Source organism: Amycolatopsis ruanii (assembly GCF_003385175.1).
Classification (GTDB): domain Bacteria; phylum Actinomycetota; class Actinomycetes; order Mycobacteriales; family Pseudonocardiaceae; genus Amycolatopsis_E; species Amycolatopsis_E thermalba.
This window is the reverse complement of the sequence record NZ_PQHY01000056.1, coordinates 1-47,575: the sequence shown is the minus strand read 5'-3', so window position 1 is coordinate 47,575 and position 47,575 is coordinate 1. Positions and strand designations below refer to the sequence as shown.

The window sequence follows — 47,575 nt, the reverse complement described above, 5'->3', positions numbered from 1 at the left end:
GGTGGTGCTTTTGCCGCTGGCGGTGGTCACGTGGGTCGACGCGGCGGGAGGGGGGGCGGGGCGGGCCAGGCGGTGGTGGCCGGCCGGTGCCCGGGGGCGGTGGGTCACGCTGGTGGTCGTGGGCCTCGCGCTCGTGTGGTGGGTGGGGCGGAACCTGCCGTTCGCGCCGTTCACCGGGTTGTCCGCGTACGCGTGAGACCATGGGGACGTGAGTCTTTATCGCGACACCGGTGTGGTGCTGCGGGTCCACAAGCTGGGTGAGGCGGACCGCATCATCACCTTCCTCACGCGGCGCTACGGCAAGGTCCGGGCCGTCGCGAAGGGGGTGCGCCGCACGACGTCGCGGTTCGGGGCGCGGCTGGAGCCGTTCGGGCACGTCGACGTGCAGTTCTACACCGGCCGCACCCTGGACGTGATCACGCAGGTCCAGACGGTCGACGCGTTCGCGCTGCCGCTCGTGGGCGACTACCAGCGCTACACGGCGGCCAGCGCGATCGCCGAGACCGCCGACCGGCTCACCGTCGAGGAGGGTGAGCCGGCGATGCGGCTGTACCTGCTGGTCGTCGGGGCGCTGCGGGCGCTGGCCGACGGTCAGCGGGACGCCTCGCTGGTCCTGGACGCGTTCCTGCTGCGCGCGATGTCGTTCGCCGGGTGGGCGCCCGCCATCACCGAGTGCGCCCGCTGCGGCCTGCCCGGCCCGCACGCCGCGTTCAACGTGCAGGCCGGCGGCTCGCTGTGCGGCGACTGCCGGGTCGCGGGCTCGGTGCACCCGGCGCCGGAGGTGCTGGTCCTGCTGGAGTCGCTGCTGCACGGCGACTGGGACGTCGCGGAGGCGTCGGTCCCCGCGGCCCGCCGGGACGCCAGCGGCATCGTCGCCGCTCACCTGCAGTGGCACCTGGAGCGGCAGCTGAAGTCGTTGCCGCTCGTCGAGAGGCGTGCCAGGGAGCTCCAGCCGGGCAAGTAGGGTCGGAAGCCGCAACCCGAGGCAGTGGGAGGATCAGGTGCGGCTCAAGGCACGTGCGGTGAGTTCGGCTGCGGTGGAACTGCGGGCCCCGGACCCGCACCCGTCCGGCGCGAAGCCGCCGGCGATCCCCGCCGAGCTGGTGCCCAACCACGTCGCCCTCGTGATGGACGGCAACGGCCGCTGGGCCAACCAGCGCGGCCTGCCGCGGATCGAGGGGCACAAGCGCGGTGAGGCCGTGATGATCGACGTCGCCAGCGGCGCGGTCGAGCTGGGCGTCAAGTGGCTCTCGGTGTACGCGTTCTCGACGGAGAACTGGAAGCGCAGCCCCGACGAGGTGCGGTTCCTGATGGGCTTCAACCGCGACACGATCCGCCGTCAGGTCGACTACCTGGGCTCGATCGGCGTGCGGATCCGGTGGGCCGGGCGCGCGCCGCGGCTGTGGCGCAGCGTCATCAAGGAGCTGCAGGCCGCCGAGGAGAAGACCAGGCACAACACGCTCATGAACATGACGATGTGCGTGAACTACGGGGGACGCGCGGAGATCGTGGACGCGGCCCGTCAGGTGGCGCGGCTGGCCGCCGAGGGCAAGATCAACCCGGACAAGGTGGACGAGCGGATGCTCGCCAAGTACCTGTACCAGCCGGACATGCCCGACGTGGACCTGTTCCTGCGGCCCTCCGGTGAGCTGCGGACGTCGAACTTCATGCTCTGGCAGTCGGCCTACGCGGAGTTCGTGTTCCAGGACACGCTCTTCCCGGACTTCGACCGCCGCCAGCTGTGGGCGGCGTGCGAGGAGTACGCGCGCCGGGACCGCCGGTTCGGGGCCGCGGTGGACGCGGCGAAGGGGGCGTCGTGAACACGGAGGCGGCCGACACGGCGGAGCTGCTGAGCCGGGCCCGGGAAGCGCTCGAAACGTACCTGGAGGTCCACGTCGATGATGACGGTGCGCTGACGTTCTCCCACAACGGCGTGCCGTGCGTGGTGCAGTCGACGCAGCTCGCGGAGGGCCTGACGGTGCTCAGCCTGACCTGCGTGGTCGGCTGGGACCTGCCCGACGACCCGGCCTTCGCGGCGAAGGCGGCCGAGCGGGCGGGCCAGGGCCTGTTCGGAACGCTGGGGGTGCAGCACGCGGAGCGCGGGCTGGACCTGACGCTGCGGTACGCGTTCCCCGCGCAGGGGCTGGAGATCTCCGCGCTGGGGACCCTGCTGATGCTGGTGGTCTCGACGGCGTCCCAGCTGCGCTCCGAGCTGACCTGACCCCGGCCGGGGTGGTGTGAGCGGCAGCCGCTCTCGCTCGGCGGCCCCGCGCACCCGCTGCACGCTGAGACAGCGCGAAAGGACCGCCTCACCGAACGGCCCACCACGAACCGGCCCCTCACTCACGCGACCTCGCCGAGCTGGAGTGGCTGCGGGCTGCCTGTGCCGGTCACGCGACCGCGCCGGGCCGGAGCTGCCTGTGCCGGTCACACGGTCGCGCCGGGCCGGAGCTGCCTGTGCTGGTTACGCGACCGCGCCGGGCCGGAGCTGCCTGTGCCGGTCACACGGTCCCACGGAGCCGGAGCTGCCTCTGCCAGTCACACGGTCCCACGGAGCCGGAGCTACCTCTGCCACTCACGCGACCGCGCCGGGCCGCACCTGCCACCCACGCGACCTCGCCCAGCCAAGCGGCTACCCGCCGCGCGCCGGTCAGCATCAACCGCCTCTCGTCCCGGCCTGCCGCGGGTCCAGTGGCCACCCTCCCGCCCCAGCACGAACGGTCCACTCGCGCACCAAACTTCTCCACGAAATGGTCATCTCGTGCGCCTCACTACACGAGATGGTCCACTCGTCGACCCGGCCCGCCGTTCCTGTCGCCCGTCCCTGGCAGTATCGGCCCCGTGAGCGAAGTACTGGACCGAACCGAGCCCGAGGGCAAGCGGCGCCGGGGGCGGGTCACCTCCATCGAGGTGCTCTGCGCCCTCCTGATCGTCGCCGTCCTCGGGCAGGGCTGGCTGCGCGACGTGCTCGACGTGCCCGCCCTGCGGACCGGGTCCACGGTGTTCGTCGCGGTGTGCGTCCAGGCCCTGCCCTTCCTCGTGCTCGGCGTCCTGATCAGCGGGGCGATCGCGGCGTTCGTCCCGGCACGTGTCCTGCGCCGGGTCATCCCGCGGAACCAGGCGGGCGCGGTGGGCGTCGCGGGCCTGGCCGGCGTCGCCCTGCCCGGTTGCGAGTGCGCGTCGGTGCCGGTGGCGCGCCGCCTCATCGGCCAGGGGGTCGCCCCGGCCGCCGCGCTCACCTTCCTGCTCGCCGCCCCGGCGGTGAACCCGGTGGTGCTCGTCGCCACCGCGGTCGCCTTCCCCGGCGAGCCGGCGATGGTGCTCGCCCGGTTCCTCGGCTCCTTCGCGACCGCCGTCGTCATGGGCCTGCTCTGGGCGCGGTGGGGCAAGCTCGACTGGATCGTCCAGCGCGCCCTGGAACGGCTGCCCGAGGGCGGCGGGAAGTGGCGCACCTTCGCCGAAACCGCGCGCGCCGACCTGGTCGAGTCGGCCGGGTTCCTGGTGCTCGGCGCGCTCATCGCCGCCGCCATGAACGTCCTCGTGCCCGCCGCCTGGTTCGAGGTCCTGAGCAACCAGATCGTGCTGGGCGTGCTGGTGATGGCCGTCCTCGCGGTCGTGCTCGCCCTGTGCAGCGAGGCCGACGCGTTCGTGGCCGCCTCCCTCACCGCGCTCCCGCTGCTGCCGCGGCTGGTGTTCCTGGTGGTCGGCCCGGCGATCGACGTGAAGCTGTTCGCGCTGCAGGCGGGCACCTTCGGGCGCTCGTTCGCGGTACGGTTCGCCCCGGTGACGTTCGTCGTGGCGACCGCTTGCGCGGTGATCGTCGGGGTCCTCGTCCTGGGAGGTGCGAGATGATCCAGCAACAGCCACGGGCCGGGCTCGCGGTGGCATCGGCCGCGCTCGGCGCCGTCGGGGTCGTGATGGCCATGTCGGTGTGGGTGACCTGGGCGTTCGTCCGGCCGCGCGCCGGGGACGCGCTGCCGTCACCGCTGGCCGTCGTGCTCACGCTGGTGCTCGGCGCGCTGTGGGTCCTGATCCTGGTGATGGCGGTGCTGGCCGTCCTGTTCGGCGTCCTCAGCCGCGACGCCGCGGGTGGGCTGGCCCGGGCCGGGATCGCGTTCGGGGCGGTCGCTGCGCTGCTCGCGATGGCCGGTGCCGTCGCGTTCGTGGTCTCCGCGGCCGACTGGCTGACGATCGTGCCGGCACGGTAGGGGAGGGACCTGGTGCGTCGCGAAACGCAGAACATCCTGCTGGTGCTGCTCGGCGGGGCGCTGCTCAAGATCGGCATCAACGGCGACTACCTGCGCTACGTCAAACCCGCGCAGCAGCCGTGGGTGGTCGCCGGGGGCGCGGTGATCCTGCTGCTCGGCGCGGTCGCGATCGTCCGGGACGTGCTGACCGCCCGCCAGACCAGGACGGTCACCGGGGGACAGGACCACGACGACCCGGCGCGGTCGGCCACCCATCAGGCCGGGACGGACACCGCCGGGCACGACCACCACCACCCGGCGCGGTCGGCGTGGCTGCTGGTCGTCCCGGTGCTGGCGGTGTTCCTCGTCGCCCCGCCCGCGCTCGGCTCCGACTCGGTCATCCGCACCTCGGCGGGCGCGCCCCGCTCAGCGGTCGCCCAGGACGCCGCCGCCTTCCCACCGCTGCCGGCCGGGGACGTGGTGCCCCTGACCCTCACCGAGTTCGTCACCCGCGCCGGCTGGGACTCCCGCGGCTCGCTCAACGGCCGCACGGTCCGGCTGAGTGGTTTCGTCGTGCACGCGAAGGAGGGCGTCCTGCTGGCCCGGATGGTGATCCGGTGCTGCGCGGCCGACGCCTCCCCGATGACGGTCCGCCTGACCGGCCCACAAGCGGCCCGCTTCCCCGACGACAGCTGGCTGGAGGTGACAGGCCAACTCGTCCCCGGCACGGCAACCGCCGCGAACGGCTACACCCCGGACGTCACGGTCACCGCACTCCAGCCGATCCCCGCACCCCAGGACGCCTATGAGTACTAGCTCCCGCTGAGGGATGCCCGCGCCCCGCGCGGGGAGTGGTTCCGGCCCCGCCGCGGCTGACGAGGAACCGCGCCCAGCCACGGTTCCAGCCCCCGCGCGCCCCTGGGGCTGCGCCCGCGAACCCGGACAGCGTCGCCCGGCCACCACCCAGGCATCCGGCTACCCGGGCCGGCGACCGAACCTAGCTCCCCAACCGCTTCGTGCACTCCGCGCACGTGCCGACGATCTCCACCGTGTGCCGGATGTCCGAGAAGCCGTTGCCGGACGCGACCTTCTCCGCCCAGCGCTCCACCGCCGGACCCTCCACCTCCACCGTGAAACCGCAGTGCCGGCAGACCAGGTGATGATGGTGGTGCGTCGAGCAGCGGCGGTAGATCGCCTCGCCGGACTCGGTTCGCAGCACGTCCACCTCGCCGGCCTCGGACAGGGACTGCAGCGTCCGGTACACCGTGGTCAGGCCGATGCCGTCGCCACGTTTGCGCAGCTCGTCGTGCAGTTCCTGCGCCGACCGGAAGTCGTCGACCTCCGACAGCAGGTCGACCACGGCCGCGCGCTGCTTCGTCGACCGGCGGCCGGGCACCGGCGCCCGGCGAACCTCGCTACTCGTCATGAACCCTCCTGGACGTGGGCCACCGCGTCCATCACGATGTGCGCCAGATGATCGTCCACGAGCCGGTAGACCACCTCACGGCCCCGGCGCTCACCTCGCACCACACCGGCCGCCTTGAGCACGCGCAGATGCTGGCTGATCAACGGCTGCGCCACGTCGAGCGCGTCGACCAGCTCGTGCACGCACCGGTCGGCGTCCCGCAGCTGGAGCACGATCGCGATGCGCACCGGCGCCGACAGGGCCCGCAGCAGCTCACCGGCCTCGGACAGCGTCGCGGCGGGCTGGGGCGGCGTGCGTGGCTTCAGCTCGTCGGCGGCGTGGACCTGGTCGGCGTCGTCGGGCAATCCGGGCAACGCGGCGTCCGGACGAGCCATCGGCATAGCCATCTCCAGCCTCGTGTCAGTCGGTATCACCCCATCCTAGTGTTCTCCCGGTAGTGGTTGCCGTTATCGCCTCCCCCTCGCCATGTCAAGCCCCGCGCCGGGCCGCGACGAGGGCCGGATACGCTGAACGGAACCGATAACCGTCCCCGCATCTGATGGAGAGCGTGGAGTGCCCGCCAACATTGAGACCGTCGTCAGCCTGTGCAAGCGTCGTGGCTTCGTCTTCCCGAGCGGGGAGATCTACGGCGGAACCCGGTCGGCGTGGGACTACGGACCGCTCGGCGTCGAGCTCAAGGAGAACATCAAGCGCCAGTGGTGGCGCACGATGGTCCAGAGCCGCGACGACGTCGTCGGCCTCGACTCCTCCGTGATCCTGCCCCGCCAGGTGTGGGTGGCCTCCGGTCACGTCAACGCCTTCCACGACCCGCTCGTCGAGTGCACCGCGTGCCACCGCCGCTTCCGCTCCGACCAGCTGGCCGAGGACTACAGCGCCCGCACCGGCAAGGAGACCTCCGAGGACGACCTGTCCGACGTCCCCTGCCCGAACTGCGGCACCCGCGGCCAGTACACGCCGCCGCGCGAGTTCAACATGATGCTCAAGACGCACCTGGGCCCGGTCGAGTCCGAGGAGGGCCTGCACTACCTCCGCCCGGAGACCGCGCAGGGCATCTTCGTGAACTTCCTCAACGTGCTGACCACGTCGCGGAAGAAGCCGCCGTTCGGCATCGGCCAGATCGGCAAGTCGTTCCGCAACGAGATCACGCCCGGCAACTTCATCTTCCGCACCCGCGAGTTCGAGCAGATGGAGATGGAGTTCTTCGTCGAGCCGGGCGAGGACGAGCGCTGGCACCAGTACTGGATCGACCTGCGCACCGAGTGGTACACCGACCTCGGCATCAACCGCGGCAACCTGCGGCACTACGAGCACCCGAAGGAGAAGCTGTCGCACTACTCGAAGCGCACCGTCGACATCGAGTACCGCTTCGGTTTCTCCGCCGGCCAGGAGTGGGGTGAGCTCGAGGGCATCGCGAACCGCACCGACTTCGACCTCACCACGCACTCCAACCACTCCGGCGTCGACCTGGCCTACTTCGACCAGGCCACCAAGGAGCGCTACCGGCCGTTCGTCATCGAGCCGGCCGCCGGTGTGGGCCGCCCGATGATGGCGTTCCTGCTGGACGCCTACCACGAGGACGAGGTGCCCAACGCCAAGGGCGGCGTCGACAAGCGCGTCGTGCTCAAGCTCGACCCGCGCCTGGCGCCGTTCAAGGTCGCGGTGCTGCCCCTGTCCCGCAACGCCGACCTGACGCCGAAGGCGAAGGACCTGGCCGCCCAGCTGCGCCGCAACTGGAACGTCGACTTCGACGACGCCGGCTCGATCGGCAAGCGCTACCGCCGCCAGGAGGAGGTCGGCACCCCGTTCTGCGTCACCGTGGACTTCGACACGCTCGAGGACCAGGCCGTGACGGTGCGGGAGCGCGACAGCATGCAGCAGGAGCGCGTGGCGATCGACAAGGTGGAGGCCTACCTCGCCGCCCGGCTCCCCGGCTGCTGACGAAGACCGTTCGAAAGCCCTGGTCACGCACTGTGTGACCAGGGCTTTTCGGTATGCGGGTGGAATCGGCGCCGGCGCGCCGTCGCGCGCATCCGCCGGCGCCCTGGTCACGACCGCACCCGGGCCGCGCGGGCGGCGGCGGCCCCGGGAGTGCGCGAGCCGCTACCGCGGCGGGCCGGGCGAGCCACCACCCGTGGCCGCGATGCGCGCGGGCCGCGGCGGGCGAGCCGCCCACTGCGGCGCGGGGTGCGCGAGCCGCCCACCGTGGCCGGGCGGGCGAGGCCGCGACGCGGCCGGGGTGCGCGAGCCGCTACCGCGGCCGGGGTGCGCGAGCCGCCCACTGCGGCGCGGGGTGCGCGAGTCGCCCACCGTGGCCGGGCGGGCGAGGCCGCTACCGCGGCCGCGACGCGCGAGCCGCTACCGCGGCCGCGACGCGCGAGCCGCTACCGCGGCCGCGACGCGCGAGCCGCTACCGCGGCCGCGACGCGCGAGCCGCTACCGCGGCCAGGGCCCGTCAGCCGCCACTGCGGCCGGTCACCACACCGCCCGGCCCGCCACCGTGCTCACCCGGCGGCGTCGCCGGCCGCACCCGAGGGCTCCCCAGGTGCGGTCGCTGGGCTCAGAGCCTCCTGAAGTAGAACGTCGTCGGCTTCAGCGTCCCTGCCGGGTCGGCGGCGTAGTCCGGCACCGTGCCGGCCTCCGTCCAGCCCGCCGACTCATACAGCCGCGACGCGGGGCTGCCGGTCTCCGTGTCCAGCACCAGCAGCGTGATCCCGGCCCCACGAGCGCCGCGTTCGGCCTCCGTCAGCAGTGCCCGGCCCAGCCCGCGGCCCCGTGCGTCGCGGTGGACCAGCAGTTTCGCCAGCTCCGCGCGGTGCGGCGCGTTCGGCAACCGGGCCGGCCGGACCTGCACCGTGCCCACCAGGCGGGAGCCGTCCCACGCCGCCCAGACCAGGACGCGCCCCTCGGCCACCTCACCGGCCAGCTCCTTCCACCACGCCTCGGCCGCCGACGCCTCGAGCGGTGCCAGGAACCCGACGGACGCGCCGCCGTTGGTGCAGTCGGCGAGCACCTCCGCCAGCGCGGGCACCGCGTCGGCGAACTCCGCCGCGGACAGTCGCGTGATCACGGCATCACCAGGACCAGCAGGTAACGGGCCGCCTCGGGACCTGAACACCGGAACCGCGTCGGCCCCCACAGCCGGAACCGCAGGCAGTCACCGGGGCCCAGCGCGTGCGTCTCGCCCTCGACGGTCAGCTCCAGGGTCCCCTCGAGCACCCACACGTGCTGCTCCAGCCCGGGCACGGACGGCGCGTCGTACCGGATGTCCGCCCCCGGTCGCAGCGTGCCCTCGACGACCGCGGCCCGCAGCGCCGGGTGCGGCGGCGACACCGAACGGCGCACGAACCCGCTGTCCTCGTCGGTCCACACGCTCTGCGCCGAAGCCCGCACGACCTGCGCGCCCTCGGCCTCCACCTCGGTCAGCAGGCGCGACATCGGCCGCTCGTACACGGTGCACAGCTTGCCCAGCAGGGACGCGGTCGGGCTGATCTCGCCGCGTTCCACCCGGGACAGCGTCGACCGGCTGATTCCCGAGCGGTCCGCGAGGTCGTCGAGCGACCAGCCCCGTTGCGCCCGCAGCTCCGCCAGGCGCGCGGCCAGGCGATCCTCCATCGTTCTCACATCGGGGAGCATATCCCATATCTGGGAAACGAGCCCTGACACTTGTCACGGTCAGGTCGTGACGCTCGGCCTGCGAACCGCGGCCGTCGCGGCGGCACGCTGAGCACATGGACGGAACACAGACCCTGACCCGGGCCGCGGTGCGGCTGTCGGGCCTGCGCAAACACTACGGCGAGGTGCGTGCCGTGGACGGTGTCGACCTCACCATCGCACCGGGCGAGGTGGTCGCGCTGCTCGGCCCGAACGGCGCCGGGAAGTCGACGACCGTCGACATGCTGCTCGGCCTGACCACCCCCGATTCCGGTGAGGTGTCGATCTTCGGCGCGACCCCGGCCGAGGCCGTGTCCCGCGGCGCGATCGGCGCCATGCTCCAGGGCGCCGCGCTGCTGGACGACGCGACCGTCGGCGAAATGGTCGGCATGATCGCTTCGCTGCACCGCAAGCCGATGCCCGTTGCCGAGGCCCTGCGCCGTGCGGGCATCGAGGACCTGGCGAACCGGCGCGGCACCAAGCTCTCCGGCGGCCAGAAGCAGCGCGTGCGGTTCGCCGTGGCCCTCGTCAGCGACCCGGACCTGCTCGTCCTCGACGAGCCGACCGCCGCGATGGACGTCCCGAGCCGGCGCGAGTTCTGGAAGTCCATGCACGCCTACACCAACACCGGCCGCACCGTGCTGTTCGCGACGCACTACCTGGAGGAGGCCGAGGAGTACGCCGACCGCGTGGTGCTGATGCGCGCCGGGCGGATCGTCGCGGACGGCTCCGTCGCGGAGGTGCGCGCCCTGGCCAGCGGCCGCACCCTGCGCGCCGCCGGACCGGGCGCCACCGCGGCGGCGGTCGCGGACCTGCCCGGCGTCACCGAACACGAGGTGCGCGGCGGCCGGATCGCGGTGTCCACATCGGACTCGGATGCCACCCTGCGGGCCCTGCTGGCCCGCTTCCCGGACGCGCACGACATCGAGATCACCGCGATCGGGCTGGAAGGCGCCTTCCTCACCCTGACCGCCGACGACGAGGAGGACCAGCGATGAGCCTGAAGTTCCTGACCCTGGAGATCCGCCGCGTGCTGCGCTCGACGCGGTTCCTGGTCTTCACGGTGGCGTTCCCGGCGCTGATGTTCCTGCTCTACGTCGGCATCTTCGCCCACGGCGACCAGGACGCCGTCGCGCCGCTGATGGTCGGCATGACATCGTTCGGCGCCATGTCGGCGGCGCTGTTCATCGGCACCCGGGTGGCCGTCGAGCGCAAGGCCGGCTGGCAGCGGCAGCTGCGGCTGACCCCGCTCACCGGCGCCGGCTACCTCACCGCGAAGGCCGCGACGGGCCTGACGCTCGCGCTCGCGCCGGTGGTCCTCGTGCCGCTGGTCGGGGCGCTCACGCAGGGCGTGTCCCTGGACGTGGGCAGCTGGCTGCGGGTCACCCTGGGGGTGTGGCTCGCCGCGATCCCGTTCGCGCTGATCGGGCTGCTCATCGGGCAGGTCGGCACGGCCGACTCGGTCCAGCCGATCACGCAGCTGGTCATGCTGCCGATGGCCCTGCTGGGCGGCATCTTCATCCCGATCGAGGCGATGCCGCACTGGCTGCTGCAGATCTCGCACGCGCTGCCCAGCTACTGGATGGCGCAGGTCGGCCGCGGCACGGTGACCACCGACCTGACCACCAGCCTCGGCCAGGACGTGCTGTGGCTGGCGGCGTGGACCGTGGCCGTCGGGATCGCCGTGGTCCGGCGCTACCGTAAGGACTCCGCGCGGGTGTGATGGGGAGAAGCACGGTGGCCGACGACAGGGCGCAGTGGTGGAACGAGCACGCCGCCGGACGGCCCAGCCCGAAGTTCGTGCGCCGCTGGCCGCTGGCCGGGACGATCTTCTACCTGGCCAGCGCCGTGCCGGTCGGCCAGCGCCTGGACCCGCTGCTCATCGTGCTGCTGGTGGCCTACGGCGCCACCTACGTGAGCTTCCCGTACTTCCTGCTGTCGAACCGCCGGTTGCGGGTCCGGTTGCCGTTCGCGGTGCTGATGCTCGCGCTCGGGTGGGCGGTGCTGCTCCAGGGCACCAGCATCTACATGCTCCTCTACGCCACGCTCGCGATCGCGATGAGCATGCCGCCCGGATGGGTGCTGGTGTTCGACGGCGCGGCGCTCGCCGGGTGCGGGGTGCTGCTGCTCGTCCACGACAACGTGCCGGGCACGCCGTCGGACATCGGCGCCGTCGTGGGCCTCACCACGACGGCGTTCTTCATGGGCCGGCTGTCCCAGACCGTGCGGCGGCTCCGGCGGGCCAACGAGGAGATCGCCGTGCTGGCCGTGAGCGCGGAACGGGAACGGCTGGCGCGGGACCTGCACGACATCCTCGGCCACAGCCTCACCACCATCGCGGTCAAGGCCGGCCTGGCGCGGCGGCTGATCGAGACCGCGGCCGACCCGGGCCGGGCGGTCAGCGAGATCCGCGAGGTCGAGGGGCTGGCGCGCAGCGCGTTGTCGGACGTCCGCGCGACGGTGTCGGAGTACCGCGAGGTGTCGCTGTCGGCCGAGCTGGTGGGGGCGCGCGCGGCGCTGCGGGCCGCCGAGATCGCGGCGGAGCTGCCGAGCGCGGTGGACAACGTGCGGCCGGAGCTGCAGAGCGTCTTCGGGTACGTGCTGCGGGAGGCGGTGACCAACGTGCTGCGGCATTCCGCCGCGACCCGGGTCAAGGTACGGCTGGGGCGGAACTGGATGGAGATCTCCGACAACGGCCGCGGCGGCGAGCCGGACAGGGCGGGCAACGGGTTGCGCGGGCTGGCGGAGCGCCTGGCCGAGCTGGGTGGCACGCTGCAGGTCCGGGCGCGGCCCGGGGAGGGGTTCCAGTTGCGGGCCGAGGTGCCCGTGGCGACGCCGGTGGAGGTTGCGTGATCCGGGTGCTGCTGGCCGACGACCAGGCGATGGTGCGGGGCGCGCTGGCGACCGTGCTCGGCCTGGAGCCGGACATCGAGGTGGTCGGCCAGGTCGGGTCGGGCGACGAGGTGCTGGCCGCGGCGACGGAGACCGCGCCGGACGTGGCGCTGCTCGACGTCCAGATGCCGGGCAAGGACGGCCTGACCGCGGCTGCCGAGCTGCACGCGGCGCTGCCGTCGTGCGGGATCATCGTGTGCACGACGTTCGGCAGGCCCGGGTACCTCGCGCGGGCGATGGCCGCGGGGGCGGCCGGGTTCGTGGTGAAGGACTCGCCGCCGGAACAGCTCGTCGACGCGGTCCGCCGGGTCCACACCGGACTGCGCGTGGTCGACCCGGCGCTGGCCGCCGAGTCGCTGGCGACCGGGGCGAGCCCGCTGACGCCACGGGAGCACGAGGTGCTGCGGGCGGCCGGCGACGGCGGCACGGTGTCCGATGTGGCCCGGCGCCTGCACCTGTCCGAGGGGACCGTGCGCAACCACCTGTCCGCCGCGATCGGCAAGACCGGCGCCCGCACGCGGGCCGAGGCGGTCCGGTTGGCGGAGGAGCGCGGCTGGCTGTGAGGGCCCGTCTGGGAGGATGGCCGGGATGGGTGATCGGGTGAGCTGGGTGCGCCGGGCCGTGCTGGGCACGGTGCTGGTGCTGGTGATGGTGGTCGGCGGGACGGCGTTCCGGGTGTGGCAGGTCGCGCGCGAGGACGACCGCACGCACGCCGACGCGATCGTGGTGCTCGGCGCGGCGCAGTACAACGGGAAGCCGTCGCCGATCTTCCAGGCGCGGCTGAAGCACGCGATGCAGCTGTACGAGGACGGGGTGGCCGAGAAGATCGTCACCGCGGGCGGCAACAAGGCCGGCGACGCCTACACCGAGGCGACGGCCGGGGCGAACTGGCTGATCGAGCAGGGCGTGCCACGCTCGGCGACGCTGGCGGTCGGCGAGGGCAGCGACACGCTCGGCAGCCTGCGCGCGGTGGCCGGCGTGTTCGGCGAGCGGGGCTGGCGGACCGCGGTGCTCGTCAGCGACCCGTGGCACTCCCTGCGGGCCCGCACGATGGCCAACGACGCGGGCCTGCAGACGTGGACCTCGCCGACGCACAGCGGGCCCATCGTGCAGACCCGGGAGACGCAGTTCGCCTACATCTACCGGGAGACCGGGGCGCTGCTGTTCTACCGGCTGACCAAGACCCCGGCGGACAACATCGGCGGGACGGGGTTGGGCTGAGGTTCGGGGAGGTAACCCCGGCGGGCTCGGTCTTCGGGGCCGGCTCCCGCTGGACTCCGCCGGCACCGGCTGTGTCTTCGGCGCTGGGCCGCGGGACTGTTCGGTGCTGGTCCGCGGGACTGGCCGCCCCCGGTTCGTCCCACCGCACCCAGCCCTCACTGGCTGCGGTTTCGGCGCCGGTCGGGGCCGCGGGACTGGTCGCCCTGTTCTTTCGACCTCGGCTGCGCTCGTGGGTGGGGTGCGGCGGCTGGAACGGCCGTCCCCGGTTCACCGCCGCAGCCTGCCCTCACGGGCTGTGTCTTCGGCGCTGGTCCGGCCGCGAGGCCGGTCACCCTCTACCCAGGGCTGCGCTCGTGGGTGGGGTGCGGCGGCTGGAACGGCCGTCCCCGGTTCACCGCCGCAGCCTGCCCTCACGGGCTGTGTCTTCGGCGCTGGTCCGGCCGCGAGGCCGGTCACCCTCTACCCAGGGCTGCGCTCGTGCGTGCGGCGCGGCGGCTGGAAGGGCCGTCCCCCGGTTCACCCGGCCGCAGGCTGCCCTCGCTGGCTGTGTCTTCGGGGCCGCGAGGCGGGTCCCCTTTACCCCCGGCTGTGCTCGTGGGTGCGGTGCGGCGGTTGAAAGGCCGTCCCCGGTTCACCGCGCCGCAGCCCGCCCTCACCGGCTGTGTCTTCGGCGCCGGTCCGGGCCGCGAGGCCGGTCACCCTCTACCCCCCGCCGCGCACGTGGGTGCGGCGCGCCCGCCGGACCCACCGTCCCCGGCTTCCAGTCGCGCCCGCACGAGTGCGCATCTCGTGTGTCCTGGTCAGAACCCTGCCCACGAGCCCCGGAATTGTCGGTGGGTGCCCGTAGAGTTGCGGGGTGTACAGCGAGCACGATCGACAGCGGTGGCTCGGCGAAGCGCCGAAGCGGGCGGCGCTCACCGGGTCGCGGCCGGACGGCCGGAGTGCGTTCGCGCGGGACCGGGCGCGCGTCCTGCACTCCGCGGCGCTGCGCCGGCTGGCGGGCAAGACCCAGGTGGTGGGGCCTGGGGAGGGCGCCGAGGTCAGCGGGGTGCCGCGCACGCGGTTGACGCACTCGCTGGAGGTCGCGCAGATCGGGCGCGGCATCGCCGAGGAGCTGGGGGCCGATCCGGACCTGGTGGACACGGCGGGGCTGGCGCACGACATCGGGCACCCGCCGTTCGGGCACAACGGCGAGCGGGCGCTCGACGAGGTGGCGCAGGTGTGCGGCGGGTTCGAGGCGAACGCGCAGACGCTGCGCATCCTCACCCGGCTGGAGCCGAAGGTCGGCTCGGCCGGGCTGAACCTGACGCGCGCGTGCCTCGACGCGGCGACGAAGTACCCGTGGCCGCGGCGGCCGGGCACGGCGAAGTTCGGGGTGTACGACGACGACCGGGAGGTGTTCGACTGGATGCGGGAGGGTGCGCCGGAGGGCCGCACCTGCCTGGAGGCGCAGATCATGGACTGGGCCGACGACGTGGCGTACTCGGTGCACGACGTCGAGGACGGCGTGCTGGCGGGCCGGTTGTCGTTGTCGGTGCTGGCCGACCCGGGGGAGCGGGCGGCGGTGGCCGAGCTGGCGGCCAAGCACTTCTCACGGCTGTCGGTGTCAGCGCTGGAGGGTGCCGCGCGTGACCTGCTCGATTTGCCCGTCGTGGCCGAGCTGGCGCGGCCCGGTTTCGACTCGACGCCGCAGGGGCAGATCGCGCTGAAGCGGATGACGAGCGAGCTGGTCGGCCGGTTCGCGTCCGCCGCGGTCACCGGAACGCGCGCGGAGCACGGCGACGGCCCTCTCACCCGCTACGACGCGTGCCTGGTGATGCCCGAACGCGTGGCGGCGGAGGTCGCGCTGTTGAAGGCGCTGGCGCTGCGGTACGTCATGAGCGACCCGCGCAGGCTGGCCATGCAGGCCGGCCAGCGCGAAATGCTGGCCGAACTGGTGACGATCCTGGCCGAGCGCGCGCCGGACCCGCTGGAAGCCGCGTTCCACCCCGCCTGGCACGCCGCCCCGGACGACCCCGCGCGGCTCCGCGTGGTGATCGACCAGGTCGCCTCCCTGACGGACGCCCAGGCGCACGCCTGGCACCGCTGGCACACCGGGCGCCACTGAGGCCCCGGCCGTGACGTGCCGGCCGTTCCCGGCCGGGCGTGAGACGCTGTCGGCGGCCGTTGGGTTGTCCACAGGGAACGCTGCGACGGCCAGGCGCACGCCTGGCACCGCTGGCACACCGGGCGCCACTGAGGCCCCGGCCGTGACGTGCCGGCTGCTCCCAGCCGGGCGTGAGACGCTGTCGGCGGCCGTTGGGTTGTCCGCACGGAATGTGCGACGGCCAGGCGCACGCCTGGCACCGCTGGCACACCGGACGCCACTGAGCCCCCGCCGTGACGTGCCGGCCGCTCCCAGCCGGGCGCGAGACGCTGCTGGCGGCGGTTGGGTTCTCCGCATGGAATGCTTGCGGCGAGAAGGCGCGTCGACCGATTCCCGGTGGCTGGCCGGGCGCCGGTGGGATTGCCCGCCACCGGCGGTCGCCGGTCGCCGTCGTGCGCTGGCGATACCCAGCTCCGCTCATCGCCACTGGCCGTGGCCGACGCCGCGCCGGCTCGCCCGGTCCCGGCCTCCCGCCGGAAGCGAAGCGGTGTCACCCACGTGCGCCCCATGCCCGCGCCCCACCGAACCTCGGCCTCCCGTCCGGTAGCGTCGGGGGCGTGACCACGCCGGAACGTGAGCATCTGCGCTTCAGCCTCGCGGTGCACCGGGTCGTCGGTGGCGACGGGGGCGACTCGGTGGTCTCGCCGTACTCGATCGCCAGCGCACTGGGCCTCGCGAGCCAGGCCGCGGACGGCCCGGCCGCCGAGGAGCTGCTCCGGCTCCTCACCGGCGGCGACCCGGACATCGCCAAGCAGGCCGACCTCCTCCGCGCCGCCGCGACGCTCGACAACACCACCCGGCAGGAGGACCCGGTCCTCGCCGTCGCCAACACGCTCTGGGCCTGGGACCAGCTGCCCGTCCGCGACACCTTCCTCGCCGACCTCGCGGGCTGGCCGGGCGCGAGCACCAAGACCGCCCCGTTCGTCGCCGACCCGGACCGCGCCCGCCGCGCCATCAACGCCGACGTCGCCGAAACCACCCGCGACCTCATCCCGGAACTGCTGCCCCCGGACTCGGTCGGCCCGGACACCGTCGCCAGCCTGGTCAACGCCCTCTACCTCAAGGCCGCCTGGCAGCACCCGTTCCGCGACGCCAACACCCGCGACGAGCAGTTCCACAGCCCGGCCGGCCCGCGCCGCGTCAAGATGATGCGCCAGTCCGAACACCTCGGCTACGCGCACCAGGACGGCTGGCAGGTCGTCGAGCTGCCGGCCGCCGGCGTCACCGCCACGGTCCTGCTGCCCGACGGCGACCTCGCCGACCAGGAACCGCACCTCGACGACGCGAAACTGGCCACCCTGCTCGCCGCGCCCCGGCGCGTCCAGCTCGACCTGCGCCTGCCGAAGATCGACCTCGACCGCCCCGCCGACCTCACCGGCGCCCTCAAACAGCTGGGCGTGCGCACCCTGTTCGAGCCCGGCGCGTCCCCGCTCGGCCGCCTCACCCCGGACCCGCGCGCGTTCGTCTCGGCCGTCCAGCACCAGTCCGTCCTCGAGCTCGACGAGCAGGGCCTGGAGGGCGCCGCCGCCACCGCGGTCATGATCCGCACCCTGTCCATGGTCACCCCGGCCGACCCGGTCGAGGTGCGCGTCGACCGGCCTTTCCTGCTCCTCGTGCGGCACGCCCGGACCGGTGTGGTCTACTTTTTCGCCCGCGTAGTCGAGCCCTGAGGGTGAAAGAGTGACCGCTTTGCTGCAGGCGCCCGAGACCGTGCCCGAGGTCGGAGAGGAACGGCGCCGGTTCGGCCGCGCCGACGCACTGGTCATCGCCATCTACATCGTGGCCGCGTTCATCCTCTACGCCGGGCTGTGGGTGAACCTGGGCAGCGGCGGCTACATGTACAACAGCGGCCAGGACCAGAACATGTGGGAGTGGTTCTTCGCCGTCGCCGCCCACTCGGTCTTCCACTGGGAGAACCCGCTCGGCACCACCCTGCAGAACTACCCGGTCGGCGTGAACCTGATGGCCAACACGGCCATGTTCGGCCTGAGCATCCCGCTGTCGCCGATCACCGAGCTGTTCGGTCCCACCGTGACCTGGGCGATCGCGCTCACCGGCGGTCTGGCCGGCACGTCGATCGCCTGGTACTGGGTGTTCTCCCGCCACCTGGTCACCTCACGCACGGCCGCGGCGATCGGCGGCGCGTTCTGCGGCTTCGCGCCGGCGATGATCTCGCACGGCAACGCGCACCCCAACTTCGTGGTGCTGTTCCTGATCCCGTTCATCGTGATGCGGCTGATCCGGCTCGCGCAGGGGCACCGCCCGGTGCGCGACGGCATCATCCTCGGCCTGATGCTCGCCTACCAGGTGTTCCTGGGCGAGGAACCACTGCTGATCATGATGATGGCGTTCGTGCTGTTCGCCGCCGGCTACGCGGTGTCGCGGCCGCGCCAGGCGCTGCGGATGGTCAAACCGATGGCCGGAGGCCTGACGGTAGCGGCGGTCGTCGCCATCGCCATCGCGATCTACCCGCTGTGGTGGCAGTTCTTCGGCCCGCAGAGCTACCTCACCCTGGAGCACGGCCCGGTCGGCAACGACACCGCGGCGTTCACCCGGTTCGCGACCGAGTCGATCGCCGGCCAGCCCGAGGCGGCCGCGGACGTGTCGATGAACCGCACCGAGGAGAACGCGTTCTTCGGCTGGCCGCTCATCATCCTGGTGGTGGTGCTGACCGTCTGGCTGTGGCGCAACGTCGTGGCCCGCGCCATCGCGATCTCGATGTTCCTGATGGCGTGGCTGTCGCTGGGCGTCGAGATGGTCGTGAACCACGAGGAAACCGGGATCCCCGGCCCGTGGAAGCTGCTGTACGAGCTGCCGCTGTTCGACTCGCTGCTGGAGTCGCGGCTGGCGATCGGGTGCATCCCGGCGGTCGCGGCACTGCTCGCGATCGCGACCGACCGGGTCTTCGAGGCCGCGCCGGCCTTCCGGGACCGGAACCTGCCCGTCCGGTTCCTGTGGCTGGGAGCGCTGGCCGCGGTGCTGCTGCCGATCGCGCCGACGCCCTACAAGACCTACGTTCGCCCCGAGGCGCCGGCCTTCTTCGCCGACGGCGCGTGGCGGCAGTACGTCGGGTCCGGTTCGGTGGTCGTCGTGCCGCTGCCCAACGGCGGCGACGCGCGAGCCCTGCACTGGCAGGTGGAGGCCGACCTGGGCTTCCCGCTCGCCGACGGGTACTTCGTCGGGCCGAGCGGACCGGACGACAAGCGCGGCCGCTACGGCGCGGTGAACCGCCCGACGGCCGACCTGCTGGCCGACGTGCGCGACAGCGGCGAGGTGCCGACCGTGACGCCAGCGCAGCGCGCCCAGGCGGTCGAGGACCTGAAGTACTGGAAGGCCGACGCCGTCGTGCTCGCCCCGGTGACCAACGGCAACGCCCTGCACGAGACGGTGGACCAGCTGCTCGGCGGGCAGGCCGTCTACGTGGACGGCGTGTGGGTGTGGGACGTCCGCGCCCTGCGCGGCTAGCGTGCCTGGTGCTTGAAGACCTCGAACACCGCCAGGTAGTTCTTGCCGCCGTGGCCGTCAGCGATCGCTCGTGCCGCGATTTCCCTCATCAGGCGCGGCTGGTCGGTCTGCACGCCCTGCTCCTGGGCGGTGCGCGCGATGTGGTCCAGCGCGTTGAGGTTCATCTCCAAGGTGCCGAGATCACCCGGGTACTCGCCCTTGTCCAGGACCGGTGCCTCCTCGGCGAGCATCGGGCCCAGCACCGCGGGCAGGAACCAGCCGATGGCCAGTTCGGCGAACTCCACCGCCGGCACCCCGGCCGAGCCGGCCATCGCGGTGGCGTGCAGGTATCCGTTGATGGTGGCGTACATCATCTCCAGCAGCGCGGTGTTGTACAGCACCGCCAGGCCGGGATCGGAGCCGAGGTACCGGGGGTCGCCCATGCTCGCCAGCGTCGGCCGGTGCTCGTCGAACACCTCCCGCGAACCGCTGTAGAGGAAGACGGATCCGGGGTGCCCGACCATCGGCGGCGGCACCATGATCGCGCCGTCCAGGTACGACACGCCGCGCTCGGCCGCCCACCCGGCCGCCGCGTGCGCCTCCTTCGGAGTACCGGAGTTGAGGTTCACCAGCACCCGCCCCCGCAGGGCGTCGCCGGCGGAGCCGAAGACCTCGTACATGGTCTCGTAGTCCTTGAGGCACATGATCGTGACCGGGCTCGCGGACACCGCCTCGGCGACGGTCGCCGCGCGGCGGACGCCCGTGGCGACCAGGCGATCGGCCTTTCCCGGGGTGCGGTTCCAGACGGTCGTGCGGTGGCCGCGGCCCCGGAGCGCCCCGGCGAGGGCGAGGCCCATGGGCCCGAGGCCGACGACGGTGACGGGCGCCTGCCGCGCGCTTGCTGATTGTTCGTTCGTCATGCGAATAGACTGCGATCTCACACCGATGAGAGAGTCAACTGAACGTGGTGGTCGTCATATGCGCATGGGCGAGTTTTCGCGACGGACCGGGGTCAGCCAGCGGCTGCTGCGGTATTACGAGGAGCAGGGCTTGCTCACGCCGTCGCGGCGGCCGAGTGGCTACCGCGAGTTCACCGAGGAGGACATCGCCACGGTCCGGGGCATCCGGATACTGCTCGGCGCCGGCCTCAACACCGCCACCATCGCCGAACTGCTGCCCTGCATGATCGACGACGGCCGGATCCTGGCTGCGGCGTGTTCCGGCACGCTGGCCGGCCTGGACCGGGAGCGCGAACGCATCGACCAGGCCGTGGCCGGTCTGCTGGCCGCCCGCCGCACCCTGGACGCCATCATCGCCGCCACGGACCCGGCCGTGACCGGCGATCCGGAAGCCTGCGTGGCGGCCGGTTCCGGGATCCGGCCCGACGACACCGGTTCGCTGGCTGGCGCCACCACGTGATGCGGCGCCGGTCTGTCACATCTCGCGAAGCCGTCTCGTCCCCTTCGTAGGACCACGAAGGAGGACCCCATGCCACGCATCCCCGCGGTGACCGAACAGGACGCCGGACTGCTCACCAAGCTCGTCTACCGCTACGCGCGCAAGCGGTTCGGCGCCGTGCCCGAGCCGTTCGCCGTCGTCGCACACCGGCCTGCCCTGATGCGCGCCAGCGGGATCCACGAGATGCTCGTCGAGAAGGCGGTCAAGCACCTGCCGGTGAACGTCGCCGAGCTGGCCCAGTACCGGACGGCCGTGCGGCTGGGCTGCTCGTGGTGCGTCGACTTCGGCACGATGCTGCAGAAGCACGCCGGGCTGGACATCGACCGCCTGAAGAACATCGACGCCTACGCCACCTCGGAGCTGTTCACCCGCCAGGAACGCCTCGCCCTGGCCTACGCCGACGCGATGTCCGAAACGCCGGTCGCGGTCACCGACGAGCAGGTCGCCGAGCTGGAGCGGGAGTTCGGCCGCGCCGGGCTGGTGGAGCTGACCTACCTCGTCAGCCTGGAGAACCAGCGCGCCCGCGTCAACAGCGCCCTCGGCATCACCGACCAGGGCTTCACGTCCGGGGACGCGTGCCGGGTGCCGCAAGCCGGGTGAGCTTGTCCGGGTTGGCCTGGTCGTAGATCGCGGTGATCCGCCCCTCCCGGACGGTGAACATCTCCAGGTGCGCGTCCAGCGGCCGGTAGCCGTCGCCGCCCGGGGCGGGCGGCAGGTAGAACCCGAGATCGCCGTTGACCAGCAGCGGACGCCCGTCGGTCAGCGCTTCCGGCCGGTAGAACCGCCGCAGGCCGAGGAAGAAGCGGATGACCTTGTCCGCGCCCACCATGACCTGCACCGAGGTCTTGGCCTTGCCGTTGCTGTCACCGATGAGCACGACGTCGGGGTGCAGCACCTCGGCCACCGCCCGGACGTCGCCGTTCGCCAGCGCCCGCATGAACCGGTCGAGCACCTCCTGCTGCTCGGCCAGGTCCGCGCGCGGCGGCGGCTGGGCGTCGTCCAGCGCACGGCGTCCGCGCGAGGCGTGCTGACGGGCCGTCGCGGTGGTCACCCCGAGGATCTCCGCGATCTCGTCGAACGGCACGGCGAACGCGTCGTGCAGCACGAACGCCACCCGCTGCTCGGGCGTGAGGCGGTCGAGCACGACCATCGCCGCCATGCGGACACCCTCGTCGCGGACCGCGGCCTCCAGCGGATCGTCCCCGGCCGGCGCGCCCAGCGGCGTGATGATCGGCTCCGGCAGCCACTGGCCGACGTACCTCTCCCGCCGCGCCGTCGCCGACCGCAGCCGGTCCAGGCAGATCCGCCCGACCACCGTGGTCAGCCACGCTCGCGGCTCCTGGATCTGCGTGCGCTTGCCCTCGCTCAGCGCGGCCAGCCGCAGCCACGACTCCTGCACCGCGTCCTCGGCGTCGCTCACCGAACCGGTCAGCCGGTAGGCGACGGCCGTCAGGTGCGCGCGCAGCCCGGCGAACTCCGCGGCGAGGGCATCCAGCGTGGTCACGCACCGAGTGTGCCGTACGGCCCGGCCCCGCCGGTCACTAGACTGGTCGTCGTGGCAGGCCGGATCCGGGAAAGTGACATCGCGGAGGTTCGCCAGCGCAACCGGATCGACGAGGTCGTGGGCGACTACGTGGCGCTGCGCAACGCCGGCGGGGGAGCGCTGAAGGGGCTGTGCCCGTTCCACGACGAGAAGACCCCGTCGTTCAACGTCCGCCCCACGCACGGCACCTTCCACTGCTTCGGCTGCGGCGAGGGTGGCGACGTCATCAAGTTCCTGATGAAGATCGACCACCTCCCGTTCGTCGAGGCGGTCGAGCGGCTGGCCGACCGCGTCGGGTTCCGGCTCACCTACGAGGGTGGCGGCGGCAGCGTCCAGCGCGACCGCGGCACGCGCTCCCGCATGGTCGAGGCGCACAAGGTGGCCGCCGAGTTCTACGCCGAGCAGCTGCGCACGCCCGAGGCCCGGATCGCCCGCGACTTCCTCGCCGAGCGCGGCTTCGACGAGACCGCGGCCCGCACGTTCACCTGCGGCTACGCCCCGGCCGGCTGGGACAAGGTGACGAAGTACCTGCTCAACCGCGGGTTCGAGTTCAGCGAGCTGCTCAAGGCCCAGCTGGTCAAGGAGGGCCGCCAGGGGCCGATCGACCGGTTCCACCGGCGGCTGGTGTGGCCGATCCGGGACCTGTCCGGCGACGTCGTCGGGTTCGGCGCGCGGCGGCTGCACGACGACGACCCGATCCAGGCCAAGTACCTCAACACCAGCGAGAGCCCGGTCTACAAGAAGTCGCAGGTGCTGTTCGGGCTCGACCTCGCCAAGCGCGAGATCGCCAAGCGGCACCAGGTGGTCGTGGTCGAGGGCTACACCGACGTGATGGCGATGCACGCGTCCGGCGTGCCCACCGCGGTCGCCTCCTGCGGCACCGCGTTCGGCGAGGACCACATGAAGGTGCTGCGCCGGCTGCTGATGGACGACGACGCGTTCCGCGGCGAGATCATCTTCACCTTCGACGGCGACGAGGCGGGCCAGAAGGCGGCGCTGAAGGCGTTCGAGGGCGAGCAGACCTTCGCCGGCCAGACCTACATCGCGGTCGCGCCGGACGGCATGGACCCGTGCGACCTGCGGCTCGCCAAGGGGGAGTCCGCGGTGCGCGACCTGGTGGCCCGGCGCACGCCGCTGTTCGAGTTCGCGATCCGCAGCATCCTCAAGGAGTACGACCTCGACTCGGTCGACGGCCAGGTCGCCGCGCTGCAGCGCACCGTGCCGCTGGTCGCGCAGATCAGGGACCGCGCGAAGCGGGACGGCTACGCCACCAAGCTGTCGTGGTGGGTCGGCTGGCAGGACGAAGCCATGGTCGTGCGGCGGGTGCGGGAGAGCGCGGGCGGCGCGGTCCGGGGCAACGGCCGCCGTCCGGCGCAGCGCGTCAACGGCACCGCGGTGGCGGACGTGCCGCGGCCGGACCCGAACGACCCGCGGCTGATGGCGCAGCGCGAGGTGCTCAAGGCGGCGCTGCAGGAACCGGCGTACGCGGGCCCGGAGTACGACGCCCTGCCCGAGGAGGCCTTCACGCACCCGGCGTACGTGGCGGTGCACCGGGCGGTGCTGAAGGCCGGTGGTGCCAGCAGCGGGTTGTCCGGGCCGGCGCTGATCGACGCGGCGAGCCCGTACACGCCGGAGGGGCCGGTGCGGTCGCTGCTGTCGGAGCTGGCCGTGGAACCGTTGCGCGCCAAGGGCGAGGCCGACGGCCGCTACATCGGCAGCATGATCGCCGCGGTGCAGGAGAACCTGGTGGGGCGGCAGATCGCGGAGATCAAGTCGCGCCTGCAGCGGCTGTCGCCGATCGAGGCGGCCGACGACTACCGGGCCCTGTTCGGCGACCTCGTCGCGCTGGAGGAGTACCGCAAGGCGCTCAAGGTCCAGGCCATCGGCGGGATGGACTAGCGCGTGCGGTGGCTGCGACGGCTGATCGGCGACCCCCTGCCGGAGGACTTCCCCGGGCGGCTGGTGGAGTCGGAGAACGCGATCGGGTCGGCGCCCGTGCGCGGCGGGCACCTCGTGGTGACCGAGCTCGGGTTGTGGATCCCCGTGCCCGAGGGCGCCCGGCGCATCGGGTGGCACCTGATCAGCAAGGCGACCTGGGGTGACGGGACGCTGACGGTCACCGAGGCCGAGGAGACCGGCACGGCCGCGTCCGCGGTCGTGCTGCGTGATCGGGAGCCGGTGCGGTTCGAGCTGCCGCGGCCGGGCAAGGTGCCGTGGCTGGTCCGCCAGCGGGTGGACGGCTCGATCCGGGGCCGGCACCGCGCCGAGCTGACCAGCGGCGGGGTGTGGTTCGTGCAGCGGAAGCTGCCCGGGCGGGACGGGGTCGTGCTGCAGGCGCGGCCGGATGCCGGGGTGGACCTCGAGGTCGTCGCCGCGATCGCGCTCGAGGCCGCGGAGAAGCTGGCGCCGCCCCAAGCCTAGCAGTACGCTCGTACTGTGTGGGATCCGGTGAAGTACCTCGACTACGCGGACCTGCGGGGACGCCCGTTCTACGACCTGATCGCCCGGATCGGCGCGACTGACCCGCGGCGGGTCGTCGACCTGGGCTGCGGCCCCGGCAACCTCACGGTGTCGCTGGCTTCGCGCTGGCCGGGGGCGAAGCTGGAGGCGCTGGACAGCTCGCCGGAGATGGTCGAGGCGGCGCGGGCCGCGGGGGTCGACGCGCAGGTGGGCGACGTGCGGGAGTGGTCGCCGTCGCCGGACACGGACGTGGTGGTCACCAACGCGGTGCTGCAGTGGGTGCCGGAGCACCGTTCGTTGTTGCGGCGCTGGGTGGAGGAGTTGCCCGCGGGCGCCTGGTTCGCGATGCAGGTGCCGGGCAACATGGATTCGCCGTCGCACTCGCTGGTTCGTGAGGTGGCTGGTCGTGCGGAGTGGGCTTCTCGCGTGGGCGGGCTGCGTGGCGTCGAGGCGGTCGACTCACCCCTGGAGTACGCGGAGTTGTTCGCCGACGCGGGTTGCTTCGTCGACGCCTGGGAGACGACGTACGTCCAGCGGCTGAGCGGGCCGGACGCGGTGCTGGAGTGGATCACCGGGACGGCGTTGCGGCCGGAGCTGGCGGCGCTGGACGACGGTGAGTGGGCGCGGTTCCGGGCGGAGCTGGCGCCGCTGCTGAACGAGGCGTATCCGCCGCGGCCGGACGGGACGACGTGGTTCCCGTTCCGGCGGGTGTTCGCGGTGGCGCGGGTGTGAACGTCTAACATCCGCGGGTGGCCTCCTACGACGATCTTTTCGAGCACCTGGACGTGGCGTCACTGCCCGAGCGGCAGCAGCGGATCCTGGTCGCGATCCGCGATTGGGTGAACCGGTACGGGTACGCGCCGAACACGCGGGAGATCGGGGAGGCGGTCGGGCTGCGGTCCTCGTCGTCGGTGTCGAAGCACCTGGCGGCGTTGGAGGAGAAGGGTTTCCTGCGCCGCAGCGCGACGATGTCCCGGCCGATCGACGTGCGGGCGTTCCTTTCCGGTTCTTCGTCGCGGGCGGATTCCGGTGACTCGGTGCCGGTGCCCGTGGTGGGCGACATCGCGGCCGGCACGCCCATCTCGGCGATCGAGCAGCTGGACGACACGCTGACCCTGCCGCGCGAGCTGACCGGCCGGGGCACGGTGTTCGGCCTACGGGTACGCGGCGATTCAATGATCGACGCAGCGATCTGCGACGGCGACATCGTGGTGGTGCGCCAGCAGTCGGAGGCGCACTCGGGCCAGATCGTCGCGGCAATGATCGACGAGGAGGCGACGGTGAAGGTCTACCGGCGCCGCAACGGGCACGTGTACCTGGAACCGAGAAACCCAGCGTACGAGGTGATAGACGGCGACCGGGCGGTGATCCTGGGGGCCGTGGTGTCGGTGCTGCGCAGCGTCTGATCTTGGGGCCGGGGAGGTGGAGACCTGGGCTTCTGCTGTGGTGACTCGCCCTGCCTCTTCGGCATTTGCCACGTCTGTTCGCGCTAGTTTCGCCCCTGTTGATGTCACGATTTGATGTCAGCGGTGGGTCGCCGGGCGGACGCAAAAACGCTGTTCAAAGCGTTGCGCCTGGACCGTGCTCCACCTTTCCGCGATCCAGAGCCGCCCGTAACCGGGTGGAGCGCTGTCAACCCCTTGTAACTGATCACGCCGCACAGCCGAACTACGAGATGTGACTGTGCGTGCACGAGCCGACCACCAGAGGCACGATCGGTGCGAAGCGGGGTTGACGACATCCGGCCCGGATTTGTTTGTCCGGCGATCGCACAAAGGTGCTGCCTCCCGTCGGCCGCCTGCCTCTGCTGGCCGCGCGGCAGGCAGGGTGCCGTGATGCACAATGATGCTCTTGTGACGCACCGGCTGCCGCAGACTGTGGGCTGTCTGTTCGGACGGCTCGCACGGGCTCGCGCTGAGCGTCCAACATTCATCGTCGAGTGAGCCTCGTAAGGAGCTTTGTGAGCACACTGGGTAGTTTCATCTGGTCGATCGCCGACCAGCTTCGGGGTCCCTACCGCCCTAACCAGTACGGCAACGTGATTCTGCCGCTCACGATCCTGCGCCGCCTCGACTGCATCCTCGAGCCCGACCGCGAGACGGTGCGTGAGCTGGCGGCGAAGTACGACAATCCGAACCGGCTCAGGATCGAGGTCAAGAAGGCGACCGGCCGGCCGTTCTACAACACGTCGAATTACTCCTTCGCCAACCTGCTGGCCGACGCCGACGGGCTGGCGGACAACTTGGCCGACTACATCGACCGGTTCTCGCCCGATGTCGACGTCTTCGAGTACTTCGACTTCAAGAAGGAAATCCTCGCCTTGGAGAAGGCGGGGCTCCTGCGCGAGGTCATCACGTCCTTCAAGGCCGTCGATCTGCATCCGGACGTCGTGTCCAACGCCGACATGGGCGATGCGTTCGAGTACATCATCCGCAAGTTCAACGAGGCCGCGAACGAGACCTCCGGCGATCACTACACCCCGCGGGACGCGATCCGGCTGCTGGTCGACTTGCTCTTCGCCGAGAGGGACGTCGACTTGGCCGAGGCCGGCATCGTCCGCACGCTGTACGACCCCACCGCAGGCACCGGCGGCATGCTCGCCCTGGCCGAGGAGCACCTGCTCGCACAGAACCGCGGCGCGAAGCTGAGCCTGTATGGCCAGGAGTACAACCCTCAGTCGTACGCGATCTGCAAGTCCGACCTGCTGGCCAAGGGGCATGACGCGACCAACATCGCCTTCGGCAACACGCTGACCGATGACGCGTTCAAGGGCCGCCAGTTCGACTTCTGCATGTCCAATCCGCCGTACGGCGTCGACTGGAAGCAGTACGCCAAGGCAGTCACGAGGGAGCGCAACGAAGCCGGCCCCTATGGCCGGTTCGCCCCTGGTCTCCCGGCGACGTCGGATGGCCAGATGCTCTTCCTGCTCCACCTGGCTCACAAGATGCGGGCGCCGGAGGATGGCGGCGGCCGGGCCGGGATCGTGATGAACGGCTCACCGCTCTTCAACGGTGGCGCCGAGTCCGGCCCCTCCAACATCCGTAGGTGGCTGCTGGAGAACGACCTGGTCGATGCCATCGTCGCGCTGCCGACGAACATGTTCTTCAACACCGGTATCGCCACCTACATCTGGATTCTTGACAACGCGAAGCATCCCGACCGCAAGGGCAAAGTCCAGCTCATCGACGGAACGTCGTTCTGGACCAAGATGCGCAAGAATCTCGGCGCCAAGAACCGTGAGCTCAGCGACGCGGACCGCGCCAAGATCGTCCGGCTGTACGCCGACTTCGAAGACGCAGACCCCGACTTCTCCAAGGTGCTGCGCAACGACGAGTTCGGCTACTGGACCATCACCGTGGAGCGCCCCCTCCATGACGAGAATGGCAAGCTGGCGGTGGACCGTAAGGGCAAGCCCAAGCCGGACACCAAGAAGCGCGACACCGAAAATGTCCCGTTCACCTACGGCGGCTCGACCGCCGGTGCGGCCGGCAAGTTCGAGGTCATCCAGGCGTACTTCGACGCCGAGGTAAAGCCGCACGTCCCCGACGCCTGGATCGATTGGGCCAAGGTCAAGACCGGCTACGAGATTCCCTTTACCCGGCATTTCTACAAGTACGTCCCGCCGCGTCCCCTCGCTGAGATCGATGCCGATCTGGAGAAGCAGGTCGCCAAGATCCTTGACTTGCTGCGGGAGGTGGAACAGTGACGGGGCCGCTGTGGGAGACGTTGCCTGAGGGCTGGCAGGCAGGACAGGTCAAGCACGCTGCGACGGTCACACTCGGCAAGATGTTGCAGAGCAATGATTCGGGCGGTGACGTTCGTGCACCCTACATGCGTGCCGCAAATGTGCAGCCCGACGGAGCGTTGTCCCTCAATGACGTGAACGAGATGTGGTTTAGCGAGGCGGAACTGGAGCAGTTGAGCATCCGAGCGGGGGACGTGGTTGTTGTCGAGGGCGGCCAAGGCGGGTTCGGCCGTGCTGCGTATGTCGACGAGGAGCTATCTGGCTGGGGATTCCAGAACTCGATCAACCGGCTCCGACCGATTGGCGGCTTCGATGGCCGCTTCATCGCGTTCTACCTGATCGCGCTGCGGGCTAGCGGTTTTGTTCATGCCTATTCCAACGTTGTCTCGATGCCGCACCTCACGGCGGAGAAGCTCGCCAGGATTCCGATTCCACTGCCCCCGCCAGAGGAACAGCGCACCATCGCCAACTACCTCGCCCGCGAGACCGCCCGCATCGACACGCTGATCGAGGAGCAGCAGCGCCTGATCGAGATGCTCCGCGAGCGGCGCCGGGCAGTGCCTATGCATGCCATTCTCCAGCCGACAGGTTCGGCGACAGACAAGCTTGGACGTACGGCTCGTATCGGCAATGGGTCGACTCCAAGACGGGATAGCGCTATCTATTGGCGCGGCGGGCACGTCCCTTGGCTGAACAGCTCCGTCGTCAACAAGTCTCGGGTCAGCGGAGCCGAGCAGTTTGTGACTGCCGTGGCGCTCCGCGAATGCCACCTGCCGGTTGTTGCTCCTGGCTCTGTCCTGGTTGGCCTGACCGGCCAGGGAAAGACACGCGGGATGGCAACGATTCTCGACATCGAGGCCACGGTGAACCAGCACGTTGCGTACGTAACTCCTGATCGGAGCCGGTGGTTGCCGGAGTACCTTTTGTGGTCGCTCAGAGCGGCTTATGACGAGCTTCGACGGCTTAGCGAGGAAAATGGAAGCACGAAGGGCGGCCTCACGTGCGAGGCGCTGAAGCAGTTTCGGCTCGCCGTACCTCCACTCGACGAGCAGCGCCGCATTGCAGCGTATCTCGACGAGCAGACCGCCAAGATCGACACTCTCATCGCCGAGACCGAGCGGTTCATCGAACTCGCTCGCGAGCGTCGTGCGGCGTTGATCACGGCGGCGGTGACGGGACAGATCGACGTGCGAGAGGCGGCGTGATGGCCGGTCACAACGAGGTTGTCTTCGAAACCGAGATCTGCGAGTACCTGGCCGAACATGGGTGGCTGTACTCGGAGAACGACAACGGCTACGACCGCGAACGCGCCCTGTTTCCCGAGGACCTCTTCGCGTGGCTGAAGGAGACCCAGCCGGCGGCGTACGGGAAAGCCTTGAAAGCCGCGGGGTCGGAGGCGAAGTTCCTCGACGTGCTGACCACGGCGCTCGACAAGCCCCTGGAACACGGTGGCGGGACGCTGAACATCCTGCGCAACGGGGTGCAGTACATCGGCGGTGGCCGGTTGAAGATGGCGCAGTTCCGCCCCGAGACCAGCCTGAACGCAACCACCAACGAGCGGTACGCGGCGATGCGTGTGCGGGTGATGCGGCAGGTGCATTTCTCCACCGCCGACCAGCGCAGCATCGACCTGGTGTTCTTCATCAACGGGCTCCCGGTCGCCACCGTCGAGCTGAAGACCGACTTCACCCAGTCGCTGGATGAGGCGATCAACCAGTACCGCAAGAACCGGCACCCGCTGACCAACGGCCGTCCGGAGCCGCTGTTGTCGTTCGGACACCGGGCGCTCGTGCACTTTGCCGTCTCCAACGACCTGGCCGCGATGACCACCCGGCTCGAGGGCGAGAAGACCCACTTCCTGCCATTCAATACGGGCCACAACGGGGGCGCGGGGAACCCGCCGGCTGAGGACGGCCGGTCGGCGACGGCATACCTGTGGGAGCGGGTCTGGGAGAAGCACGCCTGGCTCAACATCGTCGGCCGGCTGATGATCGTGGAAACCAAGGAGGAGTGGGATGTCACCACTGGCACCTCGGTGCGGCGTACGACCATGCTTTTCCCGCGGTTTCACCAATGGGAGGCCGTGACGAACATCGTGGACGCGGTGCGCGAGGAGGGCGTGGGGCAGCGCTACCTGATCGAGCACTCGGCAGGGTCCGGGAAGACGAACACCATCGCCTGGACTGCGCACCGGCTGGCGCGGCTGCACGTGAACGACGAGAAGGTCTTCGACTCGGTGATCGTGGTCGTGGACCGTACCGTCCTCGACGGGCAGCTCCAGGAGGCGATCCGGCAGATCGACGGGTCGGGGAAGATCGTGGCCACGATCAGCCCGGAGGACGTCCGCAAGGCGGGGGCGAAGTCGAAGTCCGGGCTGCTGGCGACCGCGCTGAAGAACGGTGAGCTGATCATCGCGGTGACGGTGCAGACCTTTCCGTTCGCGCTCGACGAGATCCGGGCCGACCAGGGGCTGAAGGGGAAGCGGTTCGCGGTGATCGCGGACGAGGCACACTCCTCGCAGTCCGGGCAGATCTCCTCCAAGCTCAAGGCCGTGCTGACCGCGGAGGAGGTCAAGGAGATCGAAGAGGGCGGCTCCGTCGACGTCGAGTCGATCCTGGCCGCGGAGATGACCGAGCGGGCCGAGTCGGAGAACATCTCCTACTTTGCGTTCACCGCGACGCCGAAGAACAAGACCTTGGAACTCTTCGGCCGCAAGGGTCCTGACGGCAAGCCGGTCGAGTTCCACCTCTACTCGATGCGGCAGGCAATCGAGGAGGGCTACATCCTCGACGTACTCAAGGGCTACCAGTCCTACGACACCGCACTGAAGATCGCTGGTCAGGCTGAGAGCGGTGACGGCGATGTGGTGGTGGAGGAGGCCGCAGCGCGGAAAGGGCTGATGCGGTGGGTGAAGCTGCACCCGACCAACATCAGTCAGAAGGTGCAGATCATCGTCGAGCACTTTCACGTCAACGTCGCCCACCTGCTGGAGGGCAAGGCGAAGGCGATGGTCGTGACCGACTCGCGCAAGGCCGCAGTGAAGTACAAGAAGGCGATCGACGCCTACATCGCCAAGCGAGCCGCCGTGGATTCCTCGTACAACTATCGCACTCTGGTCGCCTTCTCCGGCTCGGTGACCATGGCTGAGGACGAGGAGTGGGTCTCGGACTGGGGGCCACAGCCGAGCAAGGACGACGAGTTCACCGAGACCAACCTGAACCCGGGCGCCGGCTCTGATCTGGCCGCAGCCTTCAAGGGCACGACGTACAAGATTATGCTGGTCGCCAACAAATACCAGACGGGGTTCGATCAGCCGCTCCTCTTGGCAATGTACGTGGACAAGAAACTCTCCGGGGTCACGGCCGTGCAGACCCTCTCCCGGCTCAACCGGACCCACCGCACCGCGGGCGGGGAGCAGAAGCGCAAGACGTTCGTCATCGACTTCGTGAACAAGCCCGAGGACATCCGGGCTGCATTCGAGCCCTACTTCACCAATGCCACCCTGGAGACCGAGACCGACCCATACGTCGTTGTCCACCTAGCCATGAAGCTCGCCCAGGCTGGGATTTACACGCCGGAGCAGGTGCGACAGGTGGCCGAACTATGGGTCACCCGCAAGGGCAACAACGCGCTCTCGGCAGCGATCAGTCCCGCCAAGGACGAGTTCGCCCGCCGCTATGCGAAGGCGATCGAGGCCGACGACAAGGTCACTCTCAACACCCTCGATCTGTTCCGCAAGGACGTCTCCACTTACGTCCGGCTTTACGACTTCATGAGTCAGATCGTCGACTACGGCGACCCGTACATGGAGATGCTGTCGATCTTCTTGCGGCTTCTCGAGAAGGTCATCGCAGATTCATCGTGGGCAGCCGAGGTCGACCTCTTCGACGTGGTCCTGGTCGGCGTCAAGCACACCAAGGGGACACCGGTCGACATTTCGCTGACCGGCGACGGGGAGCTCAAGGGCATCAGCGCCGCAGGCACTGGGGAGCGGAAGGAGCCGAAGTACGTCGCCCTCCAGGTCGTCATCGACAAGATGAACGATCTCTTCGGCGCCGAGTCGTTCACCGAGTCGCAGGTCCGGGAGTTCGTGCAGGGCCTGGTGCGGCGGCTGCTCGCCTATCCGGACCTGGTCAACCAGACCAAGGTGAACTCGAAAAAGCAGTTCATGGAGTCGCAGGATTTCCAAGCCGCGGTCACCGAGGCGGTCGTCGAGAACCAGTCGGCCCACAACACCATGGCCGACTACTTCTTCAGCGACGGTCCGGGTATCAGCGCCGTCATCATGGCGCTCGCGGACGCCTTCTACGAGGCCGCGATCGATCAGCGCACGGACGTGTGAGCAGCCCGGCCCGTAAGGAGGTCGTCCGGCCCGGTTGACCAGCGTTATGATTCCAACACCACCGCCACTCTGAGGCGGGTTCGGGTGAGCTGATGTTCGGGGAGTTTAGGCGCGTCGATCTGCATCGCGGCGTCAAGGAGCACCCTCGGCACCGGGGCAGCCGGACGACCTCGTGTTCATCACCCGATCGGGGAGGGGCGAGCCGTGGGACGTGAACACCATGCTCGACCGGGTGCTACGGAGAGCGAGCATCGACCGCAGCCGCGTGCATGACTTGCGCCACACCTGCGCGACGCTGCTCCTGGAGGACGGGGCGACCATCCGCGAGGTGATGGAGCAGCTCGGCCACGCCTCGATCACGACCACGGCCAACATCTACGGTCACGTGCTGGACCAGGCGAAGCGCCAGATGGCCGAGCGGATGAACCAGCTGGCCGCGGGGAACTGATGTCACCCCTGGATGTCAACAGGGCCCCGGATGATCTCCGGGGCCCTGTTTGCGCTGCTCCCCCGGCTGGACTCGAACCAGCAACCCTTCGGTTAACAGCCGAATGCTCTGCCAATTGAGCTACAGGGGAACGCTCTGCCTGCCCGGATCGCTCCGGGCTGACGGGAGAGAACTTTAGCTCATGGGCGATCGCGCTCTGCACGCACCCCCCGGCACTTTCGCGGGGGTTGGGGGACAATGAGTGATCGAGCCGGAGACACCAGGAGGCGGGCATGAAGACTTTCCTGCTCGGCGCGGCCGTCGGGTACGTGCTCGGGGCGCGGGCGGGCCGTGCGCGGTACGAGCAGATCGTGCGGACCTACCGGGCGGTCGCCGACCACCCGGCGGTCCAGGGCGCGGCCGGGGTCGTGCGGGCCAAGGTCGGCGAGAAGGTGGGGGAGCGGCTGCCGTTCGCGCGCTCCCACGGTGGGCCGAACGGTCACCGGGCCCGGGAGCCGAAGGCCACGCAGGCCTGAGGCGCCTCGGGGTGGTGATGCTCACTCCGGGCTCCGGGCTCCGGTTCCGGGAATTCCCCGGAGGCGGGCACGCGGTGATCGCGGCTAGCGTCACTGCTCGTGCTCTTGCGTACCTTTCAGCCGCTGTCCCGCGTGACCGGCGACCTCTTCGGTGACTGGGACCGCGTGCCGCCGGCCCTGGTGGCGCCCTACCGGGCGATGGTCGACGCCATGGAACGCGCCGGGGTCGCCACCGGCGGGCGGCCGCCGGTGTGGGCGTGGCGCGGTGAGCTGCGGCTGATCGACGCGGTGTCGCTGTTCGACACCGAGCACGAGCTGAGCCGCGGCTTCGCGACGGTCGAGTTCGACGCGCCCGAGCGGCTGGTGGTGGCCTCGGACTACGGGCGGTGGAACGACTTCCTCGCCGCGTCGCTGGAAGGCCGGGAGTGCGCGTGGGAGCTGGGGCCGGCCGAGCGCGAGCCGGTGCAGGTGTGCCTGCCGTACCTGCGGGCGGAGTGGGTGCGCGACGTCCGGCCGCTGCCGACCGGCGGGTGGGACCGGCTCGACCTCGTGGCCGCGGTGTGAGTCACCTTGTCCTGTTGTGTCATTGACCGGCCGTGGCCGGGCGATGACGATCGCGGAGTGGGAGAGGTGACCGACCTGCCCCGCGGCGACCTGGTGCTGCTGGGGCTGCTCGCGGAGGGGCTGTCGCCGGAGGAGGTGGCCGAGCGGGTGGGCCTGTCCGGGCGAACCGTGCGACGCCGCATCAGGGCCGTCTGCGACCGCCTCGGCGTGGCGACGCCCATCCAGGCGGTGGTCGAGGCCGTGCGGCGCGGGGTGATCTGACTTCGTGCCCGGCGGAGGCCGGGTCGGCGGTGGCACGGGGGCGCGCGTGCCCGCGGCCGTGTGGTGGCGGGGGCACGGGCGTGGGCGGTGGCTCCGGCGGGCCTGCCAATCCCCGCCGGAGCCGGACCCCGCCCGCCTAGCGCAGCCGCAGGGCGGCCAGGTAGTCGTGCATGCGGTCGGCCCGTGAATCGGTCAGCGGGTTGCTCTGGTCGTCGTTCTCGATGATGAACTCGCGCATGCCCAGGCGGGTCGCGCCGCTGAGGATGGTGCGGTAGTCGATCACCCCGGTGCCCAGGTCCGCCAGGTTGCCGGAAGCGTCCAGGTCCTTCACGTGCGCCAGCAGCATCCGCCCCCGGTTCGCCCGGATCAGCTCGACGTTGTCCTGCGCGCTCAACCCCGCCGCCGACGACCACGCCATGTCCAGCTCCAGGTACAGCAACTCCGGATCCGAACCGTCCAGCAGGATCTGGTAGAAGCTCCGCCCGTCCGGCCCGTGCCCGGTGAACTCGCTGGTGTGGTTGTGGTACCCGAGCTTCATCCCCGCCCGCCGGATCCGCTCGCCGGCCCGGTCGAACACGGTAGCGGCCTCGGCGAAACCCTCCGCCGTGTCCGGCACCCCGCCGGGGCACACGATGTACCGCTGCCCCAGGATCCGGGCCATCTCGATCAGCTCACCCACCCGCGCGTCGTCGAGGAACTCCGCGTACCCGTGGTGACTGGACACCGCCCGCAGCCCGTACTTCTCCAGCAGCGGCCGGACCTCCCGCGCGTGCGCCGGATCCGTCCCGCCCGGGAACCCGGCGAACTCCAGGTTCCGGTACCCGGCCCGGGCCAGCGCCCGCAGCACCGCCTCCGGCTGGGACATGAACGCGTCCCGCACCGAGTACATCTGCAACCCGATCCGGCTGTTCGGGATGCGCCGCCCCGGCGAGGCGGCCGCCGTCGCGGGGACCCCCAGCGCCGCCACCCCGGCCGCCGTCGCCGCCACACCCTTCAGGAACCGCCGCCGGTCGACGACGACGGGCACACCACCACACATGCCGCTCTCCTTCGCGAATCTCAGTGTTCGTGGACACCGGGCGGCATGGTGCCGTCGGCGTTGCGCACCAGGAACATCCCGGCCATCCCCATGTCCGAGTGGTTCTGGACGTGGCAGTGGTACATCCACATCCCCGGCCCGACCCCCTCGCCGGCGATCACCTGGAACCCGAACGACACCCCGGGGTTGAGGTCCTTGATGTCGATCAGCGGGCTGGGGTCGTACTCGCTGGTCCGCATCCCGGTGCGGTTGTCCAGCCAGCGGTGCCCGTGCAGGTGGAAGGTGTGGAAGTTGCTGCCGTGCCCGATCGCGATCCACTCCACCCGCTCGCCGAGGTTCGCCTCGAACGTCGGCGCGTCGTGGTGCGACCGGTTGTTGATCATCATGTCGTTGAACACCACGGTGAACTGCCGCTTCGGCAGCAGATCGCCCTGCCGCCGCACCACCAGCGCCCCGTACAGGCCCTTGAGCACACCCTCGGTGCCGTGCTCGGTGCCCATCGCGTGGTCGTGGTAGTGCCAGTAACCCGCCGTGCCCTCGGCCCACGACCCGTCCGCCCGCCGGTAGCCGACGTGGCTCTTCCACACGTACCGCCGGGTCTGGCCGGGCATCACCGCGGAGCCGTTCATCAGCGTGCCGTCGGAGTTGATGTCGTAGTCGACGCCGTGCGGGTGCAGCGACAGCACCCGGTCGGTCGTGTTGACCAGGTCGATCTCGAGGGTGTCGCCCTCCCACATCTCCAGCACCGGCCCGGGCACCGTCGCCCCGCCGGGCGCGAGGCCGTAGCCGTACAGCTCGTCGGAGATCTTCTCGGCGTACATCGTGATCCGCCGGGTCGTGCCCTGCGCCCGCACCGGTGCCGCTGCCGCGACACCGGGCACCGACGCGGCCAGCCCGGCCGCCGCGGTGCCGAGCACGGCGCGCCGCGTCAACTTGGCCATGAATGGTCCTTTCGTGAAAGGGAGGAGTCACACCATGCGTTCGAACGCCGGGTTCGGCTGCCGCTCCTGCTTCGAGGGGCCGCTCGACGACACGATGGTGAACGTGACGCTGCCGATCTCGCTGGTGTTGCCTGCCTCGTCGGTGGCGCGGTAGCGGATCGTGTGGGTGCCGACGCGGTCGACGACGAACGGCTTGCGGTAGCGGGTGAACACGTTGCCGTCCAGCGAGTACTGGATGCGCGCGACACCCGAGGCCTCGTCCGTCGCGGACAGCGTGACCGTCACCGGGCCCACGTAGTCCCACGACCAGTTCTGCGCCCCGGACAGCTGCACGGACACGACGGGCGCGGTCAGGTCGCCGGCTTCGGCGATGGTGAACGACAGCATCCGCACCGCGCTGGTGTTGCCTGCCCGGTCGGTCGCCCGGTAGTGCAGCATGTGCGTGCCGACCGCGGTGATGGTCACCGGCTGGCCGTAGCGGACGAAACCGGCGCCGTCCAGGTCGTACTCGATGGAGGCGATCCCGGATTCGGTGTCGGTGGCGGCCAGGACGAGCGTGGCCTTGCCGACGTAGGAGCCCTCGGTGTTCAGCTCGCCGTCCAGGTCGGCCGTCACGTAGGGCGCGACGACGTCGCCGAGCGGATCCACCTGCACCGTCAGGGTTTTCGGCTCGCTGGTGTTGCCGGCCTTGTCGGTGGCGCGGTAGGTCAGCGTGTGGGTGCCGGTGCCGAGCACGACCGGCTGGGTGTAGGTCACGTACCCGCCGCCGTCCATCGTGTACTCGACCTTCGCCACGCCAGACTCGGCGTCGGTCGCGCTGAGCGTCACGGTGGCGCTGCCCGCGTAGTTCCCGGCGTCGTTGCGCTCACCGGCGACGCTCGCGGTCACCTGCGGCGCGGTGGTGTCGTCGTTGGGCTGCACGACGTTGATCACCAGGGTCTTCGGGTCGCTCGCGTTGCCCGCCTTGTCGGTGGCGCGGTAGTGCACGGTGTGCGCGCCGGGCGCGGTGATCGTGACCGGCCCGCTGTACGGGCGGTAGGTGTCGTCGTCGAGGGTGTATTCGACGGTCCCGACCCCGGAGCTGTCGTCGGTCGCGGTCAGCGTGAGCGTGGCCGTGCCGACGTAGTTGCCGTCGGCGTCGGTGGTGCCGTCGACGGACGCGGTCACCTCGGGCGGCGTCGTGTCCTGCTCGCCGCTCTCGGTGACGATCAGCTCGCCGCTCATCGTGTGCCCGGGCATCGCGCAGTAGTAGCGGTACTTGCCCGGGGTGAGGGTCACCTGCGCCTGGTGCAGCCCGTGCTGGGCGTCCAGCGGGCTCGCGGTGATGTTGAGGTCGACGTCGTGGTTGTAGCCCGGCGTCGACGTGTCGAAGGTCAGGGTGTGCGTCATGCCGGTGGTGTTGCCGGTGTCCGTGCTGTTCTCGAACACGATGGTCGCCGGGCCCGCCACCGCCGTCGCCGGCGCCGAGGCGTACTCGGTCAGGCTGTCGTCGGCGGTCCAGGTCAGCACCTGCTCGGCCGCCGCGGTGATCGGCACCGGCTCGGCGACCGCGGCGGTGGTCGTGCCGGTGAGCAGGCACAGTCCCGCCGTCGCGGCCACGAGCGCGCCACGCAGAATTCTCATGGGTTTCCTCGCAGGGGGGAGCCCGGTGGCGCCGCGCGCGGCGGCGCCACCGGGGAAACGGGAGTTGCTTACAGCTGCCGCACCCGGATGTTGCGGAACTCGATCACGTCGCGGTCGCTGTGGTTCTGCAGCCCGATGAACCCGCTGAAGAACTGCCGCAGATCGGTCGGCGGGTCACCGGCACGCGACGACTGCTTGCCGGGCGTGTTGTCGAACTCGTTGATCACCACGCCGTTGCGGATGACCGTGTAGTGCTGGCCGGTCACCCGCACCTCGTAGTCGTTCCACACGCCCTTCGGCGTCGGCATCGCCCGGTCCAGGCCCACCTGCGAGAAGTTGTAGACCGAACCGGTCTTCTGCGCGTCACCCGCGGTGTTGTCGTTGATCTGGATCTCCTGTCCACAGTAGATCGCGACCCACGCCTGCGAGGTCCGCGCCGAGCCGACCGTGCCGCAGCTGCCCGGCGGGCGTTGCTCCAGCGGGATGCGCGGATCGGGGAACCGCGTGAACACCCCGCTGTTGGCCCGGTCACCGGCCGGTGCCACGTCCCGGAACTGCAGCCGCACCGAGAAGTCGCCGAACGCCTTGCCGGAGTACCACAGCATGCCCATGCCGCCCGCGCTGTGCAGCGTGCCGTCCGGTTGCAGGTCGAACCGGCCGTCCGGCGCCTGGCTCCAGCCGGCCGTCGAGGTGCCGTCGAAGAGCCATTCGTAGGCGGTGGACCGGCCGACCTGGGACGCCGAGGCCGCCCGGGTCAGCTGGTTGGCCTCCTTGTCGGACAGCAGCCCGAAGCCACGCAGCTTCGCCGCCACGTCGGTCACGTACGCGGTGAACGCGTCGTGGCTCGCCCACGGCCGCTCGTCGTCGACCAGGTCGTTGATCGTGCAGGCGAGTCCGATGTTGCGGTTGGGCACCGCGGTTTCGCTGTCCAGCAGCCACACCTTCTGCCGGGCGTCGGGCGCCGGGCAGCTGACGGTCACCGGCAGGTTCGCGGTGGCCTTCTCCCCGTCGGCGTAGGTGACCTCCAGCGTCGCGTAGTACGTGCCGCCGCGCAGGTAGGTGTGCTTCGGGTTGGCCTCGGTGGAGGTGGTGCCGTCACCGAAGTCCCAGCGCCACGCGACGCCACCGGCCTTGGCGCCGGTGAACGCCATGGTCATCGGGCCGGCCTGCGTGGTGGTCCCGACCGTGGCGGCCGCGGGAGCCGGGGTGGCCGCCCCGCCGTGGTAGGTGATGCGCAGCAGCTTCTGGTTGGGGTCGAGGCTGAAGAAGCCGCCCGCGTAGTCCAGCAGGTACAGCGCGCCGTCCGGGCCGAACTTGGCGTCCATCCAGCTCTGCAGGCCGGTGTCGCCACCGCCGCCCTTGATGATCTGCCGCAGGTCCTCGGCGAACGCGGGCGCGCCCTGGGCAGGCACGCGCGCCGGGTCCAGCGTCACCGCGATCCGGTTGTTGCCGTTGGACTCGTCACCGATGAACCACTTGTCCTCCCAGTACGCCGGCCACGCGACACCGCTGGCGGTGTTCACCTCGGCGCGGTGGTAGGTCGGACCGGACATCACGGCCTGCCCGCCGCCCTTGAGGTAGGGCTCGGTGTAGGTCGCCTCGGACTGCACGTAGGACGGGACGCCGCTGCCGTCCGCGCGCGCCGGGTAGACCGGGCCGCCGCCCTGCGGCGAGTACCAGATCGCGTTGTCCCGGGCGGGCGGGATGTCCACCAGGCCGGTGTTGCGCGGCGAGGTGTTCTTCAGGTTGTCGCAGTCGTACCAGCCGGTGAGCACGCTGGCGTCGGTGTTGCTGCGGTCGCGGTAGGGCTGCCGGTTGCCCATGCAGTACGGCCAGCCCTGGTTGCCCGCCGAGGTGATGACGGTGGCCGTCTCGTACTTGGCCGGCCCCAGTTCCGGGTTCGGCGCGCCGGCGTCCGGGCCGACCCAGCCCGCGGTGAGCCAGTCGTGCTGCTTGTCGACGGCCAGCCGGGCGATGTTGCGCACGCCCATCACGTAGATCTCCGGGCGGGTCTTGCCGCCGCCCTCCTCGGTGCCGGTGAACAGGTTGCCCGGCGGGATCGTGTAGGTGCCGTCCGGCTCCGGGTGGATGCGCAGGATCTTGCCGTTGAGGTCGTTGGTGTTGCCCGACGTGCGGCGCGCGTCCTGGAACGAGACGCCCTGGTACTCGGCCGTCCAGTTGTTGCCGGAGTAGCCGTCGGAGCCGCCGGAGGAGTTGTTGTCCCCGACGCCGATGTAGAGGTTGCCGGCGTCGTCGAACGCCATGCCGCCACCGGCGTGGCAGCAGCTGTGGATCTGCGCCGGCCAGTGCAGCAGGTCCTTGCGGGTGGCCTGGTCGATGGTCTGGCGCGCGGCGTCGTAGGTGAAGCGGGACACCGTGCGCTGGCCGATCCGCTTCTCCCGGTCGATGGAGGAGTGCGGCATCCAGTAGACGTAGAACCAGCCGTTGCGCGCGAAGTCCGGGTCGAGCGTCATGCCCACCAGGCCCTCTTCGTTCTTGACCAGTTCGTCACCGCTGCCGCGGTTGCCCATCACGGGCAGCGTGGTGAGCAGCTTGACCTGCTTGGTCTTCGGGTCCCACTGGTGGATGGTGCCGCAGCCCAGGCCCACGTTGGGGTCGTTCCAGTCCACGATCGGGCCGGACGGGCAGGCGGCCTTGCCGATGTAGAACACCTTGCCGTCGGGGGCGATGGTCAGGCCGTGGGGTTCGCCGATCTGGTCGAGCTGGCCGGGCGCGTTCTGCTTGGTGAGCCGCTCGACGGTGTAGTTCGAGGCGATCGTGGCCTTGCAGTCGCCGCGCACCATGCCGGTGGTCCAGCGGATCGCGCCGAGCAGGTGGCCGCGGAAGAGCTGGTCGGTGGTGTAGCTCTCGACGGTGCGGCCCATGCCGGTGTAGAAGGAGCGGCCGCCGGAGTAGTCGCGGCACCAGGACACCGGGTGGAACGCGCCGTTGGCGCCCTGCCCCGGCTGGTACTTCCACTCCTCGACCTGCGCGATCGTGTGCACCTGGCCGACCGGGTTCGGGCTCCAGTTCAGCCACTGGTCGGAGCGGGTCCAGTTCAGCGGCAGGCCGGCGTTGGCCGGGTGCTGGCGGTCGGTCACGTCGACGACGGCCTGCTGCACGGTGTCCGGGCTGGTGGTGGGCCGGGTGCCGATCAGGCCGGTGAACCAGTCCGATGTGGACTGCGCGCGAGCGGCGTCGTGGACGCCGACGAACCCGTTGCCCGCGGCGACGAACGCCTTGAGCGCGTCCTCCTGCGCGGCGCTGAGCGTGACCGAGTTCGCGGAGAGGAACACGACGCCGCGGTAGCGGGCGAGGTTGGCCGGGGTGAAGGCGGCCGGGTCGGCGGCGACGTCGGCCTGGAATCCGCCGGTGCGGCCGAGTTCCTGGATGGCCGCGGCGGCCGTGTTGACGGGGTCGGCCTGGCGGTCGGAGGGGCCGTGGAAGACCAGGACCCGGACGGGTTCGGGCGCGGCGGCTGGTGGTTGCTGTGGTGGGGGTGCCGGTGCCGCGAGTGCGGGCAGCACGGGCACGGCGGTGAGCAGGACCAGCCCGCACAACTGGGCCAGTACCCGGCGGAACCGGCGTCTTGATCGGTTCGGTTCGAGGACACGTCGGTGGCGCATACCATCCCTCGCTCGGATTTCCTGGGCTGCGCGGGGTTCTCCCGCTCGGGTTCAGATGAGCTTGCGCCGCGCGGCCCAGACCACGGCCTGGATCGGGGCGTGCACGTCCAGCCGGTCGCAGATGCGCCGGATCCGGCGCTGCACCGTGCGTTTGGACAGGTTGAGCCGCCGCGCGACCGCGTCGACGGGCAGGCCGTCGGCGAGCAGCGCGAGGACCGCCAGCTCTTCGGCGGTGAGCAGGGCGGCTCTGAGGGGTTGGTCGAGCGTGGCGGTCACTTCACGCCCGCCCGGAGACCGGCCGGCAGCGTGAAACGGGATCGGATCGACATTGATCTCTGCCCTCCCAGCAGCGGGCTACTGATGCTCTGGGAAACTAACCACTTCTGCGCACGGTAGGAAGATGTCTGTCGCGAACTGGCCACTGGAAGGTCGCAAACAGGAAGAAGTGACTCCGTTCGGACCACAACTTTCGAAGGGAGTTCCGGTGGGGTGACCTGGCGTCAGCGGGGCGCGGCGACCTGGCGGTGCGTCCGTTGCCACGGCGGGGATGTTGCCGTGCCGGGCATCGCGGTGGACGCCCGCGGCAACTCCGCGTCAGGGGGCCGAGGAACTTCAGGTGCGGCCGCTGTCGCCCCCGCAGCGTCGAGGCCGCGGCGATTGCGGCCAGGAGCACCGCCGCGCGCCACGCGGCGCCCTCACCTCAGTGAGACGACGACCTGGCGGTGCGTCCGTCGCCACGGCGGGGATGCTGCCGTGCCGGCGGCACCGCGGCGCCCCCGCGTCAGCGAGGCCCGAGGAACTTCAGGTGCGTCCGCTGCCGCAGGCGCACCGACGACGCCACCGCTACCGCGGCCAGCAGCACCGCCGTGCATGCCACCCCGTGCAGCACTCCGCGCACCAGGCAGCCGCTGTCCACGCCCTCGATCGCGTACGTGCCGATCTCCCGGCTGAACCAGAACGGCAGGGCCCGCGCCACCGCGCTGCCGGGGGGGGGGGTCGGTCAATCATCCGCAGCCCGACCGCTCAGGGCCAGCCCGAACGGCACGAGACGCCACCATGATCACCATCGTCAGCGCCACCGGCCCGTGCCGCACGCCGTCCTGGTCCGGGGTCTTCGCACACGTCACCGCGGAGGCGCCGCAGGGTGCGTCCGCAGTGGACCGCGACGTGCCAGGCCGAGGCAGCCCACGGGGAGCAGGGCGGCGCTGATCGTGCTGGCCCTGTCACGGTGCGCGGTACCCGGTCGCCGCACTTGCTCAACCGGCGCCGGTGGCGGCTGAACCGTCGATCACCGCCCACACCGCCTTTCCGCCGTCCGCCCTCAGCCGGTGTCCCCACGCGGCCGACAGCCTGTCTGCCAGCACCAGGCCCCGTCCGCGTGGCGACTTCGGGTTCCCGTCGCCCAGCAGCGGGGGGTCCGGGGACCCGTCGTCGACCTCCACCAGGATTCGGTTGCCGCTGCGGGACAGGCGGATCCGGCCGTGCCCGCCGCCGTGGTCGTAGGCGTTCGTGAGCAGCTCGGTCGCCACCAGCTGCACCGCGGCCACCCGGGCGTCCCCCAGGTCGGCCAGCTCGGCCGCGATCCACCGGCGCACCCGCACCAGCGGCGGCACCGGGTCCGGCAGGTCGAGCACGAACTCGCCCCTCGCCGGTGCGTCGTCCATCCCGCTCACCTACGCCCTGTCTGCTCAAAGCGCTGCGAGCGGCCGTCCCGCTCGCCGAAACCACGGCCAGTCCATGGCACACCCTGCGAGCCGGAAGCGCCACCCCCGCCTGTGATCACGGCCATCTGGACCGCGCACCCCGGCGTTGATTTAGGATCGGCTTGCCTAATCCCGAGAGGTTTCCCATGCGTTTCCCACGGCCGCGTGCGCGCGGTTCCCTCCTGGCTCTCCTCCTGGGCGCGGTCCTCGTGCTCGCGGGTTGCGGCTCGCCCGCGGAGCAGGGCCCGGCCGAGCCGGCGACCCCGGCCACCGGCCAGTTCCCGGTCACCATCCCGACCGCGTTCGGTGACGTCACGATCGACCGGCAGCCGCAGCGGGTCGTCGCGCTCGGATGGGGTGATGCGGAGGTCGCGCTGACCCTCGGGGTGCAGCCGGTGGGCGCCGCGGACTGGCTGCCGATCGGCGGCGACGGCGTCGCGCCGTGGATGCCGCAGGACAAGCGCTACACGACCGCGCCCACGATGCTCGGCACGATGGAGGTCAGCGCCGAGCAGGTCGCCGCGCTGAACCCGGACCTGATCCTGGACACCCGCGCCAGCGGCGACCGGGCCCGCTACGACCAGCTGGCCGCCCTCGGCGTCCCCGTCCTGGGCATCCCGGCCGGCGGCGAGGCCTACGCGACCACCTGGCAACAGCAGCTCGACATGATCGGCAAGGCGCTCGGCCGGACCGCCCAGGCCGAGCAGGTGAAGGGCGACCTGGACGCCAAGTTCGCCCAAGCGGCCGACGCGCACCCCGAGTTCAAGGGCAAGACCGTCGCGGTCGGCGCGAAGATGGCCACCTCCTACGGCGCCTACGTCAACGGCGGCGCCCGCGTCGAGTTCCTGGAGCGCCTCGGCTTCACGCAGTCCCCGCGGGTGCAGGCGCTGGCCGGGAAGGACTTCTACATCACCGTCTCCCCGGAGCGGATGGACCTGTTCGACGCTGACCTCACCGTCATGTCGCCGATCGGCATCGACGCGAGCCAGATCGGCAGCGACCCGCTGTTCCAGGCGGTGCCGTCGGTCAAGGCCGGGCACGTGGTCGTGCTGTCCGACCAGACGATCTCGCAGGCCTTCGCCAGCGCCACCCCGCTGGGCCTGAGCTACGCGATCGACAAGGTGGTGCCGATGATCACCGAGGCGATGGCACGCTGAGCGAGGTGCTCCGCGAACCCACGACCGGACTCCCCCAGCGCCGCCGGGCCCCGCTCGGCCTGGGCCTGATCCTGGGCCTGGTGGCGCTGGGGCTGGCCGTGGTGGCCAGCGTCGCGGTGGGGGCCAAGGGGCTCCCGCCGTCGGTCGTCGCCGACGCCCTGCTGCACCACGATCCGGCGAACCCGGACCACCTGATCGTGTGGCAGATCCGGATCCCGCGGACCCTGATCGGGGTGCTGGCCGGCGCCGCGCTCGGCCTGGCCGGGGCGATCATCCAGGGCGTCACCCGCAACCCGCTCGCCGATCCCGGCATCCTCGGCGTCAACGCGGGGGCGTCGCTGTGCGTGGTCGCCGCGATCAGCCTCGCCGGGATCCAGTCGATGACCGGGTACGTCTGGTTCGCGTTCCTCGGCGCGGCGCTCGCGGCGGTCCTCGTCTACGGCATCGGCTCGCTCGGCCGCGACCGCGTCACCCCGCTGAAGATCGCGCTCACCGGCGCCGCGTGCGAGGCCGCGTTCCGGTCGCTGACCACCGGCATCCTGGTCACCGACAACGCCACCTACGAGCAGTTCCGGTTCTGGCAGGTCGGCTCGCTGGCCGGCCGCGACTCCGCGGTGGTCACGCAGGCGCTGCCGTTCCTGGTCGTGGGCTTCGTGCTGGCCCTGGCCGCCGCGCGCGCCCTCAACGGCCTGGCGATGGGCGACGACGTGGCCCGCGGGCTCGGGGTGAACGTCAACGCCGGCCGGGCGCTGTGTGCGCTGGCCGTGGTGATCCTGTGCGGCACGGCGACCGCGATGGCCGGCCCGATCGCCTTCGTCGGCCTGATGGTGCCGCACGCCGCGCGGCTGATCACCGGTCCGGACCACCGGTGGCTGCTGCCGTACTCGATGGTGCTGGCGCCGCCGGTGCTGCTGGCCGCCGACATCCTCGGGCGGGTGCTCGCGCAGCCCGGCGAGCTCCAGGTCGGCATCGTGACGGCCGCGATCGGCGCGCCCGTGTTCATCGCGCTGGTGCGCCGGAAGCGGGTGCGCGGATGAGCACGGTCCTGGCGGTCCACCGCCGCACGGCGCGCCGGACCGCGATCGTCACCGCCGCGCTGGCCGTGGCGGTGCTCGCGGTCTTCCTGCTCGCACTGTCCATCGGGGACTTCCCGATCGCGCTGCCCGACGTGGTGCGCACGCTGTTCGGCGGCGGCACGGTCCGGGACGACTACATCGTGCTGCGGCTGCGGCTGCCCCGCGCGCTCGCCGGGCTGCTGGCCGGGTTCGCGTTCGGCCTGTCCGGCGCCCTGTTCCAGCGGCTCCTGCGCAATCCGCTCGCCAGCCCGGACGTCATCGGCGTGACCGCGGGCTCGTCGCTGGCCGCGGTGCTGTGCCTGATCACCTTCGGCGTGTCCGGGCTGGTCGTGCCCGCCGCCGCGCTCACCGGCGGTCTCCTCACGTCGGTGCTGATCTACGTGCTGGCCTGGCGGCGCGGCGTCACCTGGCACCGGCTCGTGCTGGTCGGCATCGGGGTCGCCGCGCTGGCCGCGAGCGCCATGTCCTACTTCCTGACCCGCGCGGACGTGCGGATCGCCGCGCAGGCGCTGGTGTGGATCACCGGCAGCTTCGGCCGCGTCGGCTGGGGCGAGGTCCGGATGGCGGCGGTGTTCCTGGTCGTGCTCGTGCCGGCCGCGTTGCTGCTCGGGCGCGCGCTGGCGGTGCTGCAGCTCGGCGACGACGCCGCCAAGGGACTGGGCGTGCGCGTGGACCGGGTGCGGCTCGGGTTGCTGGCGCTGGCCGCCGCGCTGTGCGGGGTGGCGACGTCGGTCGGCGGGCCGATCGCGTTCGTGGCGTTCCTGTCCGGGCCGATCGCGACGCGCGTCCTGCGGACCGGGCGACCGGGGCTGGTCCCGTCCGCGCTGGTCGGTGCGCTGGTCACGCTCGTCGCGGACTTCGCCGCGCAGCACCTGCTCAGCGGCGCGCACCAGCTGCCGGTGGGGGTCGTCACCGGGGCGGTCGGGGCGCCGTACCTGCTGTGGCTGCTGGCCACCGGGAACCGCGGAGCGCGCTCGTGACCCGCCGTCAACCGCGGCGCGGGCGGTCCGCCAGCGCGGTGGTGATCGCGCGGACCGCGGCGAGCGGGTCGTCGGCGTAGAACCGGATCGTGCGCGCCTCACCGGTCCGGCCGAGGGGACGCGTGACGGTCACCGGGTGGTGGAGTTCGAGCACCACGTTCGTCTGCCAGGACAGCGCGAGGGTGAAGATGTCGCCGGCGAGGTGGATCATCGGCTTGCCGGAGTGGTCTTCGCGCCGGATACGCGCCGCGGCGATGGCGTCCGCGGGGATCGGGACGTCCACGTAGGCGCCGTACCGGACCCGGACTTCCTCGGGTGAGGCGCTGTGCGGGTAGCAGGTCATCGAGCACAGCAGACCCAGCAGGAGGAGCAACGAGTACACCTCGACGACGGCGAGGACGAGGTGCACCGCGACCCCGAAGCCGACGAGCACGAACAGCAGGCCCTCGGCCACGGTCAGGACGGCGAACACGATCAGCAGCGGGCGCTGTGCCCGCGAATAGGGCATCGCGTCGGCGTCGGCCGCAAGCGCTTTCCTGCCGCGCAGCGCGAGCCCGATGGCTGCGAACGTGCGGCGCTCGTTCCGCAGGTAGTGACGTACCCCCATGGCGCCCCCAGCGTCGTTCGTGTGCTCCAGGGTAGCGACGGCTTGACCTTCGAGCCGGTCGAAGGGGCAACGTGGGCGTATGTCGAGAGAAGAGCTGGCCCGGGCGATGACGGCGGAACCGGCCGAGGCGCGGCGGATCCTGTTGCGGTTGTGGGAGGAGGGGCCGGCGGTCGACCGCTGCGCGGCGGCGCACTTCCTGGCCGACCGGCAGGAGTCGCCGGAGGAGGAGTTGCGGTGGGACCTCCGCGCGCTGGAGGTGGCGCGGGCCGCCGATCCCGCGGAGGTGCGGGGGTTCTTCCCGTCGCTGCACCTGAACCTGGGCGACGTGTATCGCCGGCTGGGTGATGTGCGGCGGGCGCGCGAGCACCTGGCCGAGGCGCAGGCGGAGATCGGCACGCTGGCGGACGACGGTTACGGCCGCATGATCCGGGACGGGATCGCGCGCCTGGCGCAGCGGCTGGCGGTGACGGACACGAGCGGCTGAGGTGGTGGGGGTGGCGTTCGGCGGAGGGGATTGGGG

The 47,575-nt window shown here is 71.2% G+C and carries 45 protein-coding genes, 1 tRNA gene and 2 pseudogenes; 33 read left to right on the top strand and 15 right to left on the bottom strand.

Going from position 1 to position 47,575, the window contains the following annotated elements:
• From D0D28_RS25545 to D0D28_RS25515, 7 genes and pseudogenes are all read left to right on the top strand, one after another.
• A pseudogene (locus tag D0D28_RS25545) lies at positions 1 to 196 on the top strand (DUF2752 domain-containing protein); the annotation flags it as partial.
• 12 nt (positions 197 to 208) lie between these two features.
• Complete coding sequence (gene recO / locus D0D28_RS25540) at positions 209 to 964, top strand: DNA repair protein RecO (RefSeq protein ID WP_094008870.1); 756 nt, start codon at positions 209 to 211, stop codon at positions 962 to 964.
• Positions 965 to 1,001: 37 nt separating this feature from the next.
• Entirely contained in the window at positions 1,002 to 1,820 is an 819-nt protein-coding gene (locus tag D0D28_RS25535; RefSeq protein WP_094008871.1) for an isoprenyl transferase, read from the top strand.
• On the top strand, positions 1,817 to 2,221 hold the full coding sequence (locus D0D28_RS25530; RefSeq protein ID WP_094008872.1) for a hypothetical protein: 405 nt from the start codon (positions 1,817 to 1,819) through the stop codon (positions 2,219 to 2,221). Before D0D28_RS25535 ends, D0D28_RS25530 begins: the two co-directional genes overlap by 4 nt.
• Positions 2,222 to 2,841: 620 nt before the next feature.
• Complete coding sequence (locus D0D28_RS25525; RefSeq protein ID WP_094008873.1) at positions 2,842 to 3,852, top strand: permease; 1,011 nt, start codon at positions 2,842 to 2,844, stop codon at positions 3,850 to 3,852.
• On the top strand, positions 3,849 to 4,208 hold the full coding sequence (locus D0D28_RS25520; protein WP_094008874.1) for a hypothetical protein: 360 nt from the start codon (positions 3,849 to 3,851) through the stop codon (positions 4,206 to 4,208). The genes D0D28_RS25525 and D0D28_RS25520 overlap by 4 nt, the downstream gene beginning before the upstream one ends.
• 12 nt (positions 4,209 to 4,220) lie before the next feature.
• On the top strand, positions 4,221 to 5,003 hold the full coding sequence (locus D0D28_RS25515; RefSeq protein ID WP_094008875.1) for a TIGR03943 family putative permease subunit: 783 nt from the start codon (positions 4,221 to 4,223) through the stop codon (positions 5,001 to 5,003).
• A 181-nt stretch (positions 5,004 to 5,184) separates the two neighbouring features.
• Here the strand turns inward: D0D28_RS25515 and D0D28_RS25510 are convergent, their stop codons facing one another.
• Positions 5,185 to 5,613, bottom strand: coding sequence for a Fur family transcriptional regulator (locus D0D28_RS25510; protein WP_094008876.1), 429 nt, complete (start codon positions 5,611 to 5,613; stop codon positions 5,185 to 5,187).
• Positions 5,610 to 5,993, bottom strand: coding sequence for an ArsR/SmtB family transcription factor (locus tag D0D28_RS25505; RefSeq protein ID WP_094008877.1), 384 nt, complete (start codon positions 5,991 to 5,993; stop codon positions 5,610 to 5,612). Before D0D28_RS25505 ends, D0D28_RS25510 begins: the two co-directional genes overlap by 4 nt.
• A gap of 172 nt (positions 5,994 to 6,165) precedes the next feature.
• Here D0D28_RS25505 and D0D28_RS25500 point away from each other — a divergent pair, with 172 nt between their 5' ends.
• On the top strand, positions 6,166 to 7,551 hold the full coding sequence (locus tag D0D28_RS25500; RefSeq protein ID WP_116113085.1) for a glycine--tRNA ligase: 1,386 nt from the start codon (positions 6,166 to 6,168) through the stop codon (positions 7,549 to 7,551).
• A gap of 619 nt (positions 7,552 to 8,170) precedes the next feature.
• Here D0D28_RS25500 and D0D28_RS25495 read toward each other — a convergent pair.
• Both D0D28_RS25495 and D0D28_RS25490 read right to left on the bottom strand, forming a co-directional pair.
• Positions 8,171 to 8,680: a GNAT family N-acetyltransferase gene (locus D0D28_RS25495; RefSeq protein WP_116113083.1), complete on the bottom strand. Its 510-nt coding sequence runs from the start codon at positions 8,678 to 8,680 to the stop codon at positions 8,171 to 8,173.
• Positions 8,677 to 9,225: a helix-turn-helix domain-containing protein gene (locus D0D28_RS25490; RefSeq protein WP_116113080.1), complete on the bottom strand. Its 549-nt coding sequence runs from the start codon at positions 9,223 to 9,225 to the stop codon at positions 8,677 to 8,679. The genes D0D28_RS25495 and D0D28_RS25490 overlap by 4 nt, the downstream gene beginning before the upstream one ends.
• A 116-nt stretch (positions 9,226 to 9,341) precedes the next feature.
• On the opposite strand from D0D28_RS25490, the gene D0D28_RS25485 reads away from it, so the two are divergent.
• The 8 genes from D0D28_RS25485 to D0D28_RS25450 all read left to right on the top strand — a co-directional run bounded on the left by D0D28_RS25485 (position 9,342) and on the right by D0D28_RS25450 (position 18,988).
• Entirely contained in the window at positions 9,342 to 10,262 is a 921-nt protein-coding gene (locus D0D28_RS25485) for an ABC transporter ATP-binding protein (RefSeq protein ID WP_116113078.1), read from the top strand.
• A complete protein-coding gene (locus tag D0D28_RS25480) occupies positions 10,259 to 10,987 on the top strand; it encodes an ABC transporter permease (protein ID WP_116113075.1) in 729 nt (242 codons plus the stop codon). Before D0D28_RS25485 ends, D0D28_RS25480 begins: the two co-directional genes overlap by 4 nt.
• 14 nt (positions 10,988 to 11,001) lie before the next feature.
• Positions 11,002 to 12,117, top strand: a complete 1,116-nt coding sequence (locus tag D0D28_RS25475; protein WP_116113073.1) for a sensor histidine kinase — start codon at positions 11,002 to 11,004, stop codon at positions 12,115 to 12,117.
• Positions 12,114 to 12,719 (top strand): response regulator transcription factor, encoded by a 606-nt coding sequence (locus tag D0D28_RS25470; RefSeq protein ID WP_116113070.1) that lies wholly within the window; start codon positions 12,114 to 12,116, stop codon positions 12,717 to 12,719. Before D0D28_RS25475 ends, D0D28_RS25470 begins: the two co-directional genes overlap by 4 nt.
• A gap of 25 nt (positions 12,720 to 12,744) precedes the next feature.
• Positions 12,745 to 13,377 (top strand): YdcF family protein, encoded by a 633-nt coding sequence (locus D0D28_RS25465; RefSeq protein ID WP_094008885.1) that lies wholly within the window; start codon positions 12,745 to 12,747, stop codon positions 13,375 to 13,377.
• A gap of 856 nt (positions 13,378 to 14,233) precedes the next feature.
• The gene (locus D0D28_RS25460; RefSeq protein ID WP_116113068.1) at positions 14,234 to 15,484 is read left to right on the top strand and encodes a deoxyguanosinetriphosphate triphosphohydrolase; all 1,251 of its coding nucleotides are present in this window, start codon (positions 14,234 to 14,236) and stop codon (positions 15,482 to 15,484) included.
• A 596-nt stretch (positions 15,485 to 16,080) separates the two neighbouring features.
• Positions 16,081 to 17,193 carry a serpin family protein gene (locus tag D0D28_RS25455; RefSeq protein WP_116113065.1) on the top strand — a complete coding sequence of 371 codons (1,113 nt, stop codon included), beginning with the start codon at positions 16,081 to 16,083 and terminating at the stop codon, positions 17,191 to 17,193.
• Between the two features lie 10 nt (positions 17,194 to 17,203).
• Positions 17,204 to 18,988, top strand: a complete 1,785-nt coding sequence (locus D0D28_RS25450; RefSeq protein WP_116113062.1) for a glycosyl transferase — start codon at positions 17,204 to 17,206, stop codon at positions 18,986 to 18,988.
• Here D0D28_RS25450 and D0D28_RS25445 read toward each other — a convergent pair.
• Positions 18,985 to 19,887 (bottom strand): NAD(P)-dependent oxidoreductase, encoded by a 903-nt coding sequence (locus D0D28_RS25445; protein ID WP_094004775.1) that lies wholly within the window; start codon positions 19,885 to 19,887, stop codon positions 18,985 to 18,987. The two genes, D0D28_RS25450 and D0D28_RS25445, sit on opposite strands and share 4 nt — an antisense overlap.
• 64 nt (positions 19,888 to 19,951) lie before the next feature.
• On the opposite strand from D0D28_RS25445, the gene D0D28_RS25440 reads away from it, so the two are divergent.
• Positions 19,952 to 20,386, top strand: coding sequence for a MerR family transcriptional regulator (locus D0D28_RS25440; RefSeq protein WP_338024694.1), 435 nt, complete (start codon positions 19,952 to 19,954; stop codon positions 20,384 to 20,386).
• Positions 20,387 to 20,455: 69 nt separating this feature from the next.
• The gene (locus tag D0D28_RS25435; protein WP_116113060.1) at positions 20,456 to 21,025 is read left to right on the top strand and encodes a carboxymuconolactone decarboxylase family protein; all 570 of its coding nucleotides are present in this window, start codon (positions 20,456 to 20,458) and stop codon (positions 21,023 to 21,025) included.
• Here the strand turns inward: D0D28_RS25435 and D0D28_RS25430 are convergent.
• Positions 20,985 to 21,929, bottom strand: a complete 945-nt coding sequence (locus D0D28_RS25430) for a sigma-70 family RNA polymerase sigma factor (RefSeq protein ID WP_116113057.1) — start codon at positions 21,927 to 21,929, stop codon at positions 20,985 to 20,987. The two genes, D0D28_RS25435 and D0D28_RS25430, sit on opposite strands and share 41 nt — an antisense overlap.
• A 51-nt stretch (positions 21,930 to 21,980) precedes the next feature.
• Between D0D28_RS25430 and dnaG the strand changes: the two genes are divergently transcribed.
• From dnaG to D0D28_RS25390, 8 genes and pseudogenes are all read left to right on the top strand, one after another.
• A complete protein-coding gene (gene dnaG, locus D0D28_RS25425) occupies positions 21,981 to 23,867 on the top strand; it encodes a DNA primase (protein WP_116113055.1) in 1,887 nt (628 codons plus the stop codon).
• A gap of 3 nt (positions 23,868 to 23,870) precedes the next feature.
• Complete coding sequence (locus tag D0D28_RS25420) at positions 23,871 to 24,389, top strand: hypothetical protein (protein ID WP_116113053.1); 519 nt, start codon at positions 23,871 to 23,873, stop codon at positions 24,387 to 24,389.
• Positions 24,390 to 24,404: 15 nt separating this feature from the next.
• A complete protein-coding gene (locus D0D28_RS25415) occupies positions 24,405 to 25,160 on the top strand; it encodes a trans-aconitate 2-methyltransferase (RefSeq protein ID WP_116113050.1) in 756 nt (251 codons plus the stop codon).
• Positions 25,161 to 25,177: 17 nt separating this feature from the next.
• On the top strand, positions 25,178 to 25,834 hold the full coding sequence (gene lexA / locus D0D28_RS25410) for a transcriptional repressor LexA (RefSeq protein WP_094004781.1): 657 nt from the start codon (positions 25,178 to 25,180) through the stop codon (positions 25,832 to 25,834).
• Between the two features lie 554 nt (positions 25,835 to 26,388).
• A complete protein-coding gene (locus tag D0D28_RS25405; RefSeq protein ID WP_094004782.1) occupies positions 26,389 to 28,134 on the top strand; it encodes a type I restriction-modification system subunit M in 1,746 nt (581 codons plus the stop codon).
• On the top strand, positions 28,131 to 29,378 hold the full coding sequence (locus D0D28_RS25400) for a restriction endonuclease subunit S (protein ID WP_094004783.1): 1,248 nt from the start codon (positions 28,131 to 28,133) through the stop codon (positions 29,376 to 29,378). The genes D0D28_RS25405 and D0D28_RS25400 overlap by 4 nt, the downstream gene beginning before the upstream one ends.
• A complete protein-coding gene (locus D0D28_RS25395; protein ID WP_094004784.1) occupies positions 29,378 to 32,515 on the top strand; it encodes a type I restriction endonuclease subunit R in 3,138 nt (1,045 codons plus the stop codon). Before D0D28_RS25400 ends, D0D28_RS25395 begins: the two co-directional genes overlap by 1 nt.
• Positions 32,516 to 32,678: 163 nt before the next feature.
• Positions 32,679 to 32,963, top strand: a pseudogene (locus D0D28_RS25390) (tyrosine-type recombinase/integrase); the annotation flags it as partial.
• A 57-nt stretch (positions 32,964 to 33,020) separates the two neighbouring features.
• Here the strand turns inward: D0D28_RS25390 and D0D28_RS25385 are convergent.
• Positions 33,021 to 33,093: transfer RNA gene (locus D0D28_RS25385), tRNA-Asn, on the bottom strand.
• Positions 33,094 to 33,235: 142 nt separating this feature from the next.
• Between D0D28_RS25385 and D0D28_RS25380 the strand changes: the two genes are divergently transcribed.
• The 3 genes from D0D28_RS25380 (at position 33,236) to D0D28_RS25370 (ending at position 34,303) form a co-directional block, all read left to right on the top strand.
• Positions 33,236 to 33,478 (top strand): hypothetical protein, encoded by a 243-nt coding sequence (locus D0D28_RS25380; protein ID WP_094004797.1) that lies wholly within the window; start codon positions 33,236 to 33,238, stop codon positions 33,476 to 33,478.
• Positions 33,479 to 33,577: 99 nt separating this feature from the next.
• On the top strand, positions 33,578 to 34,042 hold the full coding sequence (locus tag D0D28_RS25375; RefSeq protein WP_162831189.1) for a hypothetical protein: 465 nt from the start codon (positions 33,578 to 33,580) through the stop codon (positions 34,040 to 34,042).
• A 57-nt stretch (positions 34,043 to 34,099) separates the two neighbouring features.
• Positions 34,100 to 34,303 (top strand): helix-turn-helix domain-containing protein, encoded by a 204-nt coding sequence (locus tag D0D28_RS25370; protein WP_116113045.1) that lies wholly within the window; start codon positions 34,100 to 34,102, stop codon positions 34,301 to 34,303.
• Between the two features lie 136 nt (positions 34,304 to 34,439).
• Here D0D28_RS25370 and D0D28_RS25365 read toward each other — a convergent pair whose 3' ends face one another.
• The 7 genes from D0D28_RS25365 to D0D28_RS25335 form a co-directional block, all read right to left on the bottom strand.
• Positions 34,440 to 35,342, bottom strand: a complete 903-nt coding sequence (locus D0D28_RS25365; protein ID WP_094004800.1) for a sugar phosphate isomerase/epimerase family protein — start codon at positions 35,340 to 35,342, stop codon at positions 34,440 to 34,442.
• Between the two features lie 20 nt (positions 35,343 to 35,362).
• Positions 35,363 to 36,283: a multicopper oxidase domain-containing protein gene (locus D0D28_RS25360; protein ID WP_094004801.1), complete on the bottom strand. Its 921-nt coding sequence runs from the start codon at positions 36,281 to 36,283 to the stop codon at positions 35,363 to 35,365.
• Positions 36,284 to 36,310: 27 nt separating this feature from the next.
• The gene (locus tag D0D28_RS25355; RefSeq protein WP_240323348.1) at positions 36,311 to 37,906 is read right to left on the bottom strand and encodes an OmpL47-type beta-barrel domain-containing protein; all 1,596 of its coding nucleotides are present in this window, start codon (positions 37,904 to 37,906) and stop codon (positions 36,311 to 36,313) included.
• A gap of 68 nt (positions 37,907 to 37,974) precedes the next feature.
• Positions 37,975 to 41,532 (bottom strand): ThuA domain-containing protein, encoded by a 3,558-nt coding sequence (locus D0D28_RS25350; protein ID WP_116113040.1) that lies wholly within the window; start codon positions 41,530 to 41,532, stop codon positions 37,975 to 37,977.
• Positions 41,533 to 41,583: 51 nt separating this feature from the next.
• Positions 41,584 to 41,808 carry a response regulator transcription factor gene (locus D0D28_RS25345; protein ID WP_094004804.1) on the bottom strand — a complete coding sequence of 75 codons (225 nt, stop codon included), beginning with the start codon at positions 41,806 to 41,808 and terminating at the stop codon, positions 41,584 to 41,586.
• A 505-nt stretch (positions 41,809 to 42,313) separates the two neighbouring features.
• Positions 42,314 to 42,508 (bottom strand): hypothetical protein, encoded by a 195-nt coding sequence (locus D0D28_RS36275; RefSeq protein ID WP_205413357.1) that lies wholly within the window; start codon positions 42,506 to 42,508, stop codon positions 42,314 to 42,316.
• 280 nt (positions 42,509 to 42,788) lie between these two features.
• A complete protein-coding gene (locus D0D28_RS25335) occupies positions 42,789 to 43,196 on the bottom strand; it encodes an ATP-binding protein (protein ID WP_116113037.1) in 408 nt (135 codons plus the stop codon).
• Between the two features lie 185 nt (positions 43,197 to 43,381).
• On the opposite strand from D0D28_RS25335, the gene D0D28_RS25330 reads away from it, so the two are divergent.
• From D0D28_RS25330 to D0D28_RS25320, 3 genes are read left to right on the top strand one after another with little or no spacing between them, the layout of a single operon-like run.
• Complete coding sequence (locus D0D28_RS25330; RefSeq protein ID WP_094004806.1) at positions 43,382 to 44,392, top strand: iron-siderophore ABC transporter substrate-binding protein; 1,011 nt, start codon at positions 43,382 to 43,384, stop codon at positions 44,390 to 44,392.
• A 5-nt stretch (positions 44,393 to 44,397) separates the two neighbouring features.
• Positions 44,398 to 45,429: a FecCD family ABC transporter permease gene (locus tag D0D28_RS25325; protein WP_116113035.1), complete on the top strand. Its 1,032-nt coding sequence runs from the start codon at positions 44,398 to 44,400 to the stop codon at positions 45,427 to 45,429.
• A complete protein-coding gene (locus D0D28_RS25320) occupies positions 45,426 to 46,448 on the top strand; it encodes a FecCD family ABC transporter permease (RefSeq protein ID WP_116113033.1) in 1,023 nt (340 codons plus the stop codon). Before D0D28_RS25325 ends, D0D28_RS25320 begins: the two co-directional genes overlap by 4 nt.
• A gap of 7 nt (positions 46,449 to 46,455) precedes the next feature.
• Here D0D28_RS25320 and D0D28_RS25315 read toward each other — a convergent pair whose 3' ends face one another.
• Positions 46,456 to 47,055 (bottom strand): hypothetical protein, encoded by a 600-nt coding sequence (locus tag D0D28_RS25315; RefSeq protein ID WP_116113030.1) that lies wholly within the window; start codon positions 47,053 to 47,055, stop codon positions 46,456 to 46,458.
• Positions 47,056 to 47,134: 79 nt separating this feature from the next.
• Between D0D28_RS25315 and D0D28_RS25310 the strand changes: the two genes are divergently transcribed.
• Positions 47,135 to 47,539 (top strand): hypothetical protein, encoded by a 405-nt coding sequence (locus D0D28_RS25310; RefSeq protein WP_116113028.1) that lies wholly within the window; start codon positions 47,135 to 47,137, stop codon positions 47,537 to 47,539.
• Positions 47,540 to 47,575 lie beyond the last annotated feature (36 nt).

Coding starts and splice junctions, on each gene's coding strand:
- D0D28_RS25520 (WP_094008874.1), top strand. CDS start 3,849: ATGATCCAGCAACAGCCACGGGCCGGGCTCGCGGTGGCATCGGCCGCG.
- D0D28_RS25510 (WP_094008876.1), bottom strand. CDS start 5,613: ATGACGAGTAGCGAGGTTCGCCGGGCGCCGGTGCCCGGCCGCCGGTCG.
- D0D28_RS25505 (WP_094008877.1), bottom strand. CDS start 5,993: ATGCCGATGGCTCGTCCGGACGCCGCGTTGCCCGGATTGCCCGACGAC.
- D0D28_RS25490 (WP_116113080.1), bottom strand. CDS start 9,225: ATGGAGGATCGCCTGGCCGCGCGCCTGGCGGAGCTGCGGGCGCAACGG.
- D0D28_RS25485 (WP_116113078.1), top strand. CDS start 9,342: ATGGACGGAACACAGACCCTGACCCGGGCCGCGGTGCGGCTGTCGGGC.
- D0D28_RS25480 (WP_116113075.1), top strand. CDS start 10,259: ATGAGCCTGAAGTTCCTGACCCTGGAGATCCGCCGCGTGCTGCGCTCG.
- D0D28_RS25465 (WP_094008885.1), top strand. CDS start 12,745: ATGGGTGATCGGGTGAGCTGGGTGCGCCGGGCCGTGCTGGGCACGGTG.
- D0D28_RS25445 (WP_094004775.1), bottom strand. CDS start 19,887: ATGACGAACGAACAATCAGCAAGCGCGCGGCAGGCGCCCGTCACCGTC.
- D0D28_RS25440 (WP_338024694.1), top strand. CDS start 19,952: ATGGGCGAGTTTTCGCGACGGACCGGGGTCAGCCAGCGGCTGCTGCGG.
- D0D28_RS25435 (WP_116113060.1), top strand. CDS start 20,456: ATGCCACGCATCCCCGCGGTGACCGAACAGGACGCCGGACTGCTCACC.
- D0D28_RS25395 (WP_094004784.1), top strand. CDS start 29,378: ATGGCCGGTCACAACGAGGTTGTCTTCGAAACCGAGATCTGCGAGTAC.
- D0D28_RS25380 (WP_094004797.1), top strand. CDS start 33,236: ATGAAGACTTTCCTGCTCGGCGCGGCCGTCGGGTACGTGCTCGGGGCG.
- D0D28_RS25365 (WP_094004800.1), bottom strand. CDS start 35,342: ATGTGTGGTGGTGTGCCCGTCGTCGTCGACCGGCGGCGGTTCCTGAAG.
- D0D28_RS25360 (WP_094004801.1), bottom strand. CDS start 36,283: ATGGCCAAGTTGACGCGGCGCGCCGTGCTCGGCACCGCGGCGGCCGGG.
- D0D28_RS25355 (WP_240323348.1), bottom strand. CDS start 37,906: ATGAGAATTCTGCGTGGCGCGCTCGTGGCCGCGACGGCGGGACTGTGC.
- D0D28_RS25350 (WP_116113040.1), bottom strand. CDS start 41,532: ATGCGCCACCGACGTGTCCTCGAACCGAACCGATCAAGACGCCGGTTC.
- D0D28_RS25335 (WP_116113037.1), bottom strand. CDS start 43,196: ATGGACGACGCACCGGCGAGGGGCGAGTTCGTGCTCGACCTGCCGGAC.
- D0D28_RS25330 (WP_094004806.1), top strand. CDS start 43,382: ATGCGTTTCCCACGGCCGCGTGCGCGCGGTTCCCTCCTGGCTCTCCTC.
- D0D28_RS25320 (WP_116113033.1), top strand. CDS start 45,426: ATGAGCACGGTCCTGGCGGTCCACCGCCGCACGGCGCGCCGGACCGCG.
- D0D28_RS25315 (WP_116113030.1), bottom strand. CDS start 47,055: ATGGGGGTACGTCACTACCTGCGGAACGAGCGCCGCACGTTCGCAGCC.
- D0D28_RS25310 (WP_116113028.1), top strand. CDS start 47,135: ATGTCGAGAGAAGAGCTGGCCCGGGCGATGACGGCGGAACCGGCCGAG.